The organism is Streptomyces sp. NPDC043861, from assembly GCF_056435905.1.
In genome coordinates this window covers 170,210-227,880 of sequence record NZ_JBWKDP010000007.1, presented here as the reverse complement: position 1 = coordinate 227,880, position 57,671 = coordinate 170,210, and the positions used below count along the sequence as shown (strand labels likewise).

Genomic DNA, 57,671 nt, shown 5'->3' with positions numbered 1-57,671 from the left:
CCTCGTCGGTGGACAGGAGGCCCATGGCTGTGAGCACGTCCCGGAAGTTCACTGCCGCTGCGTGGACTTTGAGTTCGACCTCTCCGGGGCCTGGTGCGGGCTTGTCGGTCAGCGCGAGTTCCAGCGCGTTCAGATCGCCGAAACGGCCGACCCGGAGCCGGAAGCGGTCCGTGCCGAAGCGCACGGTGCGGGTGGTGGCCGCGGCGCGTTCGGTCTCGGTGAGTGGCGCGTGGTCAAGTCGGGCGAGGTAGCGGGCGCCGTCGCGCAGGGCGACCTCGTCCTCGGTTGCGTTGTGCAGCAGTTCGGCCGCCACATCGTGCAGTGCGGGGTCGGCCGGGTCGGCGTCCAGGTGTGTCGGTCGGAGCTCCGGGTGCTCGTAGGCGAGTACGCGTAGCACTCCGCGCAGGGCGCTCTGGGCAGGGTCGGCTGTCTCTGCGGGATGGATGGTCTGGGCACCCCGGGTGACCACGAAAAGGCGAGGGGGCTGCGGGCAGGCGGCAGCCGCTTGGGCGGTGTCGATCAGCCGTCGGGTGCGTCGCAGTGCATCCGCTGTCGGATCCACGGCCTGCTCGGGCGGCGCACAGAGCAGCACCACATTCTCCGGAGGCGCGGGGAGGGCGGACCACCGTTCGAGGAGTGGGTCCTTGAGCAGTCCGAGCGGGCGGTCGCCCATCGCGCTTTCGACGACCTCGGTGGCCGCCCCGGCCGCTTGCAGCAGTCCGGCCAGCGCCTGGGCGGAGCCGTCCGCCTCACCGACGAGGAGCCAGCTTCCCCCCGGGGTCGTTGCGTTCCGCACCGGGTGCGGGGCGGGCAGCCAGCGTGGCTCGAGGAACCAGCCGTCCACGTCGTCGGCGCCCGGAGCTCCGTGGCGTACCAGCTGCAGGCCCTCGACACCGAGGAGGACTTGGCCTGTCTCGTCCAGCAGGCGGACGTCCCCGGTGATGGCGTCGGCCGTCTCCTGCACGATGCGGGCGTGACAGTACACGGCCGCCGTGGGGTCGCCGAGGATGCGTACCCTCCTGGCACCGACCGGAAGGATCAGACCGTGTCCCCTCTCCCGGACCAGTCCTGCCACGAGCGCTTGTGCGCACGCGTCGACGAGGACGGGGTGGATGCGCAGGTCGTGCGGTGCGGACGTGGCGGCGGCCGACAGCTCGACCCGGCTCCAGGTGCTCTCGCCGTCGCGTGAGATGCGCAACTTCGTCAGGCCGGTGAAGGCGGGGCCGTGTTCGATCCCGCGGGATCGCATGCTCGCGTAGAGGGAGGCCGGGTCGAGAGCGATGGGGTGCTGTGCCGGCAGCGCGGTCAGTGTCGCCGCAGGGGGCAGTGCCGGTGCGTCGGGGATGTGGCGCAGTTCGGCGGTCGCGTGCCGTACCCAGTTTCCGTCATCGCCTCGTGCGAAGATCTCGCACTCGGCGTGATCGGGGCCGGTCACGGTCGCGATGGTGACCATCTCGGTGTGCTCGGACAGGTGCATCAGCTCCAGGAACCGGATGCCGGTGACCTCGATCTCCTTCGAAGGTGCGCCGAACACCTCGCAGGCCGCGGTCAGGGCGACCGCGCAGTACCCGGCGCCGGGAAACACCGGGTCGTTGTGGACCCGGTGGTCGGCCAGCCACGGCACCGCGGCGGTTCCCACGTCCGCTCGCCAGTGGTGGCGGACCTGGGCACCGGGAACCTCGGCGTGCGTGCCGGGCAGGGCGCGGGCCGTTCCCACGGGAACGTCGGGTAATGGGGTGGTGTCCGCCCAGTGACGTTGCCGGTCGAAGGCGAGGGTGGGTACGTCGGCGAGCTCCCCGTCCGCGTAGAGCTTCGACCAGTCGACCTTGACGCCCGCGCAGTGCAGAGCGGCCAGCTGCGTGCGGAAGGTGGCGAGTTCATCCTCGTCCCGGCGCAGAGTGGGCAGGACGACCGGGTTGTCGACGAGACGGGGCAGGCTGTCGGCGACGGAGCGGGTGATGACCGGGTGGGGGGAGACTTCGACGTAGACGGTGTGCCGGTCCGCGGCAGCGGCAGCGATTGCCGAGGCGAGCCGCACGGGGCGGCGCAGATTGGCGCACCAGTAGACGGCATCGAAGTCGGGAACGCGACGTGGGTCGTCCAGAACCGTCGAGTAGAAGGGGACTCGTGGCTGTTGGGGTGTCAGGCACTCCAGTGCGGTGCGGAGGTCGGCGAGCAGGGGGTCGACCTGTGGAGAGTGCGAGGCGACGTCCACGGCGATCAGATGCGCGGGGACGGCACGCGAATCCCAGGCGGCGACCAGCCGCTCGACCTCTCGCCTCTCACCGGCGACGACGGTGGAACCGGGCGCGGCAAGGACCGCGACCGAGACCGCTCCGGCTGCCCGGGCGGTTTCGATGTCCGCTTCCACCGCGGCCCGGTCCAGGTTCACGGTCGCCATGGCGCCGGCTCCCGCGATCCGGGTCAGCAGCGAGGATCGACGGCAGATGACCCGGACGCCGTCGGCGAGACTCAGCGCCCCGGCCACGACGGCGGCCGCTACTTCTCCCATGGAGTGGCCCACGACCGCGGCCGGCTCGATCCCGTGCGCCCGCCAAAGAGCGGCGAGCGAGACCTGCAGCGCGAACAGCAGGGGTTGCACCCGCGAGCATTCGGTCACCGGGACGCGGGTGTACACCATGTCGAGTACGGAAAAGCCCGCCTCGTCGCTGATGAGCGCGTCAACTTCGGTCATCACCGTGGCGAAGGCCGGTTCGTGGTCGAGCAGTGTGCGTCCCATGCCCGGCCACTGCGAACCCTGTCCCGAGAACACCCACACCGGAAGCCGGGTGACTCCGGTGGCGACCGTGCCGGTGACCAGGCCGGGGTGAGTCAGTCCGGTTGCGAAGGACCTGAGGGCACCGACGAGTTCATGGCGGGAGGCGGCCACCGCGCCCAGGCGCCCTCGGCCCGGCGAGCGCCTCAGGGCGAGGGTGTGGGCAACATCGCGCAGCGGCACGCTCGAGCCTTCTTCCTCGAGCCAGTCGGCGAGACGTTGCGCAGCGAGCGGGAGCGTCCCGACGGATCCGGCGGGTATGAGAAGGACCTCGGGCTCGGGGCGTCCGAGCGGGCGTGCGATGGGCAGGTCGCCGGCAGCGGCGGGCGCTTGCTCGAGGATCACATGGGCGTTGGTGCCGGAGTAGCCGAAGGACGAGACGGCCGCAAGCCGGGGGCCCGAACGGGTGGGCCACTCGCTCATCTCCGTGGGAACGAAGAAGCGCGTTCCTTCCGGCGCGATGGCGGGGTTCCACTGCGTGAAGTGCAGGTTGGGCGGGACCAGTCCGTGCTGAAGGCACAGCACCGCTTTGATCAGCCCGCTGATTCCGGACGCCGGTTCGAGGTGCCCCAGATTGGTCTTGATCGATGCGAGCGCGCACCGGTCCCGGCCTGTGCCGTAGACCTTGGCCAGGCTCGAGAACTCGATCGGGTCGCCGAGCGGTGTGCCCGTACCGTGCGTCTCGATCAGACCCACGTCCTTCGGATCGGCCCCGGCGCGGTCCAATGCCTCGCGATACAGGTCCTGTTGGGCGGCCGCAGACGGGGCGGCGAGCCCGTCGGAACGGCCGTCCTGGTTCACGGCCGAGCCGCGTATCACGGCCAGCACACGGTCGCCGTCCCGCTGGGCGTCCGCAAGGCGTTTGAGCACGACGACTCCGCACCCCTCACCGCGCACGAAGCCGTCCGCGGCGGCGTCGAACGTGTGGCAGCGCCCGGTCGGGGACAGCATGCCCATGCGCGCGAAGGACCTCATGGTCCTCGATCCGAGGATGAGCGTGACACCTCCGGCCAGAGCGAGATCGCACTCCCCCGCTGCCAGCGCGCGGCCTGCCAGGTGAACGGCCACAAGCGATGAGGAGCACGCCGTGTCCAAGGCCACGCAGGGACCGTGCAGTCCCAGGAGGTAGGAGATCCGGCCCGCGGCGACACAGTGGCCGTTCGTCAGGAGCGAGCCCTCCAGCTCCACCGGTTGACCGGCGAGACCCTCGTAGAAATCGTTGTAGCTGATGCCCAGGTACATCCCCGTCGCGCTCCCGGCCAATCCGTCCGGTGGCAGGCCCGCGTGTTCCAGTGCCTCCCAGGCCACCTCCAGAAGCAACCGGTGCTGCGGGTCGAGCACGTCGGCCTCGCGACCGGACACTCCGAAGAAGCCCGCGTCGAAGCCCGACACGTCCCACAGATAGCCACCCTGCCGGAGCGCCGTCTTCCGGGGCCCGGAGCTGTCGTGACGATCGGACAACGCGGGGCCGCCACGACCGGCGGGAGGAACACCCACGACATCCCGGCCGTCGGCCATCAACCGCCACAGTGCGGCAGGAGAATCGGCATCGCCGGGAAGCCGGCACCCCAGACCGACAACGGCGATACGGCTGTGCTCTTGGCACGCAGAGTGTTCGGACTGGACCATCGGAAGCCTCCTCCTCCCGTCGCCCGCCCGGGCCCGGGATCGATACGTGTTGTGGAATGCTCTTGCACCGCTTGGTTCTCGCCGTCAATCGGCGTCCGGGCTTCCCAGCAGGATCGCGCTCTTCACGCCGCCTATCTGGTACGTGAAGTTCAACGCGTGATGGAATTCGAGAGCGCGCGTGCGCACACCGGGAACCGGATCGAATACGAGACCCTCGGCCGGCTGCTCACAGTTCGTCGTGGGGCACACCTCGCCGCGTTCCATCATGAGGAGGGTCAGCGCCACCCCGAGGCAACCCGCCGGGGCGCCGTTGTGGCCGAAACAACCCTCCTGAGACGTCATCAACAGGCTGGCTGCGGAGGGGCCGTAGAGTTGCCGGACCGCATTCACCTCAAACGCGGTGACAACAGCGTCGCCATCGCTTCCCCCGTGAATGTAGGGGATCTGGTCGATGGACCATCGCTCTCCCAGACACGCCCGGACCGCGGCCACCAAGCCCATTCCGCTCTCGTCGCTCGCCAGCGGGTTGGCAAGACCGTCGCGCGTCGTTGCCTGCGAAAGGATCCGGCCATACACGTGAGCTCCACGCCGAAATGCACGCTCCCTGCTCTCCAGGATCAACGTGACGGAACCCTCGCCGTAGTTCACGCAGTCCGCGCGGCGGTCATAGGGCCGCATAAGACGCTCGAACGAGGGCAGCAGCGCGGGTTTTCCGGCCGACCGGATGGAAGCGTCCGCTTCCTGGGCAACACGCAGCAGACGTTGGGCCTTTCGCACCAGACCGACGTGGAACACGTCGACACCGGTGACCACCGCCATGTCGACCACACCGTCGGCAATGAGTCCGCGGGCGTTCCCGAGCTGGACCGCGGACGAAGCACAGCCGCAGGACACCGTGAAGCAGGGGCCGGTGGAGCGGGTCACCGCTCCCTGCACGAGGGCAACGTCGGAGGGGGATACGGCCAGTTCGGCCCCGATGAAGAGATCCATCGCCTCCAGGGCGGTGATCGTGTCAGGGTCGGCCCGCAGGACTGCCTGGTAACTGACGACTTGAGCGTCCACACCGCCCCGCCCCGCCAGAATCGCCGCGGCAGCCAGGTCTCCCGCGTGCAGGTCCACGCCGGCATCCGTGCACGCCTCGGCCAGTGAGACCAGCCCGAACCGGTGCGCCGCGGTGAAGTGCCGGACGAAAACCCCCGGCAATCCGGGCATGCGCTCCTCGAACATGGCATCGGTGAGGTGAACAGGGCCGTGATAGACACCGTCACGTAAGAGGCATGAACGTCCGTGTGAAGCGATGTCCCAGACTTCCTCCGCCGTGAAAGCGGGTCGACCCTCACCCGGCAGACAGAACCCCATGCCCGTCACAACAACGTCCCGCGCGCCCGCTCGCACCCTTCCACGTGCTGTCACCGCTCGACCGCTCATGTCACACCTCCGCGCACTCGTTACGGCATGCCTGTCAGACCTTTTGGGACGTGCATGTCACGGCATGGCGACACAACACACCGTTGCCGGACCTGAACCGGCCCGGAACCCGAAATTGCCGGACCCCTCGGTGAGCGGCTCGGCGGGCGCCGATACCTGCTCAGGAACAACTGACGCCTTGTCGGCGAGAGATGAGAAAACCGGCCTGCCTTCCGGCCGCCGTCGAACTGACAAAGCCGATTCCGACTGTGTCCAGTAGGGCTCCTAACCGTAGGGCGTAACAGGCAGTTACAGAAATGGCGACGATCCGGCGCTCGAAGCACTGCCAACGACGAACGCGCGCCGGAACTCCACCGGCGTATTTCGCTACTCGCGTGTCCGGATTCCATGACTGAGAAAGCCGGAGTTTCCAGGGGCTTCATCCGAACACAAGTACCGGGGACACTCGCGCGAGACGACATCAAAGTCGTCTTTTCGAACGCATTCGAAGCCACGACCGCCTCACTGTCCCGACCCCACCCGCGATTGGAAGCACCCCCATTCGGGCCGTCCGGCGCGGGCTGGAGCAGAGGATTGAGGTGGACCGTGCGCCGTCGTCCGGCGAGTTTTCGCCGTTTCGCCTGCGCGCGTCCGTCAGAGCGGACAGGGGGTCGCGCGAGCGGCAGCCGTTGTCCAGGAGCACGGGCGGTTCTGCGAGCCCCGACGTGACTCTGCCGGGGATCTTGGAGTTTCCCGGTGCGACAGCGTGATCAAAGGGCATGCTCGGGGCTGTTCCGAGGTCCGCTGCAGTTGTCGAGGTGCCCGCTGTCCGTCCATCCCCCTACCGGCGAACAAGTCCCGTCTCTGACCGCACAGGTCGCGAGGGCGAGCAATCCGGGCGGTACGGGCAGGGGCAGCGGGATGCCTCGGCAAACGGTGCGGGCGACCATCCGGGTTGCCGGTGGGCGCTGCTGTCGGCGTCCACCGCCCCGGCTCCGCCGCAACGGTCACTCCCGCTGTCCCTGCATTGTCACCAGCCGGTGAACCACCTCGGAATCCAATGCCGGGTTCGCCGCGGCCGCGTGGGCCAGCTCCTCGTCGTCGAGGAGTTCCGACAGCCGGGGCTGCGGAAGATTTGGGTGCCGTGCCAGCGCGGCTCGCACGGCAGGATCCGAGTCCCGGGTGAGCCGCTCCACGGTTGCCGGCGCGGTCTGGGGGTCACGGCCGGCCAAGGCGCGGACCTCGGGGTCGCCGTGGTCGGCGAAGGCGGCCAGGCCGGTGGTGGGGAAGTTCGGCCGGGTGGTGAGGTGCGCACGCTCGTGGCCGTTGTACTCCAGGAAGCTGCGCAGCAGCAGTGAAGCCGGGGCGTCCGGATGGTTCTGGGCCAGCAGTACGCGTACGCCGAGATCGTCGTCGACGGCCAGGCGCTCTACGAGGTCGGGCGGCAGCGACTGGTCCCTGGCCGCCTTCCGACGCAGCAGTGGGTGGCCGGAACTCGCGTCTCGGCGGACGTCCTGGAGGTCTCGGGGCACGTAGGGCTCGGACTGCACAGGGAAGCAGTCGTTCATGGGGACCCTGTAGTCGATCCCGGCCCGTTCCTCCTCGCTCAGCTCGGGGTGCACGGACAGGGCCAGCCGCACCTTCGGGTCGGGGTCCGCGGCGAGCGCGCGGCGCTCGGCAGGTCCGAGGTCCGGGCGGCGCGCGATCGTCTCGCGCACCGCTGGGTCCGGATCGGCGGCCAGGAAGGCCACCACGTCGGCGTACAGGCTGGGGTTGCCGGCGATCGCCGCCCGCTCTCCCTCGGCGACCGGAGCGGTGAGGACGTTGTCCACGACGGTTCTGCTGAGGGCCCGGTGCATCAGCATGTCCCAGCGTGAGTGGCACGACCGGTCAGGCAGTTCGCGCTCCACCCACGCCGGATCCAGGTATCGCGCGTGCCTCTGTGCGCTTTCCCGGACGTCCTCGTCAGGATCTGCCAGCAGCGCGGCCTGCGTGTCGGCGGGCAGCAGATCCCACATGCCGACGCCCATGCAGCGGACCTTCGCGACCGGATGAGTGGGCATGGACCGACGTAGCCCGGTGGAGATCTGTGGGTAGAGAGTCCAGAGGAGCTCACGATCATACGTGCTGATCATGCGCACGACAGCCTCGTCGGGCAGCGGTCTGGGCGCACCACCGGCAGGCACCCGGGGAGCCTCGGCAAGGTGGGCACGGACGAACCATTCCGGGTCGTCCACCAGTTGTGCCCGTTGTGCTGGATCGACATGCGGGTTGCGGGCGAAGAAGCTGCGGGTGTGGGTGTCGGGGTGCTTGAGCACGGCTTCGACAACAGCATCGGGCAGGATCCGGTCCCGGCACAGCACCATTCGCACTGCCAGCGGACCGTCGGCGAGCAGCCGCAGCAGGACATCCTCCGGAGAGGACGGATTCAGAGCCACCCCGGCGAGCCGACGCGCGGGCAGATCAGCGGCCGCCCAGATTTGCTCAGGCGTAGGCATGTGTCATAACCCCCGTGTATCAACTGGCCTCCTTGGGGCCATCGGCCATGACCTTACCGGCCTCGCCCGGTTACAGACCGGGCCCGATCGTGCAGCGCCCAAGCACGGCGGCGCACCGCCGTCCAGGAGGTCCGGCCGGTCTCCAGCGCGGCCACGATCGAGTACGGCCAGCCCGGGACCATGTGGTGCTTTCCCTCACCGCGGCCGAAGGTACGGCAGAAGGACGGTCCGGGCAGGTGCTGGCACCCGGCCGCAACCACGGCAACACGTCCGCGGCCGGCACGATCCGACCGTCCGCAACCCTCGGCAACGGCAGAGAGGCCAGCACGCGACGCAACCGGGCAACATCGAACGCGGCGTTGGCGTGCCTCCCAGCGGCAGCCGGTGGAGCGCCGTGGCTGTCGTCGTGCGCCCGCGGGGGATCACGGGACAGCCCTCAGGGGACCAGTTCACGCAGGATCGTCGAGGCGAGAGCTGCGTCGAGGGCGCCGACGCCGGTCAGGTCTGCGATGGTGATCGCCTCGGCCGGGCGTTCGAAGGGTGCGCCGAGGAGGAGTCCGACGGGGGTGTCGCTGGTCGAGGTGACGGTTCCGTCCAGCACTGCGCGGCCGAAGTCGCCGTGTTCCACGCATTGCTGGTGGTCATCGGTTGCGATCAATGCCGCGCGGGCGAAGAGGGCAGTGGGGAGCTCGTTCTTGTGGGGCATGTCGGTGCCGATGCCGGTGACGTGCGTCCCCTCGCGGACGTCGGCGGCGTTCAGAACCGGAGTGGTGGCGGGGGTGGTGGTGACGACCATGTCGGCTCCGGCGGCTTCTTCGGCAGAGGCCGGCCGGGCCCGGTGGCCGCCCCTGGTCAGCTCTTCGCACAGTGACTGCGCCCTGCGCTGGGTGCGACCGTGGACGAGCACGGTACTCAGGGGGCGCAGTCTGGCGAGCCATTCGACTTGCAGGCGGGCTTGTGCGCCGGTGCCGAAGACGCCGAGGGTGTCGGCGCCTGTACGGGCCATGGCGTGGGTGACGAGGGCTCCGGCGGCTGCGGTGCGCCAGGCGGTCAGCAGGCCCCCGTCGTCGAGGATCGCTTTGACCTGGCCGGTCCGGGCGCTGAGGACGCAGACCAGGCCGTGGTTGGAGGGCAGGCCGGCCGCGGGGTTGCGGTAGAAGCTCGAGGCGATCTTGACGGTGAACTCGGGGGCGTCGGTGACCCATCCGGCCTTGACGTGGCAGTCGCCGTCGGAGTCGGGGAACTCGAGGTGCACGGGTGGTGGCACGGTCGTGCGGCCGTGGGCGTGTGCGATCAGCGCGTCACGGACGGTGTCGAACACCAGGCGGGGAGTGGCGGCTTGCTCGATGGCGGCGGCGTCGAGGACGGGGAGGGTCATCGCCGTGCCCGCAGCCACTGGGTGAAGGCGGCCAGGCCCTCTTCGGGGTGGGAGCGGCCGACGCCGATGCGGAACCGGTCGGGGGGTGTGGGGGTGAGTTCGGATCGGTAGATATTGGCGGGCAGCAGCAGGACTCCTGCTTCTGCCACCAGTCGGGTGCAGAACTCCTCGACGCCTTCGCGGCCGAGGTAGCGGGGGTAGGCGACGCATCCACCGTCAGGTGCTTGCCAGTCGAAGTAGTCGGGGAACTCGGCGAAGAAGGCATCGAACAGCGGCAGGTTCCGTGCGATCAGGGCGCGGTTGCGGTCGAGGATCGTCGCGCGGGCCTTGAGGGCGATCCGGGCCAGGACCTCGCTGGGGGCGGAGTTGCAGATCGTCGTGTAGTGCTTGGCCCGCTCCAGTCGGCTGAGCAGGACCCGGTCGCGGCAGGTGATCCAGCCGATCCGCAGGCCGGGCAGACCCAGGGACTTGGAGGTCACGTTCAGCGACAGGGCGCGCTCGGACAGATCGGCGGCTTGCGGCAGCGTCAGGTCCGGATCACGCTCCAGGCCGCGGTAGACCTCGTCGCTGAAGAGGTGGATGCCGTGCTCGTCGCACAGCCGCGCCAGCTCGGTGAACTGGGCGGCGCTGATGACCTTGCCGGTGGGGTTGTTCGGAAAGTTCACCGACAGGACCCGTGTGTTGGGGCGGATCGCCGCCTTGACCTCGCCCAGGTCCAGTGCCCAGTCCCGGTCCGGGTCGAGGGCGACGCCGGTGACCTCGCACAGCGCCAGCGGCACGGTCTCGGCCGCCTGGTAGTTGGGGGTCACCACGATCGCGTGGTCACTGGCGCCGAGCAGGACGTTCATCGCCAGGTACAAGGCCTCCTCGGCACCTGCGAAGCAGATGACATCAGCAGCGTCCGCCCGCTCGTACATCCCGGCGATCACCTCGCGCAGGACCGGATCACCGTAGGTCTCTGTGTAGCCGAGGGGGAGGTCCTCGAAGGCCGTCCGGTCCCGGTCGTCCGCCAGGGCGAGCAGATCGCGGAGTGTCATGGTCTGGACGTCGGAGGCCGTCATGTGGTGGCGCGCGGTGAACTCCCACTGCGAGAAGTAGGTTTCCAGGCGGAAGTCGGGCAGGCGGGTCACGGTGCTTCGTCCTTTGCGTTCGATGCTCTGAGATCGGCAAGAAGGCCGTAGAGGGTGGATCGGGAGACACGCAGAGCGCTGGTGACGACCGGAGTGGCGCGACGCACGGCGAACACCTTGGCCTCATCCATGCGGGCGAGGACGGCCAGGCGATCGGCGCGGGTCAGCCGCTCCACCGGACGTCCGCACTCGCGGACGTAGGCGCCGACGATGTGCTGGATGCGTTCGCTCCAGTCCTCCTCAAACAGCGGCTCCGGCCGGGACACGGTTGGGGCGCCGAACGCGGACAGGACGGCCGCGGCCTGCTCCAGCGGGGTGCGGTCGAGGTTCACGCACAGCACCCCCGACGGCTTCCCTTCCGGATCGCGCAGTACGGCGCTGACCGACGAGAGCCGCCGGCCGTCGGCGACCATCTTTTCGTACGGGCCGAAGACGTCGTTGGCTGATGGATCGAGCCCGTCCAGTTCGCCGAGCAGCGACGGATCACCCGGGCCGCGGGACGTCATCGGGTTCCAGATGGCCAGGATCCGGTCCGTGTCCGGATCGTGCAGCACCACCTCGGCGTACGGGCCGAGCAGCAGTGCGACGGCCTGACAGACCGGAGACCACAGTCGTACTCGCGGGTCGGGGCCTTCTTCCACAGTTCCCATGCCTGGACTATACGTCCAGTTTGGACGGAACGTCCATGCCGCGATGAGGCAAGCGACCAGAACCGTTCCGTGACCCTCGCCCGACGGACGGTCGGCCCCTGCTGAACGCAGTTGCGTTCCTGCCCGGTCCGCGGCGGCGGGCTCACCGCCAACCCCGCCTTCGGCAGGTCTCCTGCTCGCGGGGCTACCGCCGCGGTGAGGAAGCCTGGCGCGCTCGTCAGCGCGACGAAGAACACGGCCGCCGACTCGGTGCGACATCGCAACCGTCCGCACGGTCCGATCCGCCGACGCGCTGGTACACCCGCCTGGCCAGGAGGGAACCACACAACCACCCCCACAGTCGGGCGCGTTGGGCGCCGCACACACGAGAGCCCTGGCACAGTGCCAGGGCTCTCGGAGTGCAACGTTTCCGCCCCCGCCCGTTCTGGGATTCGGAGGCTGTGAGGCGGCGCGGTCACGGGCGCCGTGGCGCCAGCGACCCCGGTGCACGTACGTCGGGTGTATGCGCTGACGTTCAGCGCTTACCAGCGTCCTTGATCTTCTCCTTGGCCTCACGGGCGTCGCCCTTGGCCTGCTCCGCTCGGCCCTCGGCGATCAGCCGCTCGTTGCCCACGGTGCGCCCAGCGCCTTCCTTGACCTTACCGATGGCCTGCTCTGACTTCGCCTTGGCCTTCTCGTTGGCAGCCATGCTGCTCACCTCCATGCGTCGAAACCGTGTGCTGTGTCTGCGTGTGACCACTGACGAGGGCCGCAAACGCACGCGATTCCAACGGAGTCCGTGCCCAGCAGCGGCTCGAGAACCGCATGAAGTGTGCCAAGGTCGGAGCAGGCACTGCGCTTCCCCGCACTCTGTCCGTACACGGGCGCGCCGGCGTCGATGCCGGTGACGTCGGCACCGCGGTCGCTCAGTGCAGCGGACAGGGGGCCCGAGCCGCAGCCGGCGTCCAGGGTCCGGCGGCCGGCCGCGTCTCCGGCGAGGGCTGTCATCGCGGGCCGCTCGCAGTACGCGTTCAGGAGGTTGTTCTCGTTCTCCGCCGAGTACGCCTCGGCGAAGCTGTCGTAGTCATTCGCCCCGGCCGGATCTGCAGGCTGGGCGAGGGTCTCGGGCATGTCGGTTGCTCGGGCCATGGTCGCAGCCTGGTTTTCACAGGATCCACCGGACAGGACTCAGCCGACCGCCTTGGGCAGCCGCAGGCTCAGCAGCACCGTGACGGCGACGCCGGCGAGTTGCACCAGCAACGTTGCCACCAGGGCGTCGCGCATGCCGAGGCCCGGAACCAGGCCCAGAAACAAGGATCCGAGCGTGGCGACTCCGAGCGCGAGCGCCGACTGCTGGGTGGTGATCATGACTCCGCTCCCCACCCCGGCACGGGCGGGCGGCACTTCGGAGAGGATGATCCGGAAGAGGACGGGCAACTGGAGGGCCTGGCCGAGACCCGCCACCGCGACGCCCGGCATCAGCGACACGATCCCCAGATCCGGCCAGTCCTGCCGGACGGCGAGGGCGATCAGGGCCACACCCACACCCTGGATCAGCCCGCCCGCGGTCACCACACGCGTCCCCCAGCGAGCGACGATACGAGGGCCCGCCAGTGATGTCGCGAAGAAGACGACCGCCATGGGCACCAGGGCGAGCCCCGCGGAGACCGGGCCGAGACGGGCCCCCTGCTGGAGAGCCACGGCGATGACGAACATGAAGCCGCTGAAGCCGATCGAGAACGGAACGACGATGACGAGCCCGCGACGCAGCGACGGCAGTCGGAACAGGCTCGGTGGCACGAGCGGCGTACGGCCGTTGCGGTCGGCCCGCTGTTCCACGCGGTAGAACGCATACGCCGAGAACGGGAACGCGGCCAGTGCGAGCCAGGTCCACAACGGCCATCCAGCGGCACGTCCCTCGGTCAGGGGTGCGAGCAGCGTCAACAGCGTGGTGGCGAGCAGCGCTGTGCCCGGTACGTCGATGGGTTCGGGCTGCTCGGAACGGGTCTCGGGGACGGTTCGTGCCCCGAGGAACAAGCCGGCCAGGACCACGGGGACGTTCACGAGGAAAACGGAGCGCCAGCCGGTGCCCGCAACGTCCAGGGCGACGAGGACTCCTCCCAGGATTTGCCCGGCGACCATGGAAAGGCCTGCGGTCGCGCCGTACATACCCATCGCGCGGCCGCGCCGCGGTCCCGAGGTCGCCGCCTGTATGGTGGCCAGCACCTGTGGCAGCATCAGCGCGGCAGCGGCGCCCTGAGCCACGCGTGCAGCGACCAGAGTCCAGGCGTCGGGGGCTATGCCGCAGGCCAGCGAGGTGACGCCGAAGGCTGCCATACCTCCGAGAAAGAGCCGACGGCGTCCGAACGTGTCACCGAGGCGGCCGCCGAGCACCAGCAGGACCGCGTAGGAGACGCCGTAGCCCGCGACGACGAGTTCGAGGGCCACCTCGCTCGCGGCGAGGTCCCGTCCGATCGCCGGAAGGGCGACATTGACGATGAAGTAGTCGATGAGGGGCAGGGCCGCGCCCAGGAGCACAGTGAACAGCCCGAGTCCGTCGAGTTCCGGTGCGGCCTTTGCACGCGTGCGGGCTCCGCTCTGGTCGGTCTGGAGAGTTCCGATTTCGGTCACGGGCTCCAGCCTTCACCGCAGCCGAGGCGGAAACCAGAGTCCCTTTATCCTGGTACAGGCACTACCTGGAAACAGGATCGGTGCTCCGGAACCCAGAGGGATGAGCACCATGGCGCAGCAGAGGCAGACCTCGCGACAGAAGGTTGACGGGGCACCAGGTCACATGGCGACGCAGGCGGCGGCAACCGCGGCGCAACCCTCGCCCCTACGCGAGTCCTTGCCCACGGCCCAGCCCTCGCCGTCGGCTCGGCCCCCACGCCCGGGCGAGTCCGAGATCCGGCGGCACGAACTGGCGGCGTTCCTGCGCAGTCGGCGCGAGCGGATCAGTCCCGAACGGGTAGGGCTGGAACGCGGACGCCGCAGGCGTACGCCGGGTCTGCGGCGCGAGGAGGTCGCGCAGCTCTCTGCCGTGGGCGTCACCTGGTACACATGGTTGGAGCAGGCCCGCGACATCCAGGTTTCCGTGCAGGTGCTCGACGCGCTCGCGCGCACCCTGCTGATGGACACCAGTGAGCGGGCCCATCTGTTCAATCTGGCGGGCGCCGTCGATCCCTCGCCGCGTACGCCCTGCCCGTCGGTCACGCCCGCACTGCGCGCGATGCTGGAGCGTCTGGAGCCGTTCCCGGCCTGCGTCCAGAACAGCAGGTACGACATCCTCGCGTACAACCGCACCTACGGTCGGCTGCTGTGCGATCTCGACGACGTCCCGCCCGAGAACCGCAACTGCATGCTCCTCATCCACACCAATGAGCAGTGGCGCTCTGCGGTCGTGGATCTCGAGGAGACAGCACGGATCATGGCCGCGAAGTTCCGCGCCTCCATGGCCGAGCATCTGGCCGAACCGGCCTGGAAGATACTCCTCCAACGACTGCAGGCCGCCTCTCCCGAATTCTGCGAGACGTGGGAGCGGCACGAGGTACTGGCGGCGCGCAGCAAGCGCAAACACATCCGCAACGCCCATGTCGGTCTGCTCCACGTCGACCACACGGATCTGTGGCTGGGCCCGGACGGTGGGCCCCGGATCGTCACGTACGTTCCCGTCGACGAGGAATCACGGGCCCGCCTGGTGCGGCTGCAGGAGCTGGCGCTCGAGCGTGTCTGACGGCGCCACGTGCGGAAGTCAGGTCGGGGGCGGCACGCAGGGACGCCTGGTTGTCAGCCCGCATCAGCTTCACGACACTCCGGTGCACTGCCCCGCCCGGGACGATACGGATGGTGCGGTGGTCGAGCGGGACCGGCACCGGCATGGACCATGCCGTAACCGCGGAACAGGGCGGACACCCACCGGCGAGGCTGGGAGTCGGTCCGCAGGCTTCGGGTACGTTGGTGCAGTGGAGCTCGATCCGTTCACGGATGTCCTCGACTACCCGCTCTATCTGGTGACCACCGCCGCGACGGGGCGGCGGTCGGGGTGCCTCGTGGGGTTCGCGTCCCAATGCTCCATCAATCCGCCGCAGTTCGTCGTCTGGCTGTCCAAGGCGAATCACACCCACACCGTGGCCCATGACGCTTCCCATCTGGGCGTTCACCTGCTGGATCGGCGCGATCGGGATCTGGCCGCCCTGTTCGGGTCGCTCACAGGCGACGAGGTCGACAAGTTCGAGCACGTGGCATGGCGCCCCAAGCAGGCCGGCGTCCCGGTCATCCCCAGCGCCCGCGCCTGGTTCGTCGGCCGGATCATGAGCCGGTTCGACGGCGGGGATCACACCGGATTCCTCCTGTCCCCTGTGGAGGTCTCACCTCCGGTGTCCGAGCGTCCCCTCTTGCTGTTCTTCAGCGATGTACAAGACCTCCCACCGGGCCATCCGGCCTGACCCGACCTGCGTGGGGCGGGACTCCTCTCCCGGCGAGGGCATCAGCAGCCGCTGAGCGGCGCGAGCAGGAGGGAGGTGCGAGCGCGGTTCGGGCCGGTGGCGCAGACGATGCCAGGCACCTCATGCACAGCTCCGGCCGCTCCGGATGCCCCATGGCCACCCGGGCCTTCAACTCACTTCAACTGATGCCGGGTCAGCCGGGAGTCGTCGCCCGGGAAGTCTCGCCGTGCGCTTCCCGGGTTGTGCTCGCTGTGCGCCGGTGAGCGGCCTCTGCGGCTGCTCCGACGGCCGCGTTCGCCGCGGCTGAGTTCCGCGCCGTCCGTTGACCCACGGGATGCAGTCGATCGCACGGCCACGATCACCATGCCGACGATGAACGGGCCATGTGCCGCCCAGTACCGAATGGGTCGCCGCCGTGCCGACGAGAAACTCCTGCCGGCAGATGAGTGGCCACGGGCCCGAGGCGCTACGACACGACAGCGGCGCCACCGGCGTGCGACTCGTCGGTTTCCGGATCGGGCAGCGGGTCCCTGAACTGCTCGCGAAGGTAGTTCCAGACCACCGCGATCATCGCGGCCACCGGCACTGCGAGCAGGCTGCCCACGATGCCGGCCAGGCTGCCGCCCAACGTCACCGCCAGCAGGACCACCGCAGCATGGAGGCCAAGGCCCCGGCTTTGGATCATCGGCTGCAACACATTGCCCTCGACCTGCTGCACCACGACGATGATCGCCAGCACGATCAACGCGTCTGTCGGCCCGTTCGACACCAACGCGATGAGCACTGCGACCAGACCGGCGAACAGGGCACCCACGATCGGCACGAATGCGGACACGAGGGTGAGTACTGCCAGAGGGAGCACCAGCGGAACTCCCAGGACCCACAGGCCGAGACCGATGAGGACGGCGTCGATCAGACCGACCAATGCCTGGGAACGCACGAACGCGCCCAGTGTGTCCCAGCTGCGCGCGACCACGATCGGGACGTGGGTGGCGAGCGAACCGGGCATCTGACGTGTGAGCCATGGCAGGAACCGAGGGCCGTCCTTGAGGAAGAAGAACATCAGGAAGAGCGCCAGGACAGCAGTGACCACACCGTTGACCACGGTGCCCACTCCGGTGACGACAGCGGTGACCATGCTGCCGGCACTGTCCTGGATACGGGCGATTGCGGCGTCAAAGGCGCTTGTGATCTGGTCGTCCCCGATGTTCAGCGGCGGCCCGGCACCCCACTCGCGCAACTTCTGGATGCCCTGGACCACACCGTCCGACAGCTCGCCTGCCTGAGACGCCACCGGCACCGCGATCAGCGCCACCACGCCCGCCGCGACCAGCAGGAACAGCACGGTCACGGCTGACGCAGCCATGGCGGGACGCCACCCGCGCGTGCGCAGGAAACGGGTCAGGGGCCAGGTCAACGTGGTGAGGAGCAGGCCCACGATGAGGGGCCAGACCACCGACCACATCCGGCCCAGCACCCATAGGGCCACAGCGACCGTCACGAGGACCAGTAGCAACTCGACGGACACACGTGCCGATGCGCCGAGCGCGGCGCGGGCTCTTGTGGAACTCAACCTGGCGGACATGGGTTCACCCTATTGGCACTCCGGTCGCACTCCGGAGTCGCCGCCCGTCAAAGCCCGTCCTCCGGGAGCTCGCCGGCCTGCTCGCGCCTATGGACGTCGGGGTGCCAAGCTGGGCAATCTCGCCGCGTTGAGGCATGCGTCGCTCCGGCGTTCGTGCTGTCTGCGGCCCCGGTTGCCCCGCGGACCGGACTCCCACTGTCCGTACAGGAGGCGCCCGGTCTCCGACTTCTCAGGCCGCGCTCGTCGGCGCGGTGAGCAGAGTTGCGGAACTTGAGTCCCACCGGAGACTTCTGCCTTCCCCAGGTCGCGTGATCGCGTCCGATGCGCGCCCGGTGGCCTGATCAGGCCGCCAGGGCCGAAGGTTCGCCCAGGCGGCGGGCGGCAATGCGCCAGGCAGCGCTGACGGCCTGGTGAGCGACCGCGGTCGCTACCGCGATTTCGGCAGGCAGTTGGATCGGTGCGCCGACGTGCACATGCATGCGGGGACGCCGGGCGGGGGCCGTCAGGAGTCCCGCGATCTGCTTGGTGCGGTTGCCGGAGGTGACCCGGCGTGCGCCGGCCTGGCCGACCGGGATGATGGGGGCGCCTGAGGCGAGAGCGAGGCGTGCAGGGCCGGTACGGAAGGATTCGGGCGCGGCTTCGGCAGCGTCTCTGCGGTGAGGCAGGCGCCCTTCGCCGTAGACGAGCACCCAGTGTCCGGCATCGAGCGCTGCCTCTGCCTGGTGCAGGGCGTCGGCCGCGCGGGTGGTGCGGCGGTGGACGGGGATGTGGCCGTCGCGGTCCAGGAGACAGCGCAGCACCGGCACCCGCCACAGGCCGGCAGTGGCGAGGATGACGGGTTCAATGTTCATCCGGCGCAGGGCTGCCAACACGATGCCCGGGTCTGCCAGGGACGTGTGATTGGCGACGAGGATGCCGGCGGCCGGGACACTGGCACGTTCGGCAGACGTCGTGAGGCGGCCGAGGGACGGGACGATCGTGGCGGCGATGCGGCTGAGCACGGGACTCCAACGGTTCGGACGGCGAGGTGATCTTCATCGTCCCGCTGGGGTCGACCGACCGCCTGAGTGCGCCTACTCATCTGTCCGGGTGCTGGGGTGCTCAGGTGATCGGTACTGGGTATCGGCTGCCTCCCGTGGCGGCATCCACCCGTGCTCGTGCAGCCTTCGAACAAGTTCGCCCGGCATCGACACCTGCGCCACAACCGGGCCGGCAATCCAGCAGGCCGGCACACGGCTGCAGAAAGCAGACTCCCGCGTGCATGCAGAAGGCCAGATGGGTTCGGCGGTTGCGCCCCGTCGGCACGTGAGCGGTCACGGCCGACGCTGCGCAGCCAGGGCATGGACCCGCATCATCCAGCACTCGGTGCTCAATCGTGCGAGGGGGCCCGGACTTCCGGGAGAGGGCCACAGCCCTCCCAGAGCCAGAACGGCCTCCCGCTACCGGCAGCCCCGGCGCGCTTGACGACACCCGGACGGCCAGCGGCATGAGGCGGCTCTGCGCGAGCTGGTGCGCGACGAGGATCAGGTCGACGTCCTGTCCGGCGCCGTCGTGCAGGTGGACTTCTACGGTGACTCCAGAGGAACCGTCAGCACGTCGCCTGGCAGGGGCTATGGATCGGCAGCGCGAGCTCCAAGGGTCCATCGTCGACCACCGGCCCGCCGAGGCGGCTCGCGACCGGCCGGGGCGGGGATGCCCTGCAGACCATCGCGTGCATTCGGGAGAAACTGGTCCCGATGCTCGCCGACCTCGACCGCTCTGCCGTCGCCTGCCGCGGACGCCGTCCTCCAGACGCTGGACTTGTACATGGCCGGACGTGCCTCCGAGCCGGCCCCTGAACATCCGCGAAGTCGCCAAGCCGCCGAAAGATCGTCAACGTGTCTTGTCGACCGCTTCAGTGGGCTGCGACCATCCCCGCATGGACTCGCGAGTAGTCGGAATACCCGACGTGGACGGCACCGAACAGGTGGCCGTTGTGATCGATGTGATGCGGGCGTTCACCACCGCCGCATGGGCTTTCCACCGCGGGGCAGACAAGATCGTTCTCGCTGCCGACACGGGCGAGGCGCTGGCGATCAAGGCGGGTCACCCGGGCTGGCTTGCGCTCAAGGACGGGGCGCCGGTCACCGGGTTCGACCTGGTCAACTCCCCTGGCCTGATCCAGGAAGCCGACTTGTCCGGCCGCACCGTGATTCAAAAGACCACCGCGGGAACGGTTGGGGCTCTGGCGGTTGTCGAGGCGAAATTGGCGCTGTGCGCCAGTTTTGTCGTGGCCGGCGCGACGGCCCGGGCCCTGGCGGATGCCGGCGCCGACTCGGTGACGTTCGTGGCCACCGGCGAGGACGGCCGTGCCGCCGAGGATCTGGCCTGCGCCGAGTACCTGGATCGGCTCCTGGCCGGGGATCGTCTCGACCCCGCCCCCTATCTGCACCGTGCCCGCACCTCCCGAGCCGCGGACGACCTGCGCGGCGGGCGACGCCGCGGTGCTCACCCGAGCGATGTGGAGTTGTGTGTGGAGGTCGACCGGTTCGACTTCGCCATGAAGGTCGGGCTCGAGGAAGGGATGGCAGTGCTGCGGCCACTCCGGACTCGACCAGATGCGGTGTCCGCTCCACACGCGCACGCTAGTTGACGAGCCGTTCCCGCCTCACGCTGTCGCGAGGTGGAGGGTGAGTACGGCTTGACGATGCCGGTGATGCGGGTGGTGCTGCCGCGCAGCTTGCGCAGCAGGCGCCAGCCCTTGAGCGTGGCCATGGCCTGCTCCCCACGGCGCGGATCTTCGCATGGACGACTTTGACCTCCTGCTTGCCGGCGTACAGGTTCCGGTGCTTGCCTCGGAAAGGGACGATCACGGTGCCTCCCGCAACCTGATGTCCCTTGTCCGCAAGGCGCTTGATGCCTGCCTCGGCCAGCGCGTCGACGACGCGGTGGGTGCGAGCGGCTGTGATGACGTGGGTGGCGCCGCAGCGTAGGTGGGCCAGGGCGAGTGACGCCTGCTGTCCGGCGGGGAGTTTGCGCCGGCGGGTGCCCAGCTCGCGCCGCCGGTGGGTGAGGTGCTGGCGAAGAAGCGCAACGCGTCCCACAGCCCAGGACGAGGCGCAGGGCCGCGCATGCCTGCACATCCGGCAGGGAAACTCATCAATGGCCCCGCCGGAAACTCGGCGGCTCAGTGAGGGGAATTCGCAGCCCACGGCGGGGAGGACGTGCCCTCGGCCCAGGCCGTGAGGGCAGGTTGATCGAGGCAGAGGATGCCGCACTGCTCGGCGTACTCCTCGGCCGGGCCAGTGAATTCCCCCGTGGTCACCACGGCGGCGATCTGGGCGTCGTGCACGGCAAAGCAGGTGCCTCCGAAGCGCTGCAGGTCCTGCGACCCAACCTTGTTGACGGGGCCGTACCGCTTGCACTGGATGACGATGCGCCGACCGTCGGGCGCAATGCCCAGCACATCAGCACCCAGGTCCCCCGCACCGCCCACCACCTGCACGTCGGTGCAGCCGTCGCGTTCACACAAGTCGGCGATCGCCCGTTCGAAAGCCTCGGGGTCCATCGCCGCGAAGTCGTACGACGTCTCGATCGACTGCGCTGTGCCCGGGGCGGGCTGGAGGGCGAGCCGCCGAGCGTTCCTGCGGCGCCCACCCCACAGTCCAAGGAAGACGAGGAACAAGCCGATCAGCGCGATCCCTGCGAGCGCCCCCCTCCATGCCCGAGGCCTTGACGAGCGATTTGAACATCAACCCACAGCCGCAGATCACCGTGCCGGTGAGGGCGAACCAGAGGAAGGTCTGTCTGAGGCTGAAGGCGACTCGGTCGGTCGGCCTCGGACGTCGGACGGGTATCGTCATGTGCGGCGCTCGCCTTCCACTGCATTCCCAAGATCGTCTTGAGTCCCTCTGCCCTGTTCGTGGGCGCTCTAACAGCTGTTTCTCGCGCTTCTCGGACAGCGGCGGTTCCGCAGTGTCCTCCGTCGGCGTCAGCGCGGTGATGTCGGTCCGGTCCAGCCCGGAAGACTCGTCGAGGAGGTTGTTGTTCACAGCAGACAACGGTGAGCCCACCTTTGATGTGCCTTGGAGGCCAGTCACAAGCGGACCCCGGCTATGCCGGCGCCGAAGCCCGAACTCCAGCTCTGACCAAGACAGTTCTCTATCAATGCGCCACCGCGCAGGCAGCCAGGGACGGTCGTTCATGAGCCGCGACTGCCTCACTGAGTCCCTCCCCCGCGGCGGGGAACGGCGCAAAACACGCGCTCCCCTGAACTCTTTTCGGCCCCGTGTCGCGGCGGGGGTGTTCGCGTGTGGGCCTCGGGTAGGCGTGCAGCGGGTCAGTCTCCTCGCTGTGGCCCCTTCCTCTCGTCGCTGGTGGTGCCTGTTCGTGGGGGACAGTCACTACCAGCGGCGGGGTAGCGAAGTACGAGCGCGACCCGAACACCGACGCCATGCCGGCACGCGCGAGTACCAGTAAGGCCGAGGGACACCTCGCAGCCACGACCACGATCCCACCCTGAAGGCGCTGGCCGCCCACTTCGAGCTCAGCGAGGACGAGGGGACCGAAGGCCTCATCGCGGCCGCCGGCTACCCCGGCCGCCGGCTGCCCGCCAGTTCCCTCGACATTCCCAACAACGACTCGGACGACGCCTCGGCCACCACCCTCGCCGACGGCCGCTCCTACGCCGACCACATCGGTATCCGCGACCATGCGATGGAGGACCTCATCGAGGACCTCCAGTCCCTCGCCCCCTCCTCACCCCGCTCGACGACCACGAACGCACCATCCCCGAACTCCACTTCGGCCAGGACACGACCCAAGCCCGATCGGTGCCGCACCCGGCATCTCCCGGATGCACGCCTGCCGCATCTTGACCACCCTGCGCATCGGTGTGCTCACCGAACACTGACCGAGCCACCTCCCGAGAGCGGGTCTGGACTGTCCGGGTGGCGGTACGCCACGGCCGGAGTGATGGTGGAGATGCCCGGCCCCTTTTTGCAGGGGGAAGGGCCAGAGGGAGTCACGCCGTCGTGCAGGTCCCGTGGAGGCGGGCAGCGGGCGGGTGTCTGCAACCACAACCCGGTACACGTGCTGCTTTGGCCCCGACGCCGCCGAGGGCACCGCCCCGGTGCGCGTCGTCGCCCAGGTGCCGCGTGCAGTGGTAGGCGGACGGCCGGCGCGGCAGCGTGCGAATGCATCCAACCCCGACCGGAACGGGTAGAGACACGTGCAGTGGTGGCACCGGCTGTCATGGGAAGCCGCAGCGATCCGGCGCTCGGCGCTCCGGGCCGTACAGGGGCCCGGGCGCGAACGCAACACACTCGTTCAGTCGATGAAGGCCGCTTTGGCAGCCGTACTGGCCTGGGCGGTGACAGGCTGGTGGTGGGATACCCCCATGGCCCTCATGGCGCCCTGGGCCGCTTTGGCATTGGTGCAGACGACCGTTTATCGCTCCCTGGTGTCCGCGGTCCAGCAGGTGGTCGTCATCGGCCTCGGTGCGGTGCTCGCTGCGGGAGCGGCAGCAACCACGGGGAACACCACGATGGCCATGGCGCTCGTCCTGCCCGTGACCGTGCTGCTCGGCAACTGGACACGGTTCGGTACGCAGGGCATCTATGCTCCCACCACCGCCCTCTTCGTCCTGGCGTACGGTTCCACATCATTCGCCGACGTCGGGCACAGGCTGCTGGAGACCCTGGTCGGTGCCCTCATCGGGATAGGTGTGAACGCGCTCGTCCTACCGCCGGTATACCTGACGGACGCGCGCGACCGCCTGGAACGGTTGCCGCAGGAGACGGCAGAGGTGCTGCGGACGATGGCGTCAGGCATGGAGCACGGATACGAACGGGCGGACGCCGAACGGTGGCACGAGCGCGTGCGCGGGCTCCACAGCAGCCTCGCCGCCCTGCGCGAGGCACGGGGCTGGACGAGGGAGAGCTACCGCTTCAACCCTGGCCACCGCCTTCGCCGCCTCGGTCCCGGCCTGCCGCCATCCCATCTGGACGCCGCCTGGGAAAGCGTTGCCCACCACCTCATGTCCCTGACCCGCCTCCTTGCCGACGCCGCAGGCGGCGCGCCTTCCCTGCGACCGCCTCACGCCGACGCGCTGGAACCCCTGGGGGAGATCTTTCGCTGTGCGGCCGACGCCTCCGCGCCGATGCCGGAACACATGACCCCACGGCGCCCCGGCGCGGAGTCCGGCAGACAGGAGAGGCGCGACGGCCCCCTGGCGGAAGCCTGGGGAGCACACAGGCGGCTGAAGGCCCTGGTCATCAGCGAGGACCAGGAGAGGGCCACCTCCCTGGGCGGCGTCGTGGCGAACACCCAGCAGTTGCTGTACGCCCTCGAACCGACGGACACGAACCCCTCGCAGCCCCTTCGGATGAAGGTGGCATGCGGGTCGAACGACGTGCGGGCCAGCCGGAGGTGAAGATCAGAGCTTGCCGGTGGCGTCCTGATATGGGTGAGTGGTGTGCTGACGCCTGCGGTGTCTTTCGAGTTGATCGCTGAGGTGTACGAGCGCTCCGGTACGGGGGCCGGTAGCGGTGGGCGGTCGGCGGTGCGACCCCGCGGGATCCCTGCCCAGATCGTCACCAGATCAGTGACAGACCCCGTTCATCCGACGCGACCGAACACTTCGACGAGTACGCGGACGACCAGGAAGAGGGCCGCTGTCGGCAGCGCGCGGCGCGGCCGCGACCGGACTTCGTTTCCGGTCGCGGTCACACTGACCTGGGTGTGTGACATGCCGGTCAGCAGCCGCCGGAGGGGGCCGGGGCGTCGATGGTGGGCGTTGGCGAGCCGCCACCGTACATTCACCGGAGGGTGAGCGGGGTCTCGGACTCGATGCGGGACAGTTTCTCGGGGTTGCGGACGTAGTAGAGGCCGGTGATGCAGGCGTCCTCGACACGGATCGCCATGACGCCGTCGATCTTGCCGTCCAGGCGTACGACGAGTGCCGGGCTGCCGTTGACCACGGTGGGCTCGCAGATGATCGTGACTCCGGCCTTGGCGGAGCCGCCGAGGTAGAAGCGGGCGACCTTCTCGGCGCCGATGACCGGCCGCAGCGCAGCCCGCTTGACCCCACCCCCGTCGCCCATGAAGACGACCTCCGGGGCGAGCACGTCGAGAAGGCCCTGCAGGTCCCTGGTTTCGAGCGCGCGCTGGAACGCCTCCAGAGCCGCCCGGGTCTTCCCCGGAGAGACCAGCCGGCGAGGGCGGCGCGCATTGACGTGCTGGCGGGCGCGGTGCGCGATCTGGCGGACGGCCGCGGGGCTCTTGTCGACGGCGGCAGCGATCTCGTCGTAGCCGACATCGAAAACTTCGCGCAGCACGAAAACGGCGCGCTCCGTCGGCGACAGCGTCTCGAGGACGAGCATCATCGCCATCGACACACTCTCGGCGAGCTCGACGTCCTCGGCCACGTCCGGTGCGGTGAGCAGCGGCTCGGGCAGCCACTGGCCGACATACGTCTCCCTGCGGCTCTTCATGGTGCGCAGCCGGTTGAGCGACTGCCGGGTCGTGATCCGGACCAGATAGGCGCGCCGGTCGCGCACCTGCCCCATGTCGACCTTCGCCCATCGCAGCCAGGTCTCCTGGAGGACGTCTTCGGCGTCGGCCGCAGATCCGAGCATCTCGTAGGCGACGGTGAAGAGCAGATTGCGGTGGGCGACGAACGTCTCGGTCGCCGGGTCGGTGGCGTGGTCGCTCATGTCTGTACCCCTCTCCTTCGCGGCCGACCCTGGTTGGCTACGGCCTTCGAGCGTGCATTCACAGCAAGATTCTCTTTCGTCAGCAGCCGTCTGACCCGCCTGTTCGGTGCGGTCGGGGGCGGGACGGAGGCACCACGCGGGGCACGGCTGTGACGCGCCGAGTTGACGACGATTCGTTGTTCAAGGGGCCGTTGATGAATGCCTACGTGCAGCGGCGCCCCGCGTCGAGGGCGTCGCCGCACGACATGCGCTCCGGATCCGTTGCGGTCGAACCGGATCGACCACGAGTGCCTGACTAGTGCTGTGACCGGATGCGTCTGCCGGGAAGCTCGCGACGTCCGGTGCATGGGGTCTCCCCCGGCCCCTTGGGGCCGAGGGGACGCATCGCAAGGCGGGGTATCGCCCTCGTACTGGATGTACTCGGTGAAGCTATCCGGTCACAGCGCTAGGCTGCCCGTTCAGCGATGGCCGGCGCCTTGCGGTGCTTGGCCTGCAGCAGTTGCTGGCGCCTGGCACCTCCGGAGACGCGGTGCAAGCTGTAGGAACCGGGCTCGCGTGCCTCGTCGGCCATGTGCTTGACGATGCCCCGGCACACGAACTCCTTGAGCCTGGCGCCCAGGCGACCGTCGATGTGGAACCACACCGCGACGTCGGACCTGTCGGCGAACTGGAAAATGCCGGCCCCTCGGCCCAGGCTGATGCACTGGGCGGCGAACGACTGGTTGAGGGTCGCGGGCTGCTCACCCGCGATCCGGCTGAGCACCGTGTCGGCGGCCCGCGCGCCGAGCGGCATCGCGGCCTGGCAGCTCATCCGGAACGGCTGGCCTGACGGTGCCGCCGAGTCCCCGGCCGCGACGATGTGCTCGTCGTCCACGCTGGTCAGCGTCTCGTCCGTGAGCAGACGGCCCAGGGCGTCGGTGCTCAGCCCGCTGCGCACGGCCAGGTCCGGCACGCCGAATCCGGCGGTCCAGATGGTCACCTTGCTCGGCAGCTCGCGGCCGCAGCTGAGCTGCACGGCATCCCGGGTCACTGCCGTCACCTTCGTATCGGGGCCGTCGAGCACGCTCACACCGAGCTTGGCCAGCCGGCCGGCCACCGAGCGTCGACCGCGCGGATGCAGGTACGGGCCGAGCACCCCGCCACAGACCAGGGTCACGGCGCGGCCCGCTTCCGCCAGCTCGGCAGCCGTCTCGATGCCGGTCGGACCCGCTCCGACAACCGTCACCGCGGCCGTCGCGGGCGCCACATCGAGGACCGGCCGCAGCCGCTGTGCCTCCTCCAGGGTCGCAATCGGGTAGGCGAACTCGGCCGCTCCGGGCACGCGCGGGTCGGCGCTGCCACTGCCCACCGCATAGATCAGGTAGTCGTAGCCGACAGTGCCGCCCGACGCCAGCGCCACACTGCGGTCGGCCGCGTCGATCCGTGCCACGGTGTCGACCACCAGCCGGACCCGCTCGGCCAGGACCGCTCGGTAGTCGACGACCGCGTCATCGGACGCGCCGACCAGTTGGTGCAGACGGACCCGATGGACGAAGGTCGGGCGCGGGTTGATCAGCGTCACGGTCACGTCGTCGCGCTGCGTCAGACGATTGGCCGCCATGACGCCGGCGTATCCGCCGCCGATCACGACCACATCGGTGCTCTCAGCCATGGTGTCTCCTCCGTTTCAAGCGGTTCGTGCACAAGACACCGCGTGATCGATCCCTGTGACAGCATGTGAGGCGGATCACTGCACGGGTCTGGGCTCGGCATCGGCGCCACCAGCTGCTTGGCCGGTGTCGCCGTCGCGAAGCCGGTGGCGACCTGCGGCTGGGTTGGCCGCCTACGCCGAACCGGCGTCACCACCCACGGGATGGTCACCGGCCGACAGCGCGATCACCAACGCGCTCGCAGCGGCAGGACCGCGCAGCCCCAACGGGCAGGTCGGGGCCATGTTTTCGGCCTGTCCGAGCGGCTGGATTCGGACGGGCTCAGCCGTTCGAAACCGGAGCCGGAACTCTGCTGAAAGACTCGGTGTGACAGTGAGCCGACCGATTCGGGGGTGTGGGGCTGTGGCGCAGCAGCGCAAGGGGTACTACCGGGCAGGGCACTACGTGAAGCCCTCCTCGGCTTCGAGCCGGTGGAAGAAGCCGTCCACGGGTGTGATTTTGGTGGTTGGTCTCCTGGCTGTCGCCGGGTGGAACACCCTGGTCGGGAACGACTCCAGCGACGCGGAGAAGACCCCTCAACCCCGCCCGTCGGGAGCCTCGACACCGGCTGTCCACGGTCAATGACCCCTGGTACGCCACAAGTTGGACAGTCGCCGCCGCGCCTTCCCGGGCCCAGCGCTGTCCACGCGCGGCGCTGGGGCGCACGCCTCTTGCGTCGTGGCTGCGTTCCGGCGCAGTTCCTGCCAGGCGCTGTGCCATTGCCGGATCTGGTCGTCCGGGACGCCGCAGGCGGACAGGTACGCGGCTGTGGTGCTCCAGGTGGCGGGAAGCGTGTCGCGGTTGACCAGTCTGCTGATGGTCCCTGTGGAGATCCGTCCGGCTGAGCGACGGCTGACCTCCTGCTGGGTCAGCCCGCTGGCCTCCCGCACGCCCGCGAGCTGCGCGAAGAAGCCGGTGGCGGTGCGGATCGAAGCCGGGTCGGGCCATAGGCGACGGTCGCGCTCAGGGTCGGCTGCGGCGGTTACGGGAGCGGTGGCAAGGGCGGTGGGAAGGTCCGCGTGGTTGCGGGCGAGCGCCACCCGGGCGCCACTGTTGCGGTTCCTGGCCTGCGGAACGGGGTGTCCCCGAGCTTCCAGAGTCAGACGCAGGTGTCGGTAGACGGTCTCCAGATCGAGCAGCGGCGGGCCGTCGGGGATGCCGTGGCGCAGCGTTTCGAGGAGTGCGCCGGTGAAGGCCGTGTGGGTGTCGCCGACCGGTGCCAGGGCGGTGCGGGTCTCGGCGGAGGCCGCGAGCAGGAAGGTGCCTTCCACTGCAGCCTGGTCGGCAATCCCTGGCGCAGCGCTCATCCTGCCGAGGGCGAGGCCGCTGTAGCAGCAGTCGAGGAGGACGATGTGCCGCTCCGCGCGGGAGTCCAGGAGGACTTGGCGCAACCAGTCATAGTTCAGGCTGGTCTCGATCCGGCCGGGCTGTGTGTGGGGCATGCTCAGAGCGAGCGCGTCGTGGGGGTCGATGAGACCGTGGCCGGTGTAGTAGACGATCAGGGTGTCGGTGGCCCCGGCAGCTGCCTCGCGCAGCGGGTCCATCACTGCCGCCGGGTCGGGCGGGTTCTCGACGACAGTCATGTGCGGGACGGGCATGCGCAGGGACAGCGGGCCGCCGAGGAGGTCGGCGAAGGCCTTCAGATTGTTCGTGACGGCCGGCAGCTGCTCGAGGTGGTCGTAGCGGCTCGTGCCGATCAGTACCGCCCGTGAGGCCCCCGGGTCGGGCAGGACGCTCACGCGTGCTGGTCCTCGTCCGGGGCAGCATCCAGCGCTCTGGTGGCCCGCTCGATCTCCTCGGGTGAGCAGTCGGTGAGGACGATGACCGTGTCGCCTCGGTGGATCTCCACCCGCGGCCTCTGGGGCCGGGTCTGCCGCCACGCCACCAGCGCCAGCACGAACGATGCCGCGCTCCAGCCATTTCCTGTCACCAACTGCAGCACCTCGAGAGCGGTGCCCATCTCCCCCGGCCGCGGAGTGTTCCCGCGCACCTCCGTCACAGCAGTCCTGCGCACATCCGGGTCCGACCTCAACCAGCCCTGCAACGAACGCAGTTCCCCCGCAACCGACTCCACCCGCACCTCTAACCGCACCCAAGCCTCCCGCCTGCGAGCAGGGTCGCCACCGTTGACGACCGCCGGCGGCTATCGTCCCCCACCGGCACAGCGCTTCGCACACACTCCGCAAGATCGCCCTCGGATTCGATATCGCCTGTGCAATACCGCCCTGGTCGAATATCGGCGAAGTGCACCCGCCCCGGGCCTGCTTCGGCCAACGGAGGTGCATGTGCTTCAGTGGGAGGGAAATGGATCAAGCGGTACGCGTCACGGTCCCCCGACCGCAGATGCGGGCCACACTGATCGTCAGGCCGAATGATCAGGAGTGCGACGTGCCACGATACGAGGACGCCCATCGCAGCAGTCTGAGCGACCCCGAAGAGTTCTGGCTGCGGGCCGCGGAGGCGATCGACTGGGAGCTGCCGCCCACGCGGGCGCTGGACGCCTCACGGCCACCGTTCCACCGCTGGTTCCCCGACGGACGGCTCAACACCTGTCACAACGCTCTCGACCGTCACATCGCCGCGGGCCACGGCGACCGCACCGCCTTGATCCACGACTCGGCCTACACAGGGGAGCGGCGTTCCTTCACCTACACCGAACTCCGGGACGAGGTGGCCCGGTTCGCCGGCGCACTGCGCGGTCTGGGCGTTGGTGCGGGCGATCGCGTCGTCATCTACCTCCCCATGGTGCCCCAGGCAGTCACCGCGATGCTCGCATGCGCCCGGCTCGGAGCCGTCCACTCCGTGGTCTTCGGCGGATTCGCACCCAAGGAGCTGGCCGCCCGCATCGACGATGCCCAACCCAAGGTCGTCCTCTCGGCGTCCTGCGGGATCGAGCCGAACCGTATCGTGGAGTACAAGCCCATCCTCGACGAGGCACTGCGGCTGTCCGCCCATCGCCCCGAGTCCGTCGTGGTCCTGCAGCGCGAACAGGCACGCGTGAACCTCGGCGAGGGCGAGCTGGACTGGGACGCATTGGTGGCCGGCGCCGAACCGGCCGACTGTGTGCCCGTGGCGGCGACCGACCCGCTCTACGTCCTCTACACATCCGGAACGACCGGCCGCCCCAAAGGAGTTGTGCGCGACAACGGAGGCCACGCCGTCGCCCTGGCTTGGTCGATGTCCGCGATCTACGACATCGGTCCCGGCGACGTGTGGTGGACGGCCTCGGACGTCGGATGGGTCGTCGGGCACTCCTACATCGTCTACGCGCCCCTGCTGGTGGGCGCGACCACCGTGCTCTACGAGGGCAAACCCGTAGGCACCCCGGACGCCGCGGCCTTCTGGCGGGTCATCGCCGAGCACAGGGTCAAGGCCTTGTTCACCGCCCCCACCGCGCTGCGCGCGGTGAAGAAGGTGGACCCCCGGGCCGACCTCTTGGCCGGTCACGACCTGAGCTGCTTTCACACACTCTTCCTGGCGGGCGAGCGCCTCGACCCCGAGACCTACCAGTGGGCGACTGACATCCTCGGTGTCCCGGTCGTCGACCACTGGTGGCAGACCGAGACCGGCTGGCCGGTGGCCGCCAACCTCCGTGGTCTGGCACCGATGCCGCTCAAGCCCGGCTCCCCCACGGCCCCCGTCCCCGGCTACGACGTCCGCATCCTCGACGAGACGGGCACGGAGATGCCGCGCGGCGGCGAGGGCGCCATCTGCATCAAGCTGCCGCTGCCGCCCGGCACGCTGCTGACCCTCTGGGGCGACGACCAGCGCTTTGTGGACTCCTACCTCTCTCGCTTCGACGGCTACTACCTCACCGGGGACGGAGGCTACATCGACGAGGACGGTTATCTGTTCGTCATGGGGCGCATGGATGACGTGATCAACGTCGCCGGGCACCGGCTGTCCACCGGTTCCATGGAAGCCGTCCTCGCCGGTCACCCCGCCGTCGCCGAGTGCGCCGTGATCGGGGTGGAGGACCGGCTCAAGGGCCAGGTGCCGCGCGGCCTCGTCGTACTCAAAGCCGGAATCGACACCGAACCGGAGCAGCTGCGCGCCGAACTCGTCGCAGCGGTCAGGTCCGAGATCGGCCCGGTCGCCTCCTTCAAGGAAGTCGACATCGTCGCCGGTCTGCCCAAGACCCGTTCGGGGAAGATCCTGCGGAAGGCCATGCGGTCCATCGCCGAGGGCCGCGAGGAGCCGGTGCCGTCGACGATCGAGGACGCCTCCGTGCTGGACGCTCTGCGGCCGGTGCTGCGACCCGAGAACGGGTGAGGCGGCGACAGCGCCAGGCGCGCGAGCCGTCCCATCGGCGCTGACCACCACGGCGGCGAACGGACCGTGTGGCGCAGGGCGGCCACGTACCGCAACCGCTGTGGGCCGCGCGATCCGGGCAGGCATTGGTGACGTGGTGGTGTCCGCATCCGGCTGGTGGCCTGCCGAGCCGCATTTCGGCGAGCGCGTCCGGCACTGCCCGCACCCCATCAGCAGTCGGTCATTGAATCGATGCCCTGCCCGGGTCCAGTTCGACCTGGCACTGTCCAGGTCGGGCAGGACGAGCCGCTGCGCGACGCCGTCGGACCAGTGGATCTCAACCGGGCAATCGGTGCGACGGGGGCTGCGGTGGGTGTGAGTCGGCCGGGCTGGGAGTATGGGGACATGGATATCCGCAGCAGGAACAACGTGACGGTGACCGGCCGTCCGGACGGACCGACGGTCGTGCTGGCGCACGGATTCGGCTGCGACCAGAACATGTGGCGGCTCATCCTCCCCGCCCTGACCGACCGCTACCGGGTGGTGCTCTTCGACTACGTCGGATCCGGCAGTTCGGACTTGTCCGCCTGGAGCGAGGAGCGCTACGCGTCGCTGGACGGCTACGCCCAGGACGTGGTGGACGTCTGTGGCGAGCTGGATCTTGAGCGGGCGGTGTTCGTCGGACATTCGGTCAGCGCCATGACCGGCGTGCTGGCCGCGCGCAAGGCACCCGAACGAATTGGTGCGCTGGTCATGGTGGCTCCCTCACCGTGCTACATCGACGACGACGGCTACCGCGGCGGGTTCACCGATGAGGACATCGATGAGCTGCTCGCGTCGCTGGAGTCGAACTATCTGGGCTGGTCCTCCGCGATGGCACCCATGATCATGGGCAACCCTGAGCGCCCCGAACTCGGGGCGGAGCTCACCAACAGTTTCTGCGCGACCGATCCGGACATGGCACGGGTCTTCGCCCGGGCCACGTTCCTGTCCGACAGTCGCCAGGATCTCGAGAGCGTGCGCGTTCCGACGCTGGTGCTGGAGTGCGTCCAGGACGTCATCGCGCCCCGCGAGGTCGGCGCGTTCGTGCACGCCGCGATCCCCTCCTCCCGCCTGGTCACCCTGAACGCCACCGGCCACTGCCCGCAATTGAGCGCGCCCGAGGCCACCGCGGAGGCCATCTTGGACTTCCTGGGTTCGTTTCAGTGATGTGCAGGACGGGTCAGGGTCAGGACCCCGAGCCGTCCGGGGCCGGGGACGAGGCCGGCACTGACGCGGTGTTCTCCGCACTGCTGGAGGACAGTGCCGAGGAGCTGTACGAGTCGGCTCCCTGCGGGTATCTGTCGACGCTGATGGACGGCACCATCGCAAAGGTCAACTCCACGCTGCTGGGCTGGCTTGGCATGGAGCGTGAAGCAGTGGTGGGCCGGCTGCGGTTCGTGGACCTGCTCACCGTCGGCGGCAAGCTGTACCACGAGACACACCTCGCGCCCCTGCTACGGATGCAGGGCGAGGTCAGCGGCATCGCTCTGGAGATGAGGACGACCAGCGGCCGCCGACTGCTCGTGCTGGTCTCTTCCGCCATCAAGCACGGCAGTGAGGGCGAGCCACTGCTGATCCGCACCACCATCTTCGACGCCGCCGATCGCCGCACCTACGAAGAGGAACTCCTGCGCCGCCAGCAGGAGGCCAAACGGGCACAGGCCGATGCCGAACAGGCGCGCAAGGAGGCGGAAGAAGCACGTCGACAAGCCGAGGCCGACCGGGCCCGACTGGCTGAGGCCCTGGCTGTGCTGCAGCAGTCGCTGCTGCCGACCTCCCTGCCGGCCGTGCCGGGGCTGGAGACGGCCGTCTGCTACCACACGGCGTCCGTCGACCGACTGGGCGGCGACTTCTACGACCTGTTCCCCGTCGGCGCCAACCGGTGGGGATTCTTCCTCGGCGACGTGTGCGGCAAAGGCCCCCAGGCCGCCGCCTTGACATCCCTGACCCGCTACACCCTGCGTACCGCCGCCCTCCACGACCCGGAACCGGCTGCCGCGCTGGCCACGCTGAACGCCGTCCTGCACGAGCGGTACGCGGCCAGCGGGGATCCCCGCTACTGCACCGCCATCTTCGGCATCGTCGATACCGGCGCAGACCCGGCCCGCCCCACGGTCCGCCTCGCCTCCGGCGGGCACCCCCCGGCCCTGGTCCTGCGCTCCGGCGGCCACGCCGAGTTCCTGCCCACCCCCGGGGGAATGCTCGTCGGTGTTCTGCCGACGGCACCCTTCGCCACCGCCGAAACCACCCTCGCGCCCGGCGACACTCTCCTGCTCTACACCGACGGCCTGACCGAAGCACGAACCGGACCCAGCCGTGACAGCCTCTACGGCGAAGGTGCCCTGCACGCTTTCGCCACCGCTCACGCTCCCTCCACCCCCCAGGAAACGATCACCGCACTGAGCGAACTGCTGGACAGCTTCGGTAGCGGCATCGACGACGACACCGCCCTGCTCGCCCTCGGGGTTCCCGCCTCCCATCCGCACAGTCGCCCTGCAACGAATCACGACCGATGAGCCCATTGAGAATCACCACTCGAATCGCCGCCACAGGGCCCGTTGTGGAAGTCAACGGCGACCTCGACCATGCGCAGGCCACCGCCCTACGGGATCAGGTCGAACGCCTCGCTCTGCAAACGGGCCAGCGCCTGGTCATCGACCTGACAAGCCTGCGGTTCTGCGACTCCACCGGCATCACCGCACTCCTCGCAGCCCGCCAGCATGCCCTGGCCGCCGGAGCCGACATCGCCCTGGCCGCGGTCCCTCGCGACACCCTGCGAATCCTGACCATCGTCGGTCTCGACCGGGTCTTCACGATCCGCCCCGCCGCTCCCACCGCCTGAACGAGTGGCCCAGGAACCCACTCCGACGCCACCTGGCTCCAGATCCTGCCTCGTTGTGCCGGCGTGTGGCCGGGCGCGGATGGCACGCCGACGGCCAGGCCCGCGGGCCCCTCTCGGCAGAGTGTTTGCAGGCCGTCCTCGAGGGCCGGCCGGTCAGGAGACCTCGGGCGCCGCAACCCCCGCACGGGCTGCGGAGCGGACCTTCCCACTCGCGTTGCGACGGGACCGGGACGGAGCAGGAGGGTGCGTCGGCCGGCTCGGGTGCGCTGCGCTGCCGGAATATCGGCAGGGAGACGGCGGTTCGCCGCGGGGGAATCAACCGCAACCCGGGGCGCAGCAGATCTCGACCCGGACTGATCCTGGAGCACTCCATGACCCGTTCGTTCCTGTTCCTGCTCGGCAGTGCCCGCGCGGACGGCAACACCGAACTGCTCGCCCGTGCGGCGGCGGAGCAGCTGCCGGGCGACATCGAGCAGCGGTGGCTGAACCTGGCGCAGCTCCGTCTGCCGGACTATCACGACGCGCGACATGAAGTGGGCCCATGGCCGCAGGAGGAGAGCGACGAGGCACTGGTGTGGGAGGCGACGCTGGCTGCCACCGATGTTGTGATCGTCTCGCCGCTCTACTGGTACTCCCTGTCGTCCTACGCCAAGCGCTATCTCGACTACTGGTCGAAGTGGCTGTCCACCCCGGATCCCGGCTTCAAGGCGAAGATGACCGGCCGCACCCTTTGGGGTGTGGCGGCCATGGCACACCGCGAGGAAGTCGTTGCCGAGCCATTGGTTCTCACCCTGCACCACACTGCGGCGTACATGGGCATGCGATTCGGCGGCGTGCTGCTCGGCAACGGCTCCCGGCCCGGCCAGGTACTCGCTGACGAACGGGCGGCCGCCCAGGCCAAGACATTCTTCGCCCGCGAGGCGCCCCTCGCCCGATTCCCCTTCGACGAGGATTGACTTCCGCTCCCCGCCCTGAAGGGCGGGGTGCCAAGGGCTGTCCCGTAATCTCCGGTGGATCAGCGCGCGGTGTCAGATGCATGGGGTCTCCCCGGGCTCGCCAGGGTCGGGGGAAGCATCGTCAGGCGGAGGGGTGTCCTCTACGGGGCGTATTCGGGCACTCCCACAGCGCAGCGTGGGGGTGCCTCCCAGCGGCAGCTGCGGGAGTGCCGTAGCTGCCGTCGTGCGCCCGCCGGGGATTACGGGACAGCCCTTGGCAAGACGGCAGGCCCGAACATCGGCTCGTGCCACTGGGCGCCGCCGGCGACCCGGTACCCGCGCGGCTCACGTACCTGCGAGACGGAGTCGTCGCCGATGCCGGACCCTCGGCGAAGACGAACGTCACGCTCCGAAGCCATTGGACGCGCTGATCTCATGATGCGGGCGACGGACTTGGGCGGCAGGCCGATCTGGTGGCGGAAACGGCTGTCGAACTGCCGCCATCCCCAGCCGGTCTGCTCCGCCAGCCGGCCGATGGGGACGGCTCCCGCGGTCCGACGCAGCACGCTCCATGCCCAAACCACCTGTGGCGAACAGGCCGGGCCCTCCTGCCACCACCGTCCCAACTCGTCGTCCAGCAGCCGGAAACGTTGCTCCCAGCCGGGCAGGCAGGCCAGCGCCTCGCTCAGGAGATAGACGCGGCGGCCGACGATGTCGGCCGGGTCGACGATGCGCTCGGCCCACTCGTACATGGCGCCCCCGAAGAGCGTGTATGCCGCCCACGGCGCGAGGGCCACCTCCACCCCGTACAGGTGACCGCTGTGCTCACCGAGCGTCGGCCGAGTGCGCAGCGCGGAGAGAAGACACGTGCGGTCCTCCCCGGACGGCCGATGGTCCGTCCGGTCGGCCGCACCGGCGATTTCGGCCAGATCCGTGATGCGCAGCCGGTGCTCGAAGCCCAACACCAGTGTCACGGCCCCGTCAGGGACTTCCAGGCGTCTTCGGGGTTCCCCCAACGACAGCCGGTAACCGCGGTACTGCACGACCCCTGGACGCAATCGCTGGTCGGGACGTTGCCAGGCCAGTTCCCAGCCGCCTCCCGGTTCCGCGAAGTAGTGCACCCCACCACCCCCGTACCAAGCATGCGCGCGGGACACCGCCGTCGCTGCCCCGGATTCAGCCGACCGCGAGAGACACATCCCACGTCGTCGAGGGGATCGTGCTGCCGCTTCGGAGCCCGGCGCGTCCGGGCGCCTGATCGGCGGTCGGCCTCCGGCCTCCGGCCTCCGGGCTCCGGGCTCCGGGCGATGCAGAGGCGCCTCCATGCCTTTGGTCGAGCGAGGCGCGATGCTCCGGGCCGGGGAAGGTGCCGTCCCGGAGCATCGCGCAGTGCACGCTGATGCGGCCCTGCTTCCCGGGCTCACTCCCGGGGTGTGGGCAGCACTCCCACCTGCTTCCCGATCAGTCGCGGCAGTCCCGCGTGATCGGTACCGACTTTGCGATAGATGTCCGACAGCAGCCGGGTGACCACGGGGTCTTGGGTTCCCAGTGCGGCGGCGATACGGGCGTTCGACCAGCCTTGCGCGGCCCATTCGGCCACGGAGCGCTCCTGCGCGGTGAGCGATTCCGTGGCCGTGCGCAGCTGGAGTGGCCACAGACCGGCCGCATCCATCTCCGCGCGGGCCCGTGCCACCAGGGCGTCGGCCCCGCACACCATGGCACCTTCCAGACCGCGGCGAAGCTGCTCGGCGGAATCCTGCGGCAGTCCGGCGCGGCGCAGCGCGACACCGTGGTCCACCAACGCGGTCGCGAGGTCGTAGCCGGAGGGGGACCGCTCGAGGTGTGCGACGGCCTCGGCCAGCAGGGTGACGCGCTCGGCCCCGTGGGTCACCGAGGCCTGGGCGTGCAGTGCCTGACCGATCGCTGACTGGGTGCCGAACCGGCGGGCTCTGCTGACGCCTTCGCGCGCGAGTTCGTGCGCCTGTTGCGGATCGACGTCGTCCAGTGCCTGTGCCAGTCGGAGCTGCCAAGGACACCACGCGGGATTGCGCATGCCGCGCGGTTCGAGACGCCGGCCCACACGCGTGAGCTGCTCCTCGGCCTCCCGTCCCTTGCCGAGGGCGAGCAGCAGCTCGCTGTGGACGGTCTGGGAGTCCGGGTAGACCACGGCGCTGGGCACGACATCGCCGTAGCTGTACCGGGCGGCAAGTTCCTGGGCCTCCGGGACGCGGCCTCGGGCGAGGAGGATCTCGATGAGGATGCCGATGGCGAAGTACTGTGCGGGCACCTGGTGGCCGACCCGGTCCGCGATCCGCAGTCCGCCGCGGACCAGGGACTCGGCCTCGTCGAGGTGTCCGCGGCGGTAGCGGATATAGCCCAGCAGCGTGAAACCGAAGGACAGATGGGCCCCGCGCCAGCCCATGCTCTCGCATTCCTCGATACCCCGGTGGAAGAGCTCCTCTGCTCGTCCCGGCTGGTCGCAGTACATGAAGGTGAGAGCGACCAGGACGGGGACCTCGAAGCCCCACTGCTCGTCTGTCCACCTGAGGCCGTCACCGAGAGCCTCCTCCGCATAGTGCAGCGCGGTGGTCGCGGGCTCGCCGCGGACCATCGCGTCCCAGGCGCGCAGTCCCAGGATGTAGCGCTCCGCGGTACCTCGGCCTGAGAGGTGCTCGGCAAGGCGGGCCAGCCTGCGGGAGCGGGCGGGCGAGTCCTGTTCATCCGCCCGGAACGCGTTCCACATGAACTGCTCCGCCTGCATGCGCAACCGGGTCCTGCTGTTGGTGGCGCCTCGAGCGGCCTCGGCGACCGTCCGGGCGGCCTCCGCCATCCGGTCCGAGTGACCGAGGGCCTGGGCCAGCCGGTAGACGATGGCTTCGCGCAGAGGTGGGGCGAGGACGGGTTCCTCCAGCGCGGCCCGCAGGTGGTTGACCGTGGCCGCAGGGTCGTTGAGCAGGGCGGAACAGCCGAGTTCGAACAGGACGTCGGCACGCTCTTCCAGGGCGGGTGGTTCGCGCAGCGCCCGGGCCAGGCAGCGCCTGGCGGTGTCGGGAGCGCCCGCTTTGAGGTAGTCACGGGCGGCTTCGCGGAGCTGCTGCACGGCCCAGGGATCGCTTTCGGGGTGCATCTCCAGCAGGTGGCGGGCAGCCGCGGTGGCGCCCAGGCCCGCACTGGAGACGACCGCGGCGGCCTGGCCGTGCATGGCGACGCGCAACGCGGCGGGAATGGCCCGGTAGACGGCTGTGGCGATGAGCGGGTGGAAGAACTCCAAGTGATCGTCGTCGGGCGCGTCGGCGGGCGCGTCGGCGAGGATACGGGCGTCGCGCAGCCGGGCGACGGCGTCGGCCGACTCGGCCTCGCCCAGTCCGCCGACGCTCGCGGCCAGGCTCCGGGACGACGCGGCGCCCAGCACGGCAACGCTCCAGGCGAGGCGGACGGTGGAGGACCCGAGCCGCTCCAGCCGCTCGACGAGTCCGCCGCCCTTCACAGCGGAGGCGAGCTCCCGCAGTTCGGGTACCTGTGCGATCTGGGGTTTCAGCCCTCGATCGGCGACCTTGACGGCGAGTTCCACGGTCTCGAAGGGGTTCCCCCCGGTGACCGCCCACGTCTCGCGGCAGAACGCCTCGTCGGCTTCTTCGCCGAGGGCGTCGCGGACGATACGGCTGACTGCGCCAGGCGTGAGTGGTACGAGCTCGAAGGGGCGCGATCCGTTCCGCTCGGCGAGCCTCCCGAACGGCGCTGCGTCGACAGGGAGTTCATCGGGGCGGTAGGCCACGACGAGCAGCATCGGAAGTTCGGTGACACGCGGAGCGAAACCGGTCAGCCAGGCCAGCGACTCGGCGTCCGCCCAGTGGGCATCGTCCAGCATCATCACCAACGGGGCGTGCTGCACGGCGAAGCGGGTGGCGATCCAGTCCAGGCCGTCCCGCACGCCCTGCGGATCAGGGGAGGTACTGCTGTGCTGGGCCACCAGGCCCACCGCGGGGGCCACGATGTCGTACCAACTCCCCAATATCCTGCGGTGCTCCTTCTCGCTGTCCGCCGCAAGGACCGGCTGAACGAGCTGGCGTACGACATGGAACGCCACGCCCTGTTCCTGCTCGCCTCCACGGGCGAACAGCACCGTGCAGCCGCGGGCCACGGCCCTCCTGCGCGTCTCGGCCAGAAGTGTGGTCTTGCCGAGCCCGGCCGGCCCGGCGAAGGCCAGTAAGCCACCCGTGCCGGGCGCGGCTATCCCTGTGGGCGCTCCGCTCAGATCGGTCAACAAAGCATCCAGTGCGGCGAGTTCCGCGTCCCGCTCCAGCAGCAGCCGGCGCTGACGCCCCGGCGCTTCTCCCATGTAGGCCACAAGCGTTCCTTCGACTGTGTGTCTTGACCGAGTACGCGAAGCGTATGCCAGTAGAGACTGTCCGTAGTCCTGTGCGGAAGGTCTGTCCCGAGGAGATGACGGGATGCGGTAATAGCGGCAGTTCGTGCCCACCTCTGTCCCCCGCGCACCGTGAGCCGGGAGCGCACGCGCGGTCGCGTGCGCCGGATCCACACTCCAGGGCAACCGCCGATCACGGCCCCTCGCGCGGTACGGCGCCTAGCCTCGTAGCCGGCGCGAACGCTCGGGCCCCGCCGACCCGGCCTCAGCGCCACGACGCCCAAGGGGGTCCGCATGGGAAACGCATGGACTTTCGACCTCGGTCCGGCAGTCCCGGACCCGACCCGGCGGACGGCCGCCATCAGGATTCCGTTCCCTGCCCGGTTCAATCCGCATGCGCAGCGGGCTCGGCGACACACCCTGCAATGGCTGCAGGAGATGGGCCTGTTGACGGGTGAAGCCATGACGGCGGAGTACGACACGCTGCGGCTCGAGCGTCTGATGGCCTATTTCTACCCCGATGCAACCGGCAGCGATCTCGAACTCGCGGCCGACTTCAACGCCTGGTTCTTCATCTTCGATGACCAGTTCGACGGGGCGCTGGGAACACGCCCTGAGTCGATCGAGCAGTTGGTGGGAACCCTCGCACGGACCATGACCGCACAGGGCGCGCCCCAGGCGCTCGTCGTACCCGACCAGCCGCTCGTCCGGGCGTTCCGGGACATCTGGCGGCGGGCAACCGCAGGTACGCCCCACCGCTGGCAGCGCCGCTTCCGCGCACACTGGCAGGCCTATATGAGTGCCCATCAGGCAGAGGCGCACCATCGCAACGCCCAACGTCTGCCCGACCCGGAGGAGTTCCTCATGGTCCGGCGGAACACCATAGGCGTACAGCCCTGCCTCGACTTCACGGAACGGTGCGGCGGCTACGCCTTGCCCGACGACCTGCACGATGCCTTTCCGCTGCGGGAGATGCGCCGGATCACCAGCGATGTGGTGATCTTCGTCAACGACATCGTCTCCCTGGCCAAGGAACTCGCGGCCGGCGATGTGAACAACAGCGTCATCGTCCTGCGCGAGCACCGGGGCTGCACCCTGGACCAGGCCATCGACCACATCGCCGCTCTCGCCAACACCCGCGCAGCCCGCTTCGTGCAGCTCGCCGCAGCCCTGCCGGCCACACTCAGCCAGCGCGGCGCACCCGCACACGTACGCGGACACGTCGGCCATTACGTGGACGGTATGCGTCACCTCATGGCCGGCAACCACGCCTGGTCCCTCGCAACAGCCCGCTACGACCGGACCGGGACCGCAGCGCTGAGCGGCGGACGGCAGCGCCCCTGGGCGCATCTTGCCGCCACGACCCGGCCCCCCACGGGGGCTCTCACGTGGAACGCGGCAGCGGACGGCTGAAACGGGCTTGCACCCGGACCGCCGGCTCCGGGTTGTCGCGTCAGCTCACCGGCTGACCGAGCGCCAGATGTGTTCGGGCAGCGCGCGGGCGGCTTCCTCCAGGTCGATGTCGCCCACGGTGAGCCAACGGCGCACGACCCCGACGACCGGGCCCAGAACGAGGGACTCGATCAGCGGGGCGGAGAGCGCGGCGAGTTCACCGGATTCCGTGTGTGCGCGGATCCAGAGGGTGATCGGTGCCAGCCGGGCCTCCTGGGAGTCGCGGATCTGCGCGGCGTGGGCCATGCCCTCACGATCCGCGGTGACGGAATGCATGAGGCGGGCGGCTTCCGGATGGGCCTGTACGAAGTCCAGGTAGGCCCGGACGACGGCATGGATGCCGGAGCGGGCATCGGTTGCCTGTGCCAGAGCCGAGGCCAGTTCATCCAGCAGCCGGGCCAGCGATCGCAGTGCGAGTCCGGTGACCACGCCGTGGAGGCTTCCGAAGTGGTGGTAGACGCTCCCGGAGCTGACCCCGCTGGCTTTGGTGATCGCGCTCAGGGTGAGGCCGGCTTCACCTGACGAGGCGTAGATGCGCAGTGCTGCATCCAGTACCTGTTCGACCGTGGCTTCCCCTCGTGGTTGCTTCGGGCTCATCGAGCAGGCGTCCTCGGTCTCGTAGCGGCGGACCCCTTGGCCCTCGGCACAGACAGCGTAGAACATGGTTTCTGGATTTTTTTCTAGAAAGACTTCCAGTTCTGATGGCTGGACCTCCACACTGGACTCCGCGCCGAACGCGAACAGTCGTGGTCCGTGACGGTGCATCGCCCCTGCAGGCGTGGCACCGGGTGTGATCGCGAGGGGCGATTCGCCTGCGCTGGACACACATTCCGGACCGCGCCCGCCACGGCTCCGCTCACGTGGCAGCGGAGCATCGACCAGATGAGGGGTGTCATGACCGAACCGGGTCCCGTCGAAGGGCAGTCGCCTCCCGAGGGTCATCCGCGATTAGGCGCGCCGCTCGTTGCGCCACCGCCGCCCCACCACCCACCGGCGCCGACGCGCCGTCCGTGGACATCGAGACTCGGCACACCGACCGGACGCCGGCGCATGCTGCTCCTCGGTGGGGTGGGGGTCTTGGCCCTTGCACTGGTGGCCGGACTGCTGACCTGGGTGAACTCCTCTGCCAAATCAGGCCCGGCCACGGCCACGCGGAACCTGAAGCCGTTCAAGGAGGCTGTGGACGACCTGGCGCAGGCCCCGGGCCTGCGTTACCGGGACACGGCGATCGCCGGCATTACGGAACGCGACATCACGGTCACTGCCTCCGGAAGCCAGTTCGGTACAACGAGCTCCGGCAACAAGGAGCACGATCACGATGTCCTTCGGATCGGCAAGAAGGAATTCACCCGATGGAAAGTGGATCCGACCCCCGGCCAGGACGTCGGACCCGGCACGAAGACACCCAGCGCATGGACGGTCGGGTTCTACGGAAACTCCGACACCCTGAAGGAGGTACTCGACCGGAGGCCGTCCCCGCGGATCCTGGCAGCCCAACTGTCCAAGGCCCTGCAGGAACTGGCCGCTGCGCCGCAGCCGGCAACCTCGAAGCAGCGGCACACCGTCACCGTGGACGGGGCGCCCGCGATCGGAGTCGACACCTCGGCGGGCCGTCTGCTCGTCACCAAGCAGAAGCCGCACCGGGTACTGCGCCTGGAGCCTTACGACTTGTCCGAGATGGCCGACCAGTGGCGGAACGGCGAGACTCCGTCCGAAATTCCCCGGGTGACGGCCGGGCCTCTGGCAGACGGCGGCTCGGAAGGGATGGACCTGAGCCCGGTCGTCGGTGATGCCATCGACGCGATGTTCGACACGCTGGTGGAGTACACCAAGCAGCTCAAGGACGCGGGCGACCACGGCATCAACTTCACGCTCGACGGCTCGGGGAACATGAATTGCGGCTCAGGGGGCTGCACCGCCAACCAGAGGTTCACCGGAAAAGTCACCAGCGGGGCGAGGACTCGCATCACCGACGGCAAGGTCACCGCCATCATGAGCGCGACCTTCACCATCGGCGGACAGTCCGCAGGACGGTGCACCAGCGGCCGCGGCACCTTCCCCATCACCGGCAACAGCGTCTCCGGCAGGCTCACCTGCTCCAACCCGGGTGCCGGCCCCGTCTATGCCTCAGTCGCAGCGAAGTACAAGGCCGACGCCGAGGCCCAGTCCAGGGCCAGCGGCGGCCGCACGATCCGCTACAGCATCCCGCTCCGCGCCAACACCCTGATCGACGCCCGCGCCTTGGCGGCGGTCGAGGTCAAACAACTCGTCGAACGGGCACAGCGGGAACGGGACACTGCGGACTGCGCGAAGCCCCACAGCTTCCCGCCCGGCACCCAAGTGCTCCTCGCCGATGGAACCCACCGAGCCATCGAAGACATCCGTATCGGCGACCGAGTGACCGCAACCGACCCCGACAGCGGACTCACCGCCGCACGGCCGGTCACCCACACCATCGCCACCGACGACGACAAAGACTTCACACGCCTCACCCTCGCCACCGACCAGGGCCCCGCCTCCCTCACAGCCACCGACAACCACCCCTTCTGGCTGGCCAACACCGGACAGTGGACCAATGCCGGGGACATCAGGCCCGGCGACCGGCTGAACGGCTCCACAGGCGCCTCCCTCCAGGTCACCGGCGTCCTCGACCGGCAAGGGCGACAGCGCACGCACGACCTCACTGTGGCCAACCTGCACACGTACTATGTGCTGGCGGGCACTACTCCAGTCCTGGTGCACAACAGCGGGTGTGGCGACGTCGAGTTGGGACCGGGGAGCCGATCCGCGGACGCCTTGAAGTCCTTCAACTCGACCAAGCCGGAGACGGAGTTCGTCTTCGACTCAAGAACAGGAAGATTCCTGGCGGGAGACCGCGAACGCATTGCCGGAGGCCTCAGCCCGCATGAACAACTGGCGGAAAAGGCCGGTATGGACAGGGGGACGGTGCTGGGTGGCACACTCTTCCGGGATAATGGGCGCCTGGTGTTCACGGAGAACAGTGGCCACTATGGTCACAGGTGGACAGATTCGACGCGTCAGCAGTTCCAGAAATTCATGAATGATCAGGGAATTGAGTACGACTACAGGCCATGGGGTTGACATGACCGATTGGACTCCGGTGGTGTATCGAGGCGACGGGGCATGGATTGGAATCATGCCTGACGGCCGTATTGGAGTCGGTGTGGAATCGGAGGGGCGGGCCACTCTTGAAGACTCGGGGTTCGTTCCCATGTGGCCCTACTTGGAAGGCGACCTGTCTGCATCCTTGGCCGAGTTTTCCCGATCATGGGCACATCTCGGTCGGGGCGGCGTGTCAACTCCTGAGAGGCTCATTGAGCTGACGGTTGGCTCAGCGTGGAATTCTGGCCGCTCGTACTGGATGCAACTGGCAGCCCCATGGGCCATTGAGATGTCGCGCCGAGAGAATTTCGATCAAGAAGTTGTTCGAGGACTTCTCCGTGAAATGGCAGCCTCAGAGGTGCTGACGCCAGGGGTGCGGGATCAAGCACAGCACGCCAGCAGGTAGGTTGAGCAGGCCGAAGCCTCACCGAATTCACCCTGATAAGACTTCCGCAGGTGAATCCGGTGAGGCTCGGCGTGTCTGCCGGCAGCGGAATCAGTCGGACCGGTTTCGCGGTCTGGCGACTGTCGGTTTACCATCCCTTTTCTGCTCAGCCGTATCCATGGAGCCCCGCCGACGGGGGCGAATTCCAGGCGTCGTGGCAACATGTGATGGTTGATCAGGCCCCAAGGGGGCTTCGGCATGGGGTGACAGTGGTTGACGGCATCGCCAGCGGACGCGGGCGCTGAGCACTGGCGCTTTTGTCGCCGTCGGGGCTGACCGCATCGGTGATCTTCGGTTCGCAGAGCGCGGTTCGCAGGTCATGCCATGGCTCGGCCGGCGGCGGCGACCAGTTCGTCAGTTGCTGCGATGGCGGTCTCACGGCGGGAGACGAGGATGGTGTGATTGGTGGCGTCACGTAGGTCGAACGCGGCCAGAGCAGCCTGACGAGCCGGCTCAGCGAGGGATCGCTCGAGGACAGATACTGCTACCAGTGGGCCGGTTACGGCCGAGCGCGTGACATGGGATGCCCTGCGGGCGGCATCCACGGCCTCCTCGCTCGCGCCGTCCAGACGCAGGACTTCTCGATGCCACATGGCCCGCCGATGGTCGCCCAGTGCAGCCACCAATTCGCCCAGCGCCCTGCGCAGCGCTTCTTCCCTCCGGTCAGCGCGGTCAGCACTCCGAGCGATCCGCGCGCTCTTGATCTGAAGCAGCCCGGCGAGCGTGCCTCCAAGCAGTGTGCCGACCACGGCAATGATGCTGGGCCACATCGCGCGTCCTCCTTGGACATTGGTGCTGCGGCAAGTTGAAGTCGGCTGCCCCCGTTCGACACCGTTTCCGGTGCAGTGCCAGGAGCACCACAATGGCCGGGTCCGGGCAAGGATGCCCACCGGGCGCACCACATGGCAGGCGTGATTTCGGTCAGATCCCGATGTCGTTGATGGGACGTCCAATGGGGTCTCCCCGGGCCCGCCAGGGCCGAGGGGGCTTCCCCTCGGCCCTGGCGGGCCCGGGGAGACCCCATGCATCTGACACCACGCGCTGATCCACCAGAGATGACGGGACAGCCCTCAGTGGCTCGTCACGCATTTCGGTCAGGCGATCGAGCCGTGGTCGTGGGAGGTTTTGCCAAACGGTCGACCGACGATCGTCCCTGCTCAGATAGCTTTCCGACATCCGTTGAATGTGATGGCGGGCTGCCTACGCCATGGTGGAAGCAGCCCGATGGGAGGCATGCGATGAATTCGATCAACGTCGTGGCGACAGCAGCCGCGCTGCCGGCTGCCTGGAGCTCCTACTCCTTGGCAAAGGTAGGGGCGGCCTGTGTGAAAGTCCTGCGTATGGACAGCAGCCCGGTCGAGGAAGAGGCTCACGGGGCCGATGAGGTGCTGCTGGTGCTCGACGGGCGGCTGGAACTGCTGGTGGAGGGCATGGAGATCACCGTGGAGACAGGCGAGATGTACCGGGTGCCGGCGGGCGCTCGACACGCTGTCGGCCCGGGTAGCCGCGGCACGTTGGTGATCCTGGAGGAACCCGGGGCGTGAACGCGCTCACGCGGCCCGGGCCGGGTATTCGGTCCAGGTGCGGATCGGTGAGTCGGGGGCGAGGTTCGCCTTCGGCTCGGCGCGGGTGTTGCGCCGGCGGACGTAGGCGCCGACGGCGTTCTGCTCGTCGTGGCTGCGGTGGTCGGTGCCATTGAGGGCAACGTGGCACAGGCTGCGAGTTCGGCCTCGATCCAGTCGATGAGTCGGTACGGGGAGTCAGAGCGAAAGCACGAGGCGCCGGCGTCGGTCGCACACCTCCTCGCAGCCGGTCGCACTCGGTGGACCTGGACCAGGGTTTCGGATGCGAGAGCTGTGGCAAACCGTGAAGCATGGTGCAATTCGGCTACACGATGATGACGGAGCAAGCCGGGCCGAGGGCTCTCGTGGACGACGTCGTCGCGGCGGAGCGGGCAGGTTTCGACTTCTCCGTCACCTCAGACCACTACTTCCCCTGGCTCGCGTCCCAGGGCCACGCGCCCTACGCATGGAGTGTGCTCGGTGCTGCGGCCCAGGCGACCACACGCATTGCGCTCATGACCTACGTGACCTGTCCAACGACTCGCTATCACCCTGCCGTGGTAGCCCAGAAGGCGGCCACGATGCAGCTGCTCTCCGAGGGGCGCTTCCGTCTCGGTCTCGGATCGGGCGAGAACCTCAACGAGCACGTGGTGGGCGGGGGCTGGCCATCGGCACGGCTCCGCCTCGAAAAGCTGGAAGAGGCCGTCGAGATCATCCGCGGTCTCTTCGCCGGCGGTGAGCTGAACCATCGGGGCACCCACTTCGACGTGGTGAACGCCAAGCTGTGGGACCTCCCGGACGAAGCACCGCCGATCGGAGTCGCGGTCTCCGGAGAACTCTCCTGTTCGATTGCCGGTCGGCTCGCCGACCTGGTCATCGCCACTGAGCCGAAGGCCGAACTGCTGGACGCATTCGACCGGCACGGAGGCGCGGGGAAACCGCGGATCGGCCAGCTGCCGGTCTGCTACGACACCGACCGTGACGCCGCTGTCGTCCGTGCCCACGACCAGTTCCGCTGGGCTGTCGGGGGCTGGGCCGTGAATTCCGAGCTCCCGGGACCGTCCGGCTTCGAGGGCGCCACTCAGTACGTCGCTCCCGAGGACGTTGCCGGGATGATCCCGTGCGGCGACGACATCGGCGTCTTCGTCGACGCCGTCCGCCCCTACGTCGAGGCGGGATTCACCGAGATCGCACTCGTACAAGTGGGTGGCGATCGGCAACGGCCCTTCATCGACTGGGCGGAGAAGCAGCTGCTTCCCGCATTGCGGGAGCTCTGACCGGACCGCTCCGTGCCTGCCGTCCGCACGCTCGGACCGACTTCGCCGGGGCCCGACGTCGGGGCCCGACGTCCACAGCACGCGGATCCCAATCTCAGCTCGAAAGGCGAACACCCATGCCACGCGCGGTTCTGTTCGATGTCGACGGCACCCTCACCGACACCAACCACCTTCATGTCGTCGCCTGGTGGGAGGCGTTCCGGCAAGCGGGACACCCGGTGGCGATGCGGGATATCCACCGTGCGATCGGGCTCGCCGGGACCGATCTCATTTCTCATCTGCTGGGCGACGACCGTGAGGGGGACAAGGACGAGGCCATCGGCGCCGCACACGACACGCTGTACGGCACATGGTTCGACCGGCTCCCCGCTCTCGACGGGGCGCAGGACCTGCTGCGTACGCTCGCCGTCCGGGGCTGGCGCGTGGTTCTGGCCACTTCCGCGGGCGGAGCGGAGCTCGAGGCACTGCGGCGGGCCATCGACGCAGACGACGTCATCGCCGGCGTGGCCTCAGCCGACGACGTCGCGGCCGGCAAGCCTGCTCCCGATCCGGTTCACCGCGCACTCGAACTCGTCGGAGCAGGTGTCGACGAGGCCGTCTTCGTCGGCGACACGGTGTGGGACATGAAGGCGGCGACCGGGGCGGGCGTCCGGGCCGTGGCGCTGCTGTCGGGCGGCATCCCCCGGGCGGATCTCGAAGAGGCCGGGGCCGCAGCCGTCTATCAGGACGCGGCCGACCTGTTGTCGCACCTGGACAGCAGCCTGCTGGCGGAGTTCGAGCGCCGCGCCTGACGCATCCCCTCGGCGGGGGCCGGGGGCATTGCTTCGGCAGAGCTGACCGCCGAGGGGTGTCCGGGTCGGCCGGTGGGCGGCCGACCCGGACCGGGCTCAGGCGAGGTCGAACCGGTCGAGGTTCATCACCTTGTCCCACGCGGCCACGAAGTCATGCACGAGCTTCTCACTCCCGTCCTCGCACGCGTAGACCTCCGAGACGGCTCGGAGCTGTGCGTGGGAACCGAAGACGAGGTCGACGGCAGTCGCGGTCCACTTGACCTCGCCCGTGGCACGATCCCGACCTTCGAACACGTTCTCAATCGATGCCGAAGCCTTCCACTCCGTGCCCATGTCGAGCAGGTTGACGAAGAAGTCGTTGGTCAATGCCTCGGGCCGATTGGTGAAGACGCCGTGGGCGGACTGCCCGGAGTTGGTGTTCAGAGCGCGCATGCCGCCGATGAGAGCCGTCATCTGGGGAGCAGTCAGCGTCAACAGGTTGGCCCGGTCCAGGAGGAGAGTCTCCGCCGCCAGCTTCTCTCCTGTGCGGAGGTAGTTGCGGAACCCGTCCGCGCTCGGTTCGAGAACGGCGAACGACTCCACATCGGTCTGCTCCTGCGAGGCATCCGTGCGTCCCGGTGCAAACGGCACCGTGATGTCGTGCCCGGCGTTTCTCGCCGCCTGCTCGACGGCCGCGCACCCGCCCAGGACGATCAGGTCGGCGAGCGAGACCTTCTTCCCGCCGGACTGTGAGAGGTTGAAGTCCTGCTGGATCTGCTCGAAGGTGTGCAGCACCTCTCCGAGTCCGGGCAGGTCGTTGACCTCCCAGCCCCTTTGCGGCGCGAGCCGGATCCGTGCCCCGTTGGCCCCGCCACGCTTGTCGGTTCCGCGGAACGTGGCCGCCGATGCCCAAGCGGTGGCGACCAGCTGGGAGATGGAGAGTCCCGATTCGAGGAGCTTGCCCTTGAGGGCAGCGATGTCCTCGTCCGTGACCAGTTCATGATCGAGTGCGGGGACGGGGTCCTGCCACAGCTGCGGCTCGGGAACCCACGGGCCGAGGTAGCGCGAGACGGGTCCCATGTCGCGGTGCAGCAGCTTGTACCACGCCTTGGCGAACGCCTCAGCGAGCTTCTCCGGGTTCTCGTGGAAGTGCTTCGCGATCGGTCCGTAGACGGGATCCAACTTCAGCGAAAGGTCCGTCGTCAGCATCATGGGGGCGTGCGTTTTCGATGGATCATGAGCATCGGGCACAGTGCCCTGGGCTGTCGCATCCTTGGGAGTCCACTGTTTCGCACCGGCGGGGCTCGTCGTCAGTTCCCAGTCGTACGTGAACAGGTTGTCCAGATACCCGTTGTCCCACCTCGTGGGATTGGTGGTCCATGCGCCCTCCAGCCCACTGGTGACCGCATCGGTGCCCTTGCCGCTGCCGAAGGTGTTTCTCCAGCCGAGGCCTTGCTCTTCGACCGGGCTGGCTTCGGGTTCAGGGCCGATGTACTGCGCATCGACTGCACCATGGCACTTCCCGAACGTGTGGCCGCCGATGATGAGCGCAACTGTCTCCTCGTCATTCATCGCCATGCGCCCGAATGTCTCGCGAATATCCCTGGCGGCCGCCAGCGGATCCGGGTTGCCGTTGGGCCCCTCCGGATTCACATAGATCAGGCCCATCTGCACGGCACCAAAAGGACCGGTGAGTTCCCTGTCGCCGCTGTAGCGCTCATCTCCGAGCCAGGTGTCCTCGGGCCCCCAGAAGATTTCCTCGGGTTCCCAGATGTCCTCTCGCCCGAAGCCGAACCCGAATGTCCTGAACCCCATCGATTCCATGGCGCAATTTCCGGCGAAGACCAGAAGGTCGGCCCAGGAGATCTTCCGCCCGTACTTCTGCTTGACCGGCCAGAGCAGGCGGCGCGCCTTGTCGAGGCTCGCGTTGTCCGGCCAGCTGTTGAGGGGGGCAAAGCGCTGAGCGCCGCTGCCGCCGCCACCCCGGCCATCAGCAATGCGGTACGTTCCAGCGGCATGCCAGCTCATCCGGATGAAGAGCGGCCCGTAGTGCCCGTAGTCGGCAGGCCACCAGTCCTGAGACGTCGTCATCAACTCGAAGACGTCCTGCTTCAGCGCGTCGAGGTCGAGGGTCGCGAACTCCTCCGCGTACGTGAAGTCCTCACCCATCGGATTGGACCGCGGCGAGTGCTGGTGGAGAACCTGAAGGTCCAGCTGATTCGGCCACCAGTCCCGGTTCGTCCTGGGGCGGGTCGACGTCGGGGCCGGAGAGGGAATTACCGGGTTCTCGCTTTCGCTACCGGACACGTCCGTCCTTCTTCCTGTCTCGGTGTTTCCTGGATGCTCTGCTGATGTCGAGCACTGCGACTCACGCTCGTGGCGCGCCGTGGAGCCCGTAGGCCGGAAATCGCCTGACCGGACCTGCGGCAGTCGACGCGGGGCCGGCGGCCACCGACTATCGGCCCTCACGCACGATTCCGATGATGGAGCCTGTGTCGGCGTCCGTATGGTCGCGCACCATGGACCGCACCGCTACGAGAACACGCTGGGGAAACCCGGCGCAACAAGCACTCGAAGTCCGGATTCGTTTATGGGTTCTGCAGTCCGGCCCCATGGTCGAGGACTCTCCCGGCCTCCGAGCCGCACGAGAGAGGGAGACTCGCCTCCGATCTTTGCGATCAACCACTGACATGAAAAGCGGGAAACGGACAACTGTATGCTCGCCTGACGCATTGGGAGCTGTCACCCTGTGGCCAGGATTCCTGTTTGCAGTTGTGTCCGAGGCCGAGGTCACCTACCGCGGGCTGTGTCCGTCCTGCGCCCCTGGTCCGTCATCAGTGTGATTCCGATCAGTGCATCATGGCTCGCGTAATCACCTGTACCCCCGGATGGTGCCCGTGGGGTGAAGCGCGCCCATTGACCGTCTCGTCGCGTGCGGTGGCAAGGAGTGCTGACCGCCGCAAAGGGGCCAACCGCAATACGGCGAACGTTGCCTGAGGGGCAGTCGGCCATGAGGAAGGCCGACAGGCTGGGACGTACAGCCTTCTGCTCGCCAGACCTGGGCTCACCGGCGTAGCAGCTCCCATACCGTGAGGAGAATGCACCCGGTGGCGAGAGTGAGGGCGATGGTCCGGCGGCGCAGGTCCTGGTAGCGCGCCTCGTACTCCCTGCGCAGTTCGGTACAACGGTCGGCGAGGCGGCGGAGGGCCACCTTGGACATGTCCACGCGTGCACGTGCGTACTGCTCTTCGAGCTCGCGGCGTTCGCCAGTGGTGAGCCAGGGCAGCTTGTCGCAGAAGGCGACGGCTTCCCTGCGTGCTTCGGCGAGTTCGGCCTGCCAGTAGAGGTAGCCGTCGAGCTGGTGCAGCCCGTTCTGGACTCCCTCGTGAGGGGAGGGACGGTTCACCGCAAGCCCTTCCCTCTGCCGCTGATGCTCCGCTCACCCGCCCCGTCGTAGGGAAGTTCGGCGAGTTCGGGGTGGTGCAGGTCGAACGCCGGGGACTCGGAGCGGATCCGCGGCAGGGTGAGGAAGTTGTGCCGCGGCGGCGGGCAGGAAGTCGCCCATTCGAGCGAACGTCCATAGCCCCACGGGTCGTCCACTTCGACCTTCTTGCCGTACTTGGCGGTCTTCCAGACGTTGTAGAAGAACGGCAGGATCGACAGACCCAGCAGGAACGAGCTGATCGTGGAGATCGTGTTCAGCGCGGTGAAGCCGTCGGCGGCCAGGTAGTCCGCGTAACGGCGTGGCATGCCCTCGGCACCCAGCCAGTGCTGGACGAGGAACGTGCCCTGGAAGCCGATGAACAGCGTCCAGAAGCTCATCTTGCCCAGCCGCTCGTCCAGCATCTTGCCGGTGAACTTCGGCCACCAGAAGTGGAATCCGGCGAACATCGCGAAGACCACGGTGCCGAAGACGACGTAGTGGAAGTGCGCGACGACGAAGTACGAGTCGGAGACATGGAAGTCCATCGGGGGCGAGGCCAGGATGATCCCGGTCAGGCCCCCGAAGAGGAACGTCACCAGGAATCCAGTGGCCCAGAGCATCGGTGTCTCGAAGGACAGCGAACCCTTCCACATGGTGCCGATCCAGTTGAAGAACTTCACACCGGTCGGTACCGCGATCAGGAAGGTCATGAAGGAGAAGAACGGCAGCAGCACAGCGCCGGTGACGAACATGTGGTGAGCCCACACGGTCACGGACAGACCGGCGATCGCAATGGTCGCGGCCACGAGACCGATGTAACCGAACATCGGCTTGCGGCTGAAGACCGGGATGGTCTCCGAGATGATCCCGAAGAACGGCAGGGCGATGATGTACACCTCAGGATGGCCGAAGAACCAGAAGAGGTGTTGCCACAGCAACGCGCCGCCGTTGGCCGCGTCGAAGATGTGGGCGCCGAACTTCCGGTCGGCCTCCAGGGCGAACAGCGCGGCGGCGAGCACCGGGAAGGCCAGCAGAACCAGCACACCGGTCAGCAGCACGGTCCAGCAGAAGATCGACATGCGGAACATCGTCATGCCCGGGGCACGCATGCAGATGATCGTGGTGACGAAGTTGACCGAACCGAGGATCGTGCCGAAGCCGGAGAAGGCCAGACCCATGATCACCATGTCTGCACCCACGTTGGGAGTGTGCTGGGCGTCCGACAGCGGCGGGTACATGAACCAGCCGAAGTCCGGTGCGCCGTTCGGAGTGAGGAACGCGGCAAGGGCGATCAGCGAGCCGAAGAGGTACAGCCAGTAGGCGAACATGTTCAGCCGCGGGAACGCCACGTCGGGCGCGCCGATCTGCAGCGGCATGATCCAGTTGGCGAATCCGGCGAACAGCGGCGTCGCGAACATCAGCAGCATGATCAGGCCGTGCATGGTGAACGCCTGGTTGAACTGCTCGCTCGACATGATCTGCATGCCCGGACGCGCCAGTTCGGCACGCATGAACATCGCCAGGAGGCCGCCGACACAGAAGAACCCGAACGCTGTGGTGATGTACAGCGTGCCGATGGTCTTGTGGTCGGTGGTGGTCAGCCACTTCACCACCACATTGCCGGGCTGCCTGGGTCGGGGCGGGACCTCGTTCTCGTACGAGTCGTCAACCAAGGTGCTGGGTGAGGTCTCGGGATTCATGGCCACGCGGGCTCCTGGCAGACTCGGCTTCAGTGCCGACCCTGGTCCGGTCGATCGGGTCAGCGCACACTTACGATGCCTTTCTCTCCCACAAAGGCGTGCGACCTCATACCCCGCACGCTCATGTCACCTGATGGGGGGCCGCGGTCTGGGCCACTTGGATGAAAGGCCCACCTCGTGATCCGCAGCCCAGGAGGCCCTCTCGGCAACGAGGAATGCGGCCATGACGACGAACCCGAGGAAGTGGTCTGCCAGACGTCGTAACGGCGACGCGGGCGACGGGATCCGTTTCCAGCCAGGTGATCGTCCGCTCGGCCACCCAGCGGTGCCGGCCCAGTCACTCCGAGAACCCCATGCCTTGGGGGCGCCGACCGAGTCACCCACGGCGCCCCAGGCCCTACCCTCGCTGAGATCAGGCCGAGTGAAGCAACCGGGGCCCTGCACCGGGCAGATCCCTGACCGGCCAGGACGGGTCAGGCTGCGCGGTCTGCAACGTTGTGGTCCGGTTCTTTGTCCCTTCCGCCAGGCACGAGATGGAGATGACGGGGACGGGCGTGCTTGGGCGGCGCGGAAGTGCTGCTGAACATCCGCTCCTCGTAGCGATCCATCGCCAATACGAGGACCAGGAGAAGCGGCGGCATGAGTGCGGCGACGGCTAACACGACAGCCTCCCGGTGGACGAAGTCGCTGTTCCGGGTTGCCTGCATTCATGGGCCTACTCCCGGGGAGGGTGAAGGTCGTGTGACCGTCCTGCGGACGGGGCGGGCGTCGTCCAGCGGTGCCGGGCGAGCCGGATCGGGTCGACTGGCCCAGGCCTGCCCAGGCACGGGCAACGGGCAACGGGCAACGGGCAACGGGCAATAACTACTTCGCCGATGCGGGGATCGCCGACCACAGCCACTCCGAGCGCATGCTCAGGAAACTCGAAGGTTGTGACGCTGGTTGCGGCCGTTGCGACATCCTCGTCAGGCAGCTGAAGGCTTGCGTGACGGGGGAACGTCGCCGACGAGGGGAATTGACCTTCACGATGTTGGCCAAGGCATCCTTTCCGAAGGTCACGACAGTTCGGGCGCATTGCGGCGAGGCCGTCGGCCGGGCCATGCCCATGCACCCTCACCCCAGGCCGTCACAGGGCACGAAGGACCACAAGTCGAGCTCACCGGCGTGAATGACGCTGTAGCTGTTCTCGGGGACGGTGTTCCAGGCGCCGGGCAGTTCTCCCAGCGGCTCGGAGACGACCAGGCGGGTGCCGTCGGACACCTCCTTCAGGAACTCCACATCGGGGTGAAGGGCGCGCAAGGTCTCCACCCGATTGCTGTAGTACAGCGAGCGGGAGGCACCCTCGCTGGATTGACTTCCGCTCCGCGCCCTAAAGGGCGGGGATTCCTACCACGGTCGGCCGACCGTCTCAGTGGGTTCCTGCTTCACCGCGCTGCGCCGGTACGAATACCGGACTTACCTGCGCTCCACAGGCCGACACCGCCAGTCCGGCGGCCTTGGCGACGTTGACCGCCGCGTTGATGTCCCGGTCGAGGACGGCCCCGCAAGCACCGCACTCCCAGACGCGGATATGGAGGGGCTTGGGGCCGTCCTTGACGCCGCACACCGAACAGACCTGAGAGGTCGGCTCGAACCGTCCGATGCGGTGGAAGCTGCGGCCGAACTTCGCGGCCTTGTACTCCATCATTGCGACGAACGCAGACCATCCCGCGTCATGCACGGCCTTGGCCAGGCGCGTACGGGCGAGTCCCCTCACCGCCAGGTCCTCAACGGCAACCGCTTGGTTCTCGCGAATGATCCGTGTGGAGAGCTGATGGTGGAATTCGCGCCGTGCGTCAGCCACCCGTGCGTGAGCGCGGGCGACTTTGACTCGGGCCCTGTCCTGGTTGTGGCTGCCCCTGGCCTTACGGGACAGGCGTCGCTGTTCCCGCTTAAGCTTCTTCTCCGCCCGGCGCAGGAAGCGTGGGGCGTCGATCTTCGTGCCGTCGGAGAGAACCGCGAAGTGTCCAAGACCGAGGTCGATGCCGACGACCGGTTCCAGGGCAGTCTCTCGGGAGCGGTCTCGACGACGAAGGACGCGAAGTACTTGCCGGCTGCGTCCTTGACCACGGTCACCGTGGACGGGACCGAGGGCAGAGCGCGGGACCACTTCACCCGCACATCGCCGATCCTCGGCAACGACAGGTCCCCGCCGGGGGTGATCTTCCACCGGGCATTCGCGGTGAAGCGGATCGAGTGCCGGTTGTCCTTGCGTGACTTGAACCGAGGCTCTGCGACCTTCGGCCCTTTGCGGGTGCCCTTTATCGACGCGAAGAAGTTCGAGTACGCGGTGTCCAGGTCCCGCAGAGATTGTTGCAGCACCACGGCGGAAACCCCAGCGAGCCAGGCGCGGGCCTCGGTCTTCTTCGCCTCGGTGATGACCTGCTTGGACAGTTCGCCGGCCCTCGGGTACGGCCTGCCCTGCTCGTGAGCATCCTTGCGGGCGCGCAACGCGTCGTTGAATACGACGCGGGCGCACCCGAACGCCTGGGCCAGCGCGGCGCGCTGAGGACCGTTCGGGTACAGGCGGAAGCTGTACCTCAACTGCATATCGATTACCGTACTGCAGTTGGTTTATGGCTGTGCATCAGAACACTTGTACTGGTCGTCATTGCGCATTCGTCCTCCACACATACTTGGTTTTCGTGACGAAGTACCGGCACAAGGTCTTCAAAGACGTGCACCTGACGCGCATGGAGGAGATCATGCGGGCCGTGTGCGAGGACTTCGAGTGCGAGCTGGTGGAGCTCAACGGCGAGAACAACCACGTGCATCTGCTGGTGAACTTCCCGCCGAAGGTGGCCCTGTCCAAGCTGGTCAACTCGCTCAAGGGCGTCAGCTTGCGCAGGCTCCGCCAGGAGGACCCGGAACTGGTCCGGCGCTACAGGCGGGCTCAGCGCCTGTGGTTCGGCTCCCACTTCGCCGGGTCGGCGGGCGGGGGCTCCGCTGTCGATCGTCCGTCAGTACATCGAACAGCAGGATCGTCCACTCTAAGGGCTGTCCCGTAAATGATCTACGACGTGCTGGTTGACCAGGCTGTTTCCCTCACCCGGCGAGGGTGAGGTTGTGCAAGCGGGCGATGCCGAGCATGGCGTGATGCACGCCGTCGCCTTTGCGACGGCAGTCGCGCAGGATCTTCCAGGTCTTCATACGGGCGAAGGTGTGCTCGACGCGGGCGCGGACTTTGCGGTGTGAGGCGTTGTGCTCCTCTTTCCAGGCCACAAGTTCGCTCTGGCCGGGTTCGCGGCGGTGCGGGATGACCAAACCGGTGCCGCGGTAGCCGCCGTCCGCGATGACCGTGGTCTTGCCAACGGCGGCCTTCGCACCAGACAGCTCCCAGGCCTTGCAGTCGTTGCGGTTGCCGGGCAATGATCGGCCGACGGCCACGACGAGCCGGGTGTCGGCGTCGATGATGACCTGGTGGTTGGTGGAGTACCGGTAGTTCTTCGACTGCTCGGCCACCGCGTGGTCGCGGGTGGGCACCAGGGTGCCGTCCACGATCAGCACGGTGTCCTTGCGGAATCGCTTGCGAGGCTGGAGCGCGAGCGAGGGTCCGAGGTGGTCGATGATGCGGTCGGCGGCCGACTTCGAGATCCCGAACAGCGGGGCCAGCTGCCGCAGCGTCAGGTTCGTCCGCCAGTATGCGGCGACCAGCAGTACCCGGTTCTCCAGCGGCAGACTCCACGGCCGGCCCTTGCGTTCCGGGTCCGCTCCCTCGCGCCGCAGCGCAGTGACCAGCTTGCCGAACTGCCGGGGGCTCAGCCCGGTGAACGGGGCTATCCAGGACGACTCCAACGCAGTGATCACAGCAGCTACGCGGAGATCATCTCAGTTGCTGCCCTGCCTCATCTCGTCGATCCTGTGTGCTCAGCACACAGGGCAGGGAGGGTGCATGGGGCTGGTCCTTTTCCCGGGCGATGGAGACACAAGCAGTGCTGATGTCTCCTGGTCCTACAGCGGCTTTGCCGCTTTCCGGCGGCGCCTGGCCCAGGCCGAGGGGTTCATCCTCTCCGAGATGTGCGGCTTCGGAGGCGAACGGCCGTGGAGCGAGGTGTCCACCGTGCTGGAGCCACTCCTCGATCATCCGGACGACGGCGGTGACGACCTCTCGCCCTCCGACTGCGCGGCAATCCTGCCCCGACTGGAGACCATCACCGATCAGTGGGCACGGGCTGGCGGCGACATACTTCACGAGCACATCGAGGACGGTCGCAAGCTGGCGACGGTCCTGCGGCTCTGCATCGAGAAGCACGTACCGCTGGGCTTCGCCTGAAACGAGCCGACCGCTGAACCCCACTTACGGGACAGCCCTTAGCCCGTCGGTCAGAGCAGCGTTCAGAATCGCGTCACCACCGGGCTGAAGCCCGGTGCACTGCGAGTGTCCCGGTAGCGGAAGGTCCAGAGCCGTTCGCCGTCGCTCACGGCGATCGTCATCTGAAGGGGGAACTCAACTCCCTCGGCCCGGCCGACCGCTTCGACGAATCCGGCCATCCGTGCCACGGCGCCGGGAACGTCCTGGTCGAGGCCGAAGGTGAGCGCAAGGAAGAACATGACCTCGGAGTCGGTCGACCCCTCGATGAACGA

38 protein-coding genes and 7 pseudogenes (2 of these 45 running past the window's edge) are annotated in these 57,671 nt (G+C 68.4%); 16 read left to right on the top strand and 29 right to left on the bottom strand.

Annotated features, from left to right (window positions below; genetic code table 11):
* The 10 genes and pseudogenes from AC068D_RS18665 to AC068D_RS18620 all read right to left on the bottom strand — a co-directional run.
* Positions 1-4,405, bottom strand: partial view of an SDR family NAD(P)-dependent oxidoreductase gene (locus tag AC068D_RS18665; RefSeq protein ID WP_478824102.1) — the 5' portion only. The gene continues 1,931 nt to the left of window position 1, outside the view; 4,405 of the gene's 6,336 nt are visible here — the first part of the coding sequence; its start codon is at positions 4,403-4,405; the stop codon falls past the left edge of the window.
* Positions 4,406-4,489: 84 nt separating this feature from the next.
* Positions 4,490-5,833: a beta-ketoacyl synthase N-terminal-like domain-containing protein gene (locus AC068D_RS18660; RefSeq protein ID WP_478824101.1), complete on the bottom strand. Its 1,344-nt coding sequence runs from the start codon at positions 5,831-5,833 to the stop codon at positions 4,490-4,492.
* 986 nt (positions 5,834-6,819) lie between these two features.
* The gene (locus AC068D_RS18655) at positions 6,820-8,310 is read right to left on the bottom strand and encodes a hypothetical protein (RefSeq protein ID WP_478824100.1); all 1,491 of its coding nucleotides are present in this window, start codon (positions 8,308-8,310) and stop codon (positions 6,820-6,822) included.
* A 113-nt stretch (positions 8,311-8,423) separates the two neighbouring features.
* Positions 8,424-8,659, bottom strand: a pseudogene (locus tag AC068D_RS18650) (transposase); the annotation flags it as partial.
* A gap of 87 nt (positions 8,660-8,746) precedes the next feature.
* On the bottom strand, positions 8,747-9,706 hold the full coding sequence (locus AC068D_RS18645) for an ornithine cyclodeaminase family protein (RefSeq protein WP_478824099.1): 960 nt from the start codon (positions 9,704-9,706) through the stop codon (positions 8,747-8,749).
* Positions 9,685-10,818: an aminotransferase class I/II-fold pyridoxal phosphate-dependent enzyme gene (locus tag AC068D_RS18640; RefSeq protein WP_478824098.1), complete on the bottom strand. Its 1,134-nt coding sequence runs from the start codon at positions 10,816-10,818 to the stop codon at positions 9,685-9,687. The genes AC068D_RS18645 and AC068D_RS18640 overlap by 22 nt, the downstream gene beginning before the upstream one ends.
* Positions 10,815-11,468, bottom strand: a complete 654-nt coding sequence (locus AC068D_RS18635; RefSeq protein ID WP_478824097.1) for a helix-turn-helix transcriptional regulator — start codon at positions 11,466-11,468, stop codon at positions 10,815-10,817. Before AC068D_RS18635 ends, AC068D_RS18640 begins: the two co-directional genes overlap by 4 nt.
* A 514-nt stretch (positions 11,469-11,982) precedes the next feature.
* The gene (locus AC068D_RS18630; RefSeq protein WP_478824096.1) at positions 11,983-12,156 is read right to left on the bottom strand and encodes a CsbD family protein; all 174 of its coding nucleotides are present in this window, start codon (positions 12,154-12,156) and stop codon (positions 11,983-11,985) included.
* Between the two features lie 110 nt (positions 12,157-12,266).
* A pseudogene (locus AC068D_RS18625) lies at positions 12,267-12,578 on the bottom strand (class I SAM-dependent methyltransferase); the annotation flags it as partial.
* Positions 12,579-12,635: 57 nt separating this feature from the next.
* A complete protein-coding gene (locus tag AC068D_RS18620) occupies positions 12,636-14,069 on the bottom strand; it encodes an MFS transporter (RefSeq protein WP_478824228.1) in 1,434 nt (477 codons plus the stop codon).
* 118 nt (positions 14,070-14,187) lie between these two features.
* Between AC068D_RS18620 and AC068D_RS18615 the strand changes: the two genes are divergently transcribed.
* Both AC068D_RS18615 and AC068D_RS18610 read left to right on the top strand, forming a co-directional pair.
* Positions 14,188-15,180, top strand: a complete 993-nt coding sequence (locus tag AC068D_RS18615) for a helix-turn-helix transcriptional regulator (RefSeq protein ID WP_478824095.1) — start codon at positions 14,188-14,190, stop codon at positions 15,178-15,180.
* Between the two features lie 229 nt (positions 15,181-15,409).
* Entirely contained in the window at positions 15,410-15,892 is a 483-nt protein-coding gene (locus AC068D_RS18610) for a flavin reductase family protein (protein ID WP_478824094.1), read from the top strand.
* 466 nt (positions 15,893-16,358) lie between these two features.
* Here AC068D_RS18610 and AC068D_RS18605 read toward each other — a convergent pair whose 3' ends face one another.
* Positions 16,359-17,477, bottom strand: a complete 1,119-nt coding sequence (locus tag AC068D_RS18605; RefSeq protein ID WP_478824093.1) for an AI-2E family transporter — start codon at positions 17,475-17,477, stop codon at positions 16,359-16,361.
* 341 nt (positions 17,478-17,818) lie between these two features.
* Complete coding sequence (locus AC068D_RS18600) at positions 17,819-18,478, bottom strand: lysophospholipid acyltransferase family protein (protein WP_478824092.1); 660 nt, start codon at positions 18,476-18,478, stop codon at positions 17,819-17,821.
* A 917-nt stretch (positions 18,479-19,395) separates the two neighbouring features.
* Between AC068D_RS18600 and AC068D_RS18595 the strand changes: the two genes are divergently transcribed.
* A complete protein-coding gene (locus AC068D_RS18595) occupies positions 19,396-20,109 on the top strand; it encodes a 2-phosphosulfolactate phosphatase (protein ID WP_478824091.1) in 714 nt (237 codons plus the stop codon).
* A gap of 15 nt (positions 20,110-20,124) precedes the next feature.
* Here AC068D_RS18595 and AC068D_RS18590 read toward each other — a convergent pair.
* Both AC068D_RS18590 and AC068D_RS18585 read right to left on the bottom strand, forming a co-directional pair.
* Positions 20,125-20,440, bottom strand: a pseudogene (locus AC068D_RS18590) (transposase family protein); the annotation flags it as partial.
* A gap of 203 nt (positions 20,441-20,643) precedes the next feature.
* On the bottom strand, positions 20,644-21,141 hold the full coding sequence (locus tag AC068D_RS18585; protein WP_478824090.1) for a restriction endonuclease: 498 nt from the start codon (positions 21,139-21,141) through the stop codon (positions 20,644-20,646).
* A 1,650-nt stretch (positions 21,142-22,791) separates the two neighbouring features.
* Between AC068D_RS18585 and AC068D_RS18580 the strand changes: the two genes are divergently transcribed.
* Positions 22,792-23,889 carry an FUSC family protein gene (locus AC068D_RS18580; RefSeq protein ID WP_478824089.1) on the top strand — a complete coding sequence of 366 codons (1,098 nt, stop codon included), beginning with the start codon at positions 22,792-22,794 and terminating at the stop codon, positions 23,887-23,889.
* A 385-nt stretch (positions 23,890-24,274) separates the two neighbouring features.
* Here AC068D_RS18580 and AC068D_RS18575 read toward each other — a convergent pair whose 3' ends face one another.
* The 4 genes from AC068D_RS18575 to AC068D_RS18560 form a co-directional block, all read right to left on the bottom strand.
* On the bottom strand, positions 24,275-25,171 hold the full coding sequence (locus AC068D_RS18575; RefSeq protein ID WP_478824088.1) for an RNA polymerase sigma-70 factor: 897 nt from the start codon (positions 25,169-25,171) through the stop codon (positions 24,275-24,277).
* 445 nt (positions 25,172-25,616) lie between these two features.
* Complete coding sequence (locus AC068D_RS18570; protein ID WP_478824087.1) at positions 25,617-26,822, bottom strand: NAD(P)/FAD-dependent oxidoreductase; 1,206 nt, start codon at positions 26,820-26,822, stop codon at positions 25,617-25,619.
* Between the two features lie 615 nt (positions 26,823-27,437).
* On the bottom strand, positions 27,438-28,598 hold the full coding sequence (locus AC068D_RS18565) for a caspase, EACC1-associated type (RefSeq protein WP_478824086.1): 1,161 nt from the start codon (positions 28,596-28,598) through the stop codon (positions 27,438-27,440).
* On the bottom strand, positions 28,595-28,933 hold the full coding sequence (locus AC068D_RS18560; RefSeq protein WP_478824227.1) for an effector-associated constant component EACC1: 339 nt from the start codon (positions 28,931-28,933) through the stop codon (positions 28,595-28,597). The genes AC068D_RS18565 and AC068D_RS18560 overlap by 4 nt, the downstream gene beginning before the upstream one ends.
* A gap of 314 nt (positions 28,934-29,247) precedes the next feature.
* On the opposite strand from AC068D_RS18560, the gene AC068D_RS18555 reads away from it, so the two are divergent.
* The 5 genes from AC068D_RS18555 (at position 29,248) to AC068D_RS18535 (ending at position 34,950) form a co-directional block, all read left to right on the top strand.
* Positions 29,248-31,131, top strand: a complete 1,884-nt coding sequence (locus tag AC068D_RS18555; RefSeq protein WP_478824085.1) for a propionyl-CoA synthetase — start codon at positions 29,248-29,250, stop codon at positions 31,129-31,131.
* A gap of 384 nt (positions 31,132-31,515) precedes the next feature.
* Positions 31,516-32,319, top strand: a complete 804-nt coding sequence (locus AC068D_RS18550) for an alpha/beta fold hydrolase (RefSeq protein WP_478824084.1) — start codon at positions 31,516-31,518, stop codon at positions 32,317-32,319.
* Positions 32,319-33,668 carry a PP2C family protein-serine/threonine phosphatase gene (locus tag AC068D_RS18545; protein WP_478824083.1) on the top strand — a complete coding sequence of 450 codons (1,350 nt, stop codon included), beginning with the start codon at positions 32,319-32,321 and terminating at the stop codon, positions 33,666-33,668. The genes AC068D_RS18550 and AC068D_RS18545 overlap by 1 nt, the downstream gene beginning before the upstream one ends.
* Positions 33,665-33,994: an STAS domain-containing protein gene (locus AC068D_RS18540; RefSeq protein ID WP_478824082.1), complete on the top strand. Its 330-nt coding sequence runs from the start codon at positions 33,665-33,667 to the stop codon at positions 33,992-33,994. The genes AC068D_RS18545 and AC068D_RS18540 overlap by 4 nt, the downstream gene beginning before the upstream one ends.
* A 371-nt stretch (positions 33,995-34,365) precedes the next feature.
* Entirely contained in the window at positions 34,366-34,950 is a 585-nt protein-coding gene (locus AC068D_RS18535) for a flavodoxin family protein (RefSeq protein ID WP_478824081.1), read from the top strand.
* Between the two features lie 239 nt (positions 34,951-35,189).
* Here the strand turns inward: AC068D_RS18535 and AC068D_RS18530 are convergent, their stop codons facing one another.
* On the bottom strand, positions 35,190-36,050 hold the full coding sequence (locus AC068D_RS18530; protein ID WP_478824080.1) for a helix-turn-helix domain-containing protein: 861 nt from the start codon (positions 36,048-36,050) through the stop codon (positions 35,190-35,192).
* 299 nt (positions 36,051-36,349) lie between these two features.
* Entirely contained in the window at positions 36,350-39,268 is a 2,919-nt protein-coding gene (locus AC068D_RS18525) for an ATP-binding protein (protein ID WP_478824226.1), read from the bottom strand.
* Between the two features lie 321 nt (positions 39,269-39,589).
* Here AC068D_RS18525 and AC068D_RS18520 point away from each other — a divergent pair, with 321 nt between their 5' ends.
* The gene (locus AC068D_RS18520; protein ID WP_478824079.1) at positions 39,590-40,708 is read left to right on the top strand and encodes an isoafricanol synthase; all 1,119 of its coding nucleotides are present in this window, start codon (positions 39,590-39,592) and stop codon (positions 40,706-40,708) included.
* A gap of 45 nt (positions 40,709-40,753) precedes the next feature.
* On the opposite strand, the gene AC068D_RS18515 is transcribed toward AC068D_RS18520, so the two are convergent.
* Positions 40,754-41,344: a TetR/AcrR family transcriptional regulator gene (locus tag AC068D_RS18515; protein WP_478824225.1), complete on the bottom strand. Its 591-nt coding sequence runs from the start codon at positions 41,342-41,344 to the stop codon at positions 40,754-40,756.
* Between the two features lie 480 nt (positions 41,345-41,824).
* On the opposite strand from AC068D_RS18515, the gene AC068D_RS18510 reads away from it, so the two are divergent.
* Positions 41,825-43,849, top strand: coding sequence for a polymorphic toxin-type HINT domain-containing protein (locus tag AC068D_RS18510; RefSeq protein WP_478824078.1), 2,025 nt, complete (start codon positions 41,825-41,827; stop codon positions 43,847-43,849).
* A gap of 783 nt (positions 43,850-44,632) precedes the next feature.
* On the opposite strand, the gene AC068D_RS18505 is transcribed toward AC068D_RS18510, so the two are convergent.
* The gene (locus AC068D_RS18505) at positions 44,633-45,085 is read right to left on the bottom strand and encodes a protein kilB (RefSeq protein WP_478824077.1); all 453 of its coding nucleotides are present in this window, start codon (positions 45,083-45,085) and stop codon (positions 44,633-44,635) included.
* Between the two features lie 468 nt (positions 45,086-45,553).
* On the opposite strand from AC068D_RS18505, the gene AC068D_RS18500 reads away from it, so the two are divergent.
* The 3 genes from AC068D_RS18500 to AC068D_RS18490 all read left to right on the top strand — a co-directional run bounded on the left by AC068D_RS18500 (position 45,554) and on the right by AC068D_RS18490 (position 47,945).
* Positions 45,554-45,859: a cupin domain-containing protein gene (locus AC068D_RS18500; RefSeq protein WP_478824076.1), complete on the top strand. Its 306-nt coding sequence runs from the start codon at positions 45,554-45,556 to the stop codon at positions 45,857-45,859.
* Positions 45,860-46,188: 329 nt separating this feature from the next.
* Entirely contained in the window at positions 46,189-47,154 is a 966-nt protein-coding gene (locus tag AC068D_RS18495) for an LLM class F420-dependent oxidoreductase (protein WP_478824075.1), read from the top strand.
* Between the two features lie 116 nt (positions 47,155-47,270).
* On the top strand, positions 47,271-47,945 hold the full coding sequence (locus tag AC068D_RS18490) for an HAD family hydrolase (protein ID WP_478824074.1): 675 nt from the start codon (positions 47,271-47,273) through the stop codon (positions 47,943-47,945).
* Positions 47,946-48,041: 96 nt separating this feature from the next.
* On the opposite strand, the gene katG is transcribed toward AC068D_RS18490, so the two are convergent.
* The 5 genes and pseudogenes from katG to AC068D_RS18465 all read right to left on the bottom strand — a co-directional run bounded on the left by katG (position 48,042) and on the right by AC068D_RS18465 (position 55,637).
* On the bottom strand, positions 48,042-50,231 hold the full coding sequence (gene katG / locus AC068D_RS18485; protein ID WP_478824073.1) for a catalase/peroxidase HPI: 2,190 nt from the start codon (positions 50,229-50,231) through the stop codon (positions 48,042-48,044).
* Positions 50,232-50,988: 757 nt separating this feature from the next.
* Positions 50,989-51,330, bottom strand: a complete 342-nt coding sequence (locus AC068D_RS18480) for a hypothetical protein (RefSeq protein WP_478824072.1) — start codon at positions 51,328-51,330, stop codon at positions 50,989-50,991.
* The gene (gene ctaD / locus AC068D_RS18475) at positions 51,327-53,048 is read right to left on the bottom strand and encodes an aa3-type cytochrome oxidase subunit I (protein ID WP_478824224.1); all 1,722 of its coding nucleotides are present in this window, start codon (positions 53,046-53,048) and stop codon (positions 51,327-51,329) included. The genes AC068D_RS18480 and ctaD overlap by 4 nt, the downstream gene beginning before the upstream one ends.
* Positions 53,049-54,161: 1,113 nt before the next feature.
* Positions 54,162-54,398 (bottom strand): annotated as a pseudogene (locus AC068D_RS18470) (class II glutamine amidotransferase); the annotation flags it as partial.
* A gap of 58 nt (positions 54,399-54,456) precedes the next feature.
* Positions 54,457-55,637 (bottom strand): annotated as a pseudogene (locus tag AC068D_RS18465) (RNA-guided endonuclease InsQ/TnpB family protein).
* A gap of 26 nt (positions 55,638-55,663) precedes the next feature.
* Between AC068D_RS18465 and tnpA the strand changes: the two are divergent.
* Positions 55,664-56,081, top strand: a pseudogene (gene tnpA / locus AC068D_RS18460) (IS200/IS605 family transposase).
* 51 nt (positions 56,082-56,132) lie between these two features.
* Here the strand turns inward: tnpA and AC068D_RS18455 are convergent.
* Positions 56,133-56,894 (bottom strand): transposase, encoded by a 762-nt coding sequence (locus AC068D_RS18455; protein ID WP_478824071.1) that lies wholly within the window; start codon positions 56,892-56,894, stop codon positions 56,133-56,135.
* Between the two features lie 85 nt (positions 56,895-56,979).
* Between AC068D_RS18455 and AC068D_RS18450 the strand changes: the two genes are divergently transcribed.
* Positions 56,980-57,360: a hypothetical protein gene (locus tag AC068D_RS18450; protein ID WP_478824070.1), complete on the top strand. Its 381-nt coding sequence runs from the start codon at positions 56,980-56,982 to the stop codon at positions 57,358-57,360.
* Between the two features lie 113 nt (positions 57,361-57,473).
* Here the strand turns inward: AC068D_RS18450 and AC068D_RS18445 are convergent.
* Positions 57,474-57,671: pseudogene (locus AC068D_RS18445) on the bottom strand (class II glutamine amidotransferase) (its annotated part continues 405 nt past the right edge of the window); the annotation flags it as partial.

Coding starts and splice junctions, on each gene's coding strand:
- AC068D_RS18660 (WP_478824101.1), bottom strand. CDS start 5,833: ATGAGCGGTCGAGCGGTGACAGCACGTGGAAGGGTGCGAGCGGGCGCG.
- AC068D_RS18655 (WP_478824100.1), bottom strand. CDS start 8,310: ATGCCTACGCCTGAGCAAATCTGGGCGGCCGCTGATCTGCCCGCGCGT.
- AC068D_RS18635 (WP_478824097.1), bottom strand. CDS start 11,468: ATGGGAACTGTGGAAGAAGGCCCCGACCCGCGAGTACGACTGTGGTCT.
- AC068D_RS18630 (WP_478824096.1), bottom strand. CDS start 12,156: ATGGCTGCCAACGAGAAGGCCAAGGCGAAGTCAGAGCAGGCCATCGGT.
- AC068D_RS18615 (WP_478824095.1), top strand. CDS start 14,188: ATGGCGCAGCAGAGGCAGACCTCGCGACAGAAGGTTGACGGGGCACCA.
- AC068D_RS18605 (WP_478824093.1), bottom strand. CDS start 17,477: ATGTCCGCCAGGTTGAGTTCCACAAGAGCCCGCGCCGCGCTCGGCGCA.
- AC068D_RS18595 (WP_478824091.1), top strand. CDS start 19,396: ATGGACTCGCGAGTAGTCGGAATACCCGACGTGGACGGCACCGAACAG.
- AC068D_RS18580 (WP_478824089.1), top strand. CDS start 22,792: ATGAAGGCCGCTTTGGCAGCCGTACTGGCCTGGGCGGTGACAGGCTGG.
- AC068D_RS18575 (WP_478824088.1), bottom strand. CDS start 25,171: ATGAGCGACCACGCCACCGACCCGGCGACCGAGACGTTCGTCGCCCAC.
- AC068D_RS18570 (WP_478824087.1), bottom strand. CDS start 26,822: ATGGCTGAGAGCACCGATGTGGTCGTGATCGGCGGCGGATACGCCGGC.
- AC068D_RS18550 (WP_478824084.1), top strand. CDS start 31,516: ATGGATATCCGCAGCAGGAACAACGTGACGGTGACCGGCCGTCCGGAC.
- AC068D_RS18545 (WP_478824083.1), top strand. CDS start 32,319: ATGTGCAGGACGGGTCAGGGTCAGGACCCCGAGCCGTCCGGGGCCGGG.
- AC068D_RS18540 (WP_478824082.1), top strand. CDS start 33,665: ATGAGCCCATTGAGAATCACCACTCGAATCGCCGCCACAGGGCCCGTT.
- AC068D_RS18535 (WP_478824081.1), top strand. CDS start 34,366: ATGACCCGTTCGTTCCTGTTCCTGCTCGGCAGTGCCCGCGCGGACGGC.
- AC068D_RS18525 (WP_478824226.1), bottom strand. CDS start 39,268: ATGGGAGAAGCGCCGGGGCGTCAGCGCCGGCTGCTGCTGGAGCGGGAC.
- AC068D_RS18520 (WP_478824079.1), top strand. CDS start 39,590: ATGGGAAACGCATGGACTTTCGACCTCGGTCCGGCAGTCCCGGACCCG.
- AC068D_RS18515 (WP_478824225.1), bottom strand. CDS start 41,344: ATGAGCCCGAAGCAACCACGAGGGGAAGCCACGGTCGAACAGGTACTG.
- AC068D_RS18505 (WP_478824077.1), bottom strand. CDS start 45,085: ATGTGGCCCAGCATCATTGCCGTGGTCGGCACACTGCTTGGAGGCACG.
- AC068D_RS18500 (WP_478824076.1), top strand. CDS start 45,554: ATGAATTCGATCAACGTCGTGGCGACAGCAGCCGCGCTGCCGGCTGCC.
- AC068D_RS18495 (WP_478824075.1), top strand. CDS start 46,189: ATGGTGCAATTCGGCTACACGATGATGACGGAGCAAGCCGGGCCGAGG.
- AC068D_RS18490 (WP_478824074.1), top strand. CDS start 47,271: ATGCCACGCGCGGTTCTGTTCGATGTCGACGGCACCCTCACCGACACC.
- ctaD (WP_478824224.1), bottom strand. CDS start 53,048: ATGAATCCCGAGACCTCACCCAGCACCTTGGTTGACGACTCGTACGAG.
- AC068D_RS18450 (WP_478824070.1), top strand. CDS start 56,980: ATGGGGCTGGTCCTTTTCCCGGGCGATGGAGACACAAGCAGTGCTGAT.